Origin of the sequence: Trichocoleus sp. DQ-U1 (assembly GCF_039961925.1) — a bacterium.
Lineage (GTDB): Bacteria > Cyanobacteriota > Cyanobacteriia > Cyanobacteriales > FACHB-T130 > FACHB-T130.
Genome location: NZ_JAMPKB010000016.1, coordinates 1 through 57671, shown reverse-complemented (window position 1 = coordinate 57671; position 57671 = coordinate 1). Strand labels below are relative to the sequence as shown.

38 protein-coding genes and 1 tRNA gene (1 of these 39 running past the window's edge) are annotated in these 57671 nt (G+C 48.1%); 26 read left to right on the top strand and 13 right to left on the bottom strand.

Going from position 1 to position 57671, the window contains the following annotated elements:
- The 3 genes from NDI34_RS09225 to NDI34_RS09215 form a co-directional block, all read right to left on the bottom strand.
- Positions 1 to 440, bottom strand: the 5' end (the start) of a protein-coding gene (locus tag NDI34_RS09225; protein ID WP_348232509.1) for a glycosyltransferase family 4 protein. Its footprint begins 634 nt before the window's first position; only the first 440 of its 1074 coding nucleotides appear in the window; the start codon lies at positions 438 to 440; its stop codon lies off the left edge, out of view.
- A gap of 60 nt (positions 441 to 500) precedes the next feature.
- Positions 501 to 1814 carry a HEAT repeat domain-containing protein gene (locus tag NDI34_RS09220; RefSeq protein WP_348232487.1) on the bottom strand — a complete coding sequence of 438 codons (1314 nt, stop codon included), beginning with the start codon at positions 1812 to 1814 and terminating at the stop codon, positions 501 to 503.
- A gap of 238 nt (positions 1815 to 2052) precedes the next feature.
- The gene (locus NDI34_RS09215) at positions 2053 to 3174 is read right to left on the bottom strand and encodes a DMT family transporter (RefSeq protein WP_190986210.1); all 1122 of its coding nucleotides are present in this window, start codon (positions 3172 to 3174) and stop codon (positions 2053 to 2055) included.
- Positions 3175 to 3607: 433 nt separating this feature from the next.
- On the opposite strand from NDI34_RS09215, the gene sppA reads away from it, so the two are divergent.
- Both sppA and aroH read left to right on the top strand, forming a co-directional pair.
- On the top strand, positions 3608 to 4429 hold the full coding sequence (gene sppA, locus NDI34_RS09210; RefSeq protein WP_190415662.1) for a signal peptide peptidase SppA: 822 nt from the start codon (positions 3608 to 3610) through the stop codon (positions 4427 to 4429).
- An 87-nt stretch (positions 4430 to 4516) separates the two neighbouring features.
- Positions 4517 to 4936 (top strand): chorismate mutase, encoded by a 420-nt coding sequence (gene aroH / locus NDI34_RS09205; RefSeq protein WP_190415750.1) that lies wholly within the window; start codon positions 4517 to 4519, stop codon positions 4934 to 4936.
- Between the two features lie 57 nt (positions 4937 to 4993).
- Here aroH and crtR read toward each other — a convergent pair whose 3' ends face one another.
- A complete protein-coding gene (gene crtR, locus NDI34_RS09200; protein ID WP_190415660.1) occupies positions 4994 to 5896 on the bottom strand; it encodes a beta-carotene hydroxylase in 903 nt (300 codons plus the stop codon).
- A gap of 313 nt (positions 5897 to 6209) precedes the next feature.
- Here crtR and NDI34_RS09195 point away from each other — a divergent pair, with 313 nt between their 5' ends.
- Positions 6210 to 7049 (top strand): COP23 domain-containing protein, encoded by an 840-nt coding sequence (locus NDI34_RS09195; protein WP_348232486.1) that lies wholly within the window; start codon positions 6210 to 6212, stop codon positions 7047 to 7049.
- A 240-nt stretch (positions 7050 to 7289) separates the two neighbouring features.
- Complete coding sequence (locus NDI34_RS09190) at positions 7290 to 13589, top strand: CHAT domain-containing protein (protein WP_348232485.1); 6300 nt, start codon at positions 7290 to 7292, stop codon at positions 13587 to 13589.
- 211 nt (positions 13590 to 13800) lie between these two features.
- Here NDI34_RS09190 and NDI34_RS09185 read toward each other — a convergent pair whose 3' ends face one another.
- The gene (locus tag NDI34_RS09185; RefSeq protein ID WP_190440765.1) at positions 13801 to 14616 is read right to left on the bottom strand and encodes an alpha/beta hydrolase; all 816 of its coding nucleotides are present in this window, start codon (positions 14614 to 14616) and stop codon (positions 13801 to 13803) included.
- 228 nt (positions 14617 to 14844) lie between these two features.
- On the bottom strand, positions 14845 to 15567 hold the full coding sequence (locus NDI34_RS09180; RefSeq protein ID WP_190430404.1) for a lysophospholipid acyltransferase family protein: 723 nt from the start codon (positions 15565 to 15567) through the stop codon (positions 14845 to 14847).
- A gap of 409 nt (positions 15568 to 15976) precedes the next feature.
- Between NDI34_RS09180 and metG the strand changes: the two genes are divergently transcribed.
- From metG to lptC, 3 genes are all read left to right on the top strand, one after another.
- Positions 15977 to 17569, top strand: a complete 1593-nt coding sequence (gene metG, locus NDI34_RS09175) for a methionine--tRNA ligase (protein WP_190524665.1) — start codon at positions 15977 to 15979, stop codon at positions 17567 to 17569.
- A gap of 166 nt (positions 17570 to 17735) precedes the next feature.
- Positions 17736 to 18344 (top strand): NYN domain-containing protein, encoded by a 609-nt coding sequence (locus NDI34_RS09170; RefSeq protein WP_190415651.1) that lies wholly within the window; start codon positions 17736 to 17738, stop codon positions 18342 to 18344.
- A 38-nt stretch (positions 18345 to 18382) separates the two neighbouring features.
- On the top strand, positions 18383 to 19552 hold the full coding sequence (gene lptC, locus NDI34_RS09165; protein WP_348232484.1) for an LPS export ABC transporter periplasmic protein LptC: 1170 nt from the start codon (positions 18383 to 18385) through the stop codon (positions 19550 to 19552).
- Between the two features lie 138 nt (positions 19553 to 19690).
- Here the strand turns inward: lptC and NDI34_RS09160 are convergent, their stop codons facing one another.
- The gene (locus NDI34_RS09160) at positions 19691 to 21016 is read right to left on the bottom strand and encodes a D-alanyl-D-alanine carboxypeptidase (protein ID WP_348232483.1); all 1326 of its coding nucleotides are present in this window, start codon (positions 21014 to 21016) and stop codon (positions 19691 to 19693) included.
- A gap of 351 nt (positions 21017 to 21367) precedes the next feature.
- Between NDI34_RS09160 and plsX the strand changes: the two genes are divergently transcribed.
- From plsX to NDI34_RS09125, 7 genes are all read left to right on the top strand, one after another.
- The gene (gene plsX / locus NDI34_RS09155) at positions 21368 to 22399 is read left to right on the top strand and encodes a phosphate acyltransferase PlsX (protein ID WP_190415645.1); all 1032 of its coding nucleotides are present in this window, start codon (positions 21368 to 21370) and stop codon (positions 22397 to 22399) included.
- 127 nt (positions 22400 to 22526) lie between these two features.
- Positions 22527 to 23525: a beta-ketoacyl-ACP synthase 3 gene (locus tag NDI34_RS09150; RefSeq protein ID WP_190440781.1), complete on the top strand. Its 999-nt coding sequence runs from the start codon at positions 22527 to 22529 to the stop codon at positions 23523 to 23525.
- A 236-nt stretch (positions 23526 to 23761) separates the two neighbouring features.
- On the top strand, positions 23762 to 24649 hold the full coding sequence (gene fabD, locus NDI34_RS09145; protein ID WP_348232482.1) for an ACP S-malonyltransferase: 888 nt from the start codon (positions 23762 to 23764) through the stop codon (positions 24647 to 24649).
- Positions 24639 to 24776 (top strand): hypothetical protein, encoded by a 138-nt coding sequence (locus NDI34_RS09140; RefSeq protein WP_348232481.1) that lies wholly within the window; start codon positions 24639 to 24641, stop codon positions 24774 to 24776. Before fabD ends, NDI34_RS09140 begins: the two co-directional genes overlap by 11 nt.
- Positions 24769 to 25428 carry a 1-acylglycerol-3-phosphate O-acyltransferase gene (locus tag NDI34_RS09135; RefSeq protein ID WP_190684607.1) on the top strand — a complete coding sequence of 220 codons (660 nt, stop codon included), beginning with the start codon at positions 24769 to 24771 and terminating at the stop codon, positions 25426 to 25428. The genes NDI34_RS09140 and NDI34_RS09135 overlap by 8 nt, the downstream gene beginning before the upstream one ends.
- Before the next feature lie 181 nt (positions 25429 to 25609).
- The gene (locus NDI34_RS09130; protein WP_190415744.1) at positions 25610 to 26659 is read left to right on the top strand and encodes an AI-2E family transporter; all 1050 of its coding nucleotides are present in this window, start codon (positions 25610 to 25612) and stop codon (positions 26657 to 26659) included.
- Between the two features lie 74 nt (positions 26660 to 26733).
- Positions 26734 to 27036, top strand: coding sequence for a DUF2288 domain-containing protein (locus NDI34_RS09125; protein ID WP_190415638.1), 303 nt, complete (start codon positions 26734 to 26736; stop codon positions 27034 to 27036).
- On the opposite strand, the gene NDI34_RS09120 is transcribed toward NDI34_RS09125, so the two are convergent.
- From NDI34_RS09120 to NDI34_RS09110, 3 genes are all read right to left on the bottom strand, one after another.
- A complete protein-coding gene (locus NDI34_RS09120) occupies positions 26975 to 27652 on the bottom strand; it encodes a YdcF family protein (RefSeq protein ID WP_190532494.1) in 678 nt (225 codons plus the stop codon). The genes NDI34_RS09125 and NDI34_RS09120 overlap by 62 nt on opposite strands.
- 143 nt (positions 27653 to 27795) lie before the next feature.
- Positions 27796 to 27869: transfer RNA gene (locus tag NDI34_RS09115), tRNA-Arg, on the bottom strand.
- Positions 27870 to 27918: 49 nt separating this feature from the next.
- A complete protein-coding gene (locus NDI34_RS09110; protein ID WP_348232480.1) occupies positions 27919 to 28992 on the bottom strand; it encodes a tocopherol cyclase family protein in 1074 nt (357 codons plus the stop codon).
- A gap of 140 nt (positions 28993 to 29132) precedes the next feature.
- On the opposite strand from NDI34_RS09110, the gene NDI34_RS09105 reads away from it, so the two are divergent.
- Positions 29133 to 29342 carry a hypothetical protein gene (locus NDI34_RS09105; protein ID WP_190986214.1) on the top strand — a complete coding sequence of 70 codons (210 nt, stop codon included), beginning with the start codon at positions 29133 to 29135 and terminating at the stop codon, positions 29340 to 29342.
- Here NDI34_RS09105 and gndA read toward each other — a convergent pair.
- The gene (gndA, locus tag NDI34_RS09100; RefSeq protein ID WP_190668479.1) at positions 29335 to 30831 is read right to left on the bottom strand and encodes an NADP-dependent phosphogluconate dehydrogenase; all 1497 of its coding nucleotides are present in this window, start codon (positions 30829 to 30831) and stop codon (positions 29335 to 29337) included. The genes NDI34_RS09105 and gndA overlap by 8 nt on opposite strands.
- A gap of 230 nt (positions 30832 to 31061) precedes the next feature.
- Between gndA and NDI34_RS09095 the strand changes: the two genes are divergently transcribed.
- The 10 genes from NDI34_RS09095 (at position 31062) to NDI34_RS09050 (ending at position 55937) form a co-directional block, all read left to right on the top strand.
- A complete protein-coding gene (locus NDI34_RS09095; RefSeq protein ID WP_348232479.1) occupies positions 31062 to 32087 on the top strand; it encodes a Ycf66 family protein in 1026 nt (341 codons plus the stop codon).
- 299 nt (positions 32088 to 32386) lie between these two features.
- Positions 32387 to 35314, top strand: coding sequence for an isoleucine--tRNA ligase (ileS, locus tag NDI34_RS09090; protein ID WP_348232478.1), 2928 nt, complete (start codon positions 32387 to 32389; stop codon positions 35312 to 35314).
- A gap of 564 nt (positions 35315 to 35878) precedes the next feature.
- On the top strand, positions 35879 to 36802 hold the full coding sequence (locus NDI34_RS09085) for an isopeptide-forming domain-containing fimbrial protein (RefSeq protein ID WP_190524680.1): 924 nt from the start codon (positions 35879 to 35881) through the stop codon (positions 36800 to 36802).
- On the top strand, positions 36802 to 40860 hold the full coding sequence (locus tag NDI34_RS09080; protein ID WP_348232477.1) for a hypothetical protein: 4059 nt from the start codon (positions 36802 to 36804) through the stop codon (positions 40858 to 40860). Before NDI34_RS09085 ends, NDI34_RS09080 begins: the two co-directional genes overlap by 1 nt.
- Before the next feature lie 62 nt (positions 40861 to 40922).
- A complete protein-coding gene (locus NDI34_RS09075) occupies positions 40923 to 43031 on the top strand; it encodes an OmpA family protein (protein ID WP_348232476.1) in 2109 nt (702 codons plus the stop codon).
- 105 nt (positions 43032 to 43136) lie between these two features.
- Positions 43137 to 46211 (top strand): hypothetical protein, encoded by a 3075-nt coding sequence (locus NDI34_RS09070; protein ID WP_348232475.1) that lies wholly within the window; start codon positions 43137 to 43139, stop codon positions 46209 to 46211.
- A 178-nt stretch (positions 46212 to 46389) separates the two neighbouring features.
- The gene (locus NDI34_RS09065) at positions 46390 to 51366 is read left to right on the top strand and encodes an SdrD B-like domain-containing protein (protein ID WP_348232474.1); all 4977 of its coding nucleotides are present in this window, start codon (positions 46390 to 46392) and stop codon (positions 51364 to 51366) included.
- A 74-nt stretch (positions 51367 to 51440) separates the two neighbouring features.
- The gene (locus NDI34_RS09060) at positions 51441 to 52049 is read left to right on the top strand and encodes a pseudouridine synthase (protein ID WP_190415615.1); all 609 of its coding nucleotides are present in this window, start codon (positions 51441 to 51443) and stop codon (positions 52047 to 52049) included.
- A 223-nt stretch (positions 52050 to 52272) separates the two neighbouring features.
- Positions 52273 to 54585: a serine/threonine phosphatase gene (locus NDI34_RS09055; RefSeq protein ID WP_348232473.1), complete on the top strand. Its 2313-nt coding sequence runs from the start codon at positions 52273 to 52275 to the stop codon at positions 54583 to 54585.
- 77 nt (positions 54586 to 54662) lie between these two features.
- Positions 54663 to 55937, top strand: a complete 1275-nt coding sequence (locus NDI34_RS09050; RefSeq protein ID WP_190985886.1) for a protein kinase — start codon at positions 54663 to 54665, stop codon at positions 55935 to 55937.
- Here NDI34_RS09050 and NDI34_RS09045 read toward each other — a convergent pair.
- Positions 55934 to 56155: a DUF4327 family protein gene (locus NDI34_RS09045; protein ID WP_190415607.1), complete on the bottom strand. Its 222-nt coding sequence runs from the start codon at positions 56153 to 56155 to the stop codon at positions 55934 to 55936. The two genes, NDI34_RS09050 and NDI34_RS09045, sit on opposite strands and share 4 nt — an antisense overlap.
- A gap of 312 nt (positions 56156 to 56467) precedes the next feature.
- Here NDI34_RS09045 and NDI34_RS09040 point away from each other — a divergent pair, with 312 nt between their 5' ends.
- Positions 56468 to 57352, top strand: a complete 885-nt coding sequence (locus NDI34_RS09040; RefSeq protein WP_190985906.1) for a lipid kinase — start codon at positions 56468 to 56470, stop codon at positions 57350 to 57352.
- A 23-nt stretch (positions 57353 to 57375) separates the two neighbouring features.
- Here NDI34_RS09040 and NDI34_RS09035 read toward each other — a convergent pair whose 3' ends face one another.
- Positions 57376 to 57654: a hypothetical protein gene (locus NDI34_RS09035; protein WP_348232472.1), complete on the bottom strand. Its 279-nt coding sequence runs from the start codon at positions 57652 to 57654 to the stop codon at positions 57376 to 57378.
- Between the last annotated feature and the right edge of the window lie 17 nt (positions 57655 to 57671).

Genomic DNA, 57671 nt, shown 5'->3' with positions numbered 1-57671 from the left:
TGACCGGCAATCTGTTCCACGATGCGATCCATCGCGGTCGAGAGAGAACCCATACTCACGAAATGGGCGATCGCTCGATTAAAAAATGGCGTTAGATAGAACGGTAGCCAATCATAGGCAATGTTGAAAATCAGATCGTAGTCAGCTTGGACTTGCCGCGCATAATCCCACATATTGCCCAGCACAGAATTCTCCGGCATGACAATCGGGGCACTCCGTCCTTGAGTCTGAGCCGTTGTCTGGAGTTCTCCAGCAATTTCGATAATTGGAATATCTCCCAGCACAGAACCTTGGGGAGCCACAATTTTGAGGGTATGTCCCCGCCGGAGCAGCTCTTGGGCAACGTTGAGCAGGGTTAGTTCTACGCCACCCCCCAACCCTGTGCCGAGAGCGCCCACCGAGGTTGAGAGCAACAACAGTTTCAATGGACGATGCAAGATGGACAACTTTTGGACTCTAAACGATAAACAATAAATTCAAACTCTTGTAAAGACGCTGATTTAGCGGTTTTCTGATTCCTCTGACGGATGATTAGAAGAATTTTGGGAATTTGGCAAAGCGGGCAAATTATTATCCGTACCAGGATTCAAGCGAAGCCGATTTAACTGCCCTATCGCCCACCGCGCTGTTTCCTGAACCTCGGAATCCCGATCTTCAGCAGCGTGACGCAATAAATTGCTGACTTGACCGATCGTGTCATAAATTCTTGTCAAATCCCGAATTGCATTTTTGCGAACATCAGGGTTTTCATCTTGCAACGAGATCGCGAGTGCCCGGTTCATCGGTTTGAGGGTGCGGGTGCCGATTTGCGACAGCGCCTCTAAGATTAAGCCGCGCTGCTGAGAATCCGAGTCGATCATCAAATCCACCAAGGGCTGAATTGCTCTGGAGTCGCCGCATTGTGCCAGTTCCCAGATCGCCTTGCGTCGTTTTGTCGGATCGGCTCCCTGTAAATCTTTAATTAATTCATTAACAATATCAATTTTGGGGAGGCGAGTGGTTTCTCCCATCGCTTTTGCCTCGTTGCTTCGCAGCCGTGCTAACGGCTTCGCTTCGCTAACTGCTTCTATTGGCTTTTGTGCGGTTGTTCTCCCGTCTAAATTGCTTTTTTCTAAATTGCTTGTTTCTGAAAGGGTCAAAGCAGAGGCATGATAGCCGTTATTGCCATTGTCATTTTCTATCGGGTGAGAATGGATATCTGCGGGATGATTGGCATCTTTAGGGTCTTCGTAGCGGCTTTCATCCGATTCCTCAGATCCAGACTCCGGCTCTTCCTCTCTGTTGAGGTTGCCTAACCATTTCAGCAAGAAGTAAACTCCTAATCCGACCCCAGCTGATGCTGCTGCTAAACCTAATAACCACCAGAGGCGATTCCCTTCAGAACTCGGTTTAGCCGCCTTGGGTTTTGGGGTGGGAGCCGGTGAAGATTTTGCGGTTTCGGCTGCCTGAAGACGCTCTTGAGTCGTGGAACCAGCAACTCCGTCAGGCGTTAACCCGACAGATGTTTGAAATTTAGAGACGGCAACGGCTGTCGTTCGCCCATAAACGCCATCTACTGGCCCGTTGTAGTGCCCCAAACGCTTTAGTGACTTTTGCAGTTCTGCAACTTCAAAGCCTTGAGAGCCTACTTGGAGGATAGGCAAATCGTTTTTAAGGTTTGGGGAACTCGCCTGAGCCAGTTCTAGGGAGACGGGTAAACTGGGGGAAGAAGTGGCGATCGCTGACGGCAATCCTGTGGAATTCTCACCCGAACTGGGGATAAAGCCCAGACAGATAATCCAGGTAACTAGAAGCCATGTGGAGCGGTAGAACATAGTTTTGGGAAACCTGTCTAAGTGAATACAACCAGACAAGATCCTTTGCTGATAATTTTCTGCTTAGCTTCTAGTACCAGCATGAAGTTATTCGTTCTAAATAGTTAGCGAGCAATTCATCCCTATGTTTTGGGCGAGCGGCTCTGGGAGCAAGTGTGAATATTGGGCTGATCATAACAGAAAGTTTCAACTCGCTCTCAAATCTTAGCGGCTAACTTGTCTGTCATCCTATTCATTTCTACCGATTTTGCCAAATCTCGGTTTCGGATTCTTTCGCTTGTATTGGCAGTGATTGATAGGGTAATGGCTCGGATGGCTCTAAGAGAGAAATTTGCTCGGTTTTGCTTTCTTCTTGTGTCACCCTGGTTTCAACAGATGTAGAGGGTTGCCCGAAGCGCAGGCTTTGCAAACGCACTTGTTCGGCTATCTTCTCGCGCTGATTAATTAGATAGATACTGGCAAGGGTTAGACTCACTCCCAGCCATTGAAGAGGGCTGAGAACTTCAGCCAAAAGTAGATTGCCAAAAAAGAGGGCAAACACGGGTGTCAAAAAGGTGAGGGAACTAAGACTGGTGAGATTGCCGCTAGAGGCAAAGTAGAAGAATAAACCATAGGCGATCGCGCTGCCAAATACGGCTGCGTAGCTCAATGCTATCCAGCCAGACGTATTTAGATGCACCCACTGGTCTGATTCCCACACTTGGGAGAGTGCAAACAAAGGCAAGCCGCCCAAAATCATGTGCCAGCCAGTCGCCACCACCGGATCGGCATACTGGCAAACGAAACGAATCAGCACTGTTCCGACAGCCATCGACAGCGCCGCCAGCAGCATCAGCCATTCCCCGCTCTCAAACAAGTGCGTGAAGCTAAACGAGCCAGCGATCGCGTTGCCGTGGAAGAGATTGATAATCCAATCATCCGGCAAGCCAATCAAACTAATCCCCAGCACTCCCAATGCCAAGCCCAGCCAGCCCCACAGCCCAATGGTTTCTCCAAACAACCAACAGGACAGCAAAGCCACTGCCAGGGGTTGAGAGTCTATCATCACCGAACCCAACCCGGCACCCGTTCGCACTAATCCAAAGGCTAAAAAGCCTTGAAACAAAGCGCCATCAACCAAAGCAAACAAACTAATCCACAGCCACGCCCGAACGCCTTTCGGTTGAGGTTTCCCCATCAAAAAGGCAGCAACTAATACCAATACCCCGGCAGGCACCAACCGGACACCAGCCATAAACAGGGGCGTCGTGTTTGGGATAACACCCTTCATTGCCACCATCGCCGTTCCCCACAAGAAAAAGGGGGCAATCAGCAGCAAGGGTGCCAACGGAATTTTGGATTCTGTGAGTTTTAGCTGCATAAAAGTTCTTTGTGGGCGTACATAACAGAGCCAAATCAGCACTCTTGAAGCAGGTCATCACGAGCTGCCCTTCCAGAAGTCGCCACCGGATTTATCAAAAATTTTTCCAGTTTCTTGCTCTTTATTCTGGCTGGTTGCGCGTTTATTTACTTAATTGTACTTAATATGTAGTTCTGTTAAGGCGTTTTGGCAAATTGTGGGGATGCCGACAAAAGGGTAAGTTTTTACTTGTAAGTACCTGTTAAATTCGGGGAGCTAGGGAAAACCTTTTTTCTGATAAGCTTTCAGGCTTCACCCGCAACCCAACGAAACCGATGCGGATCGTGCAAACTAGAGAAAGAGCCAGCATTCCTAGGGAAACACTTACTGTTTTGCAGGATTTGCTTCCTTCTCTAATTCGCTCATTCATTCACGATTCATCGCTTGCCTGCTCATGATCTGGCCTTTTCAGCCTAAGTTTCGTAAACAAATTGCTCGGATTGAAGTGACTGGTGCGATTGGCAGTACTACCCGAAAACAAGTTCTAGAAAGCCTGAAAACGGTTGAAGAACGAAAGTTTCCAGCTTTACTGCTACGCATTGATAGTCCTGGGGGTACGGTTGGGGATTCTCAAGAAATCTATGAAGCCCTGACTCGCCTGCAAAAAAAGGTGAAAATTGTTGCCAGCTTTGGCAATATCTCCGCATCTGGGGGAGTATACATTGGGATGGGAGCCGAACACATTGTTTCCAACCCAGGCACAATTACCGGCAGTATCGGTGTAATTCTCCGGGGAAACAACCTGGAGCGCTTGCTAGAAAAGATTGGCGTTTCTTTCAAGGTGATCAAATCGGGTCCTTATAAAGATATTCTGGCTTTTGACCGGGAACTCACCGAGCCGGAAAAGAATATTCTCCAAGACCTGATTGACGTCAGTTATCAGCAATTTGTGCAAACGGTTGCTGAGGCTCGGAAGCTGACAACCGAAACGGTTAAAAGTTTTGCCGATGGTCGCATTTTCACAGGTCAACAAGCGTTAGAACTGGGGGTTGTTGACCGGCTCGGCACTGAGGAAGATGCCCGCCGTTGGGCTGCGGAACTGGTCGGTCTCGATCCCGAAAAAACGAAGTGTTACACCCTGGAAGAACGCAAACCTTTCTGGAATCGTGTGGTATCAAGCAGAGTTCAAGGGGCATCTAGTCTATCAGCTGGGATAGACTGGTTAGAATTTGAACTTTCTACCAGTGGTCAGCCGTTGTGGCTTTACCGACCCTAGTATGAAGTTTAGATTTTAGATTATAGATGATTCTGAAATCCAAAATCTAAAATTCAAAATCCCAATTATAAAATGGAGGATGCTTGCGTGGAGTGGCGAGTTCGAGCGATTCGCGGGGCAACAACTGCCTCACAAAACACGGCTGAGGCAATTCGAGAAGTGGTAGCGGAACTACTCGATGAATTAGAAGTACACAATCAACTACATCCCGATCTAATTATTAGTGCCACGTTCTCGGTAACGCGGGATCTAGATGCGATCTTTCCCGCTGCGATCGCTCGCTCTCGTCCCCACTGGGACAATGTCCCTCTGCTTGATGTTCAGCAAATGCACGTGGAGGGAGGGCTGGAGCGTTGCATCCGCTTCTTAATTCACGTCAATTTGCCAGCTTCCCATCCACCGATTTACCATCCTTATCTGCGGGGAGCTAAAAGCCTAAGACCGGATTGGAGTTTGTCTCAGGTTAGCTTATCCTCGCAGTCAACGATTCAGTCGTTTCATCGCTGAGGTTTTTTGTCATTAGTGATTCGTCCCTAGTCATTGACGAATCACTAATGACATTTATTAGCTATTTTCTAGGTTTTTAGGTGATTTGTTGTGAAAATGGATGCCTAAAAAAACGTCATATAAAAAGCTCCAGAAATTTTTTCCTTGCCAGATTCCCAGAGTTTGATAACAGCCTTTTTCATCTAAGAGGGGCTTGGTGGCGTAATAAGCATTCTGGTAGTGATACCAGGGGATGGAAGGCCACAAATGATGAATGAGGTGGTAATTTTGCCCCATGATCAGCAAATTGAGGATGGGGTTGGGGTAAACTCTGGCATTCTTCCAGCGATCGCGTTCTTGATGCGGGCGATGCGGCAGATAATCAAAAAACAATCCCAGCGCCAATCCTACTAGGGCAGACGGGATAAACCAAAAATTGAGAATGTAGCCTAAGAAGTGGTACTGAATTGAAATATAGAAAATCGTCCCCACAAACAAGCGGCTTAAGAACCATTCTAAAAGTTCATATTTTCGCCACAGCTGCCGTTTAAAGAAAAATACTTCGTGGTATAAAAACCGCACCGGAATTAACCACAGGGGTCCGCCAGTAGAAACGTAATGATCTGGATCGTTTTCCGGGTCATTGACATGGGCATGATGCTGCAAATGAACCCTAGTAAATACTGGGAAGGCAAAGACTAACATCAGCGCACTGCCATGTCCCAGGATGGCATTGATGACTCGGTTACGATGGGCAGAATTATGACAAGCATCATGAATCACCGTTCCACAAATGTGCAAGGCGATCGTGTTTGTGATAAAGCAACACCAGTGAGGCCACTCCCAGAGCCAATAACCAAAGTTTGATAGCACAACCATCGCTACGGCGGCTAGAAACATGAGTAGCGTTGGGCTTAGGGACGCAGGCGGTTCCAGGAAATGTCTGGGAACTGTCAGCGGCTTTTGTGCCTCCAACAACATTGTTTTCTCCTTTTGAATGATTTAAGGGTTCTGCGGGAACTTTGCTTCGGTTTTCCCGTCACTATGGCATCTAGGGGGGTATGTTGTGCAACATTGGATACACGATAAACAGTACCCACTGATTGACAATTTTCAAAAAACACGCTCTATTTTCCTGACTTCTTACCCTTATTCCTACCAGGGAAGCGGGGGATTCTAGTCGTGCTTTCGTAGTATACGCTACGAAGACCGATTTATAAAGATTTATGAAATTAGCTCATTTAATTCAAATGATGCTAACGATAGTCAAAAAATATACAGGAGGATTGTTGATATGTCACCACATCTGTCTAGGTTCGCGTTTGAAGCAAAGTCCTTAGTGGTCAAAAGTGTGGCTTTATCTGCTGGTGTAGCAATGCTACTGAATAGCGGTATCGCCTTTGCAGGTTCTGTTCAGCAAGCGCAACTGCCGGGTGTAGAAGATGAGAATACTCAGACCTCGGACGGGGATGTTGTGGTAGACACCGATGGGAGTCCAGATAGCACCACTAGCCCAGGAACGGAATCAGAGAATAGTACAACTGCTAACAAGCCACGGTTTACCTGCCAGCTAACGAACAGTCAGTATATGGTGATGTATCACCCGAAAAGTCAACCCGATCAAGCTTATGCTTGGGCAACTCCCAGTCCTTTAGGCGGTGGTTGGACTGCGGAGAGACGTTGTAACGAAATTAGTCGCAGATTAGAATCTTATCGACCCGATGGTCTTCAGGAAATGCGGGCATCGGTGGAAAATAACTACAACGTTGTTTGCATCACGACTCAGAAAAATCCAGACTGTCGGATTGTCCTGACTGTACCTCCCGGTGAAAATCCGCAGTTAATCCGCGATCGCGTTTTCCAAAATATCAGCATTGCTGACAGCGGACAGGTGACAGAGGGCGTCAATACCTTTGTTGGGGGTCGGGATGCTCAGATGCTCAACGATCTCTTAAACTTGGGCTTATCTTCCCTCGGCGGAACCACCAACCGCTCCAGCCGTAGGTCACAAAGCGTTAACTTGCGACCTTTCTTAGATCGAGCTGATGGTGGCACCGGCACCCAGTTGAAAGGCGGAGTGCCTATGCGCTCGAATCGAGCCAATCCTCGACTGAATCCAGGCAACTTCCGTTAAAAATTGTTGATAGGCGAGCGGGGATTCAAACCCGCGATCGCATAATCAGCACAATCAATAGAATAGAGAAGATACAAAATTGTTTGGCTTCCCAATATTGAGCCGTCTGGAAGCCAGACAATTTTATTTATTTACAGATGGCGATCGCTCTTAGGAGCTAAAACAAATAAAAGCATTCCTAACACGTTGAATCTGTCAATGTTACTTTAGGGATATTGACAACAGGGTAAGTGCATAAATATGTCAGCCGTTAGAAATATAAGGCTGTTACTGGTAGTGTTTTCACTAACAGCGATCGCTAACTCGCTTCAACCAGTACAAGCACAGCCGATTACCCCAGCGGCTGACGGCACCGGCACAATTGTTACTCCAGAGGGGAACCGTTTTAACATTAGTGGCGGCACGCTTTCAAAAGATCAAGCAAATCTTTTTCATAGCTTTGAGCAGCTAGGATTAAATTCTGGGGAAATTGCGAACTTTCTTTCTAACCCTAATATTCAAAATATCTTAGGGCGGGTTACAGGTGGGAATGCTTCTTATATCAATGGATTAATCCAAGTCACGGGAGGAAACTCTAACCTGTTCTTGATGAATCCAGCGGGGATTATCTTCAGTTCTCATGCCAGCCTAAATGTTCCTGCTTCATTTACCGTCACCACTGCCACAGGTATCGGTTTTGGCAGCAATTGGTTTAATGCAATTGGGGCGAATGACTACGCTACATTGGTCGGAACGCCCAACCAGTTTATTTTTAACACTCCTCAACCTGGAAGCATTATCAATGCGGGGAATTTGGCAGTATCGGGGAATTTAACCCTGTTAGGTGGCACGGCAGTTACTACGGGGCAGATGAGGGCGACTGGGGGGCAAATTGCTGTAGTCGGTGTACCGGGTGAGAAATTAGTGCGGCTGAGTCTACCCGGCAGCCCTCTAAGTTTAGAAGTTCAACCGCTACCTACCTCAAATACAGCCACGCTACCCTTTACTCCTTTATCCCTCCCTTCGCTGCTAACGGGCGGAAATCTCGCGAATGCCACGGGATTAACCGTCAATAGCGATGGCACGGTACGGTTGACTGCTTCTAGTGCTGAGATTGGCACACAACCGGGTACTGCGATTGCTTCTGGCACCCTGAATGTATCGGGTCAAACCGGAGGCACTGTCTATGTCTTGGGCAACCAAGCGAGTGTCATTAGTGGCAATATTAACGCTTCGGGCACCAATGGCGGCGGTGCGGTACTGATTGGCGGTGATTATCAGGGTCAAGGCAAAGTGCCAAATGCCTTACAAACATTGGTTAGCAGCGACTCGGTGATTTCTGCCGACGCACTGCACAACGGGAATGGTGGAAAAGTCATTGTTTTTGCAGATGATACAGCTAGCATTTACGGGACACTAACGGCAAGGGGAGGCATTTATTCTGGAAATGGTGGGTTGATTGAAACTTCTAGCAAACAGTTTCTCAATCTCACCAGTACGCCGGATGCAAGTGCGCCTCAGGGACTCGGTGGTACTTGGCTGATTGACCCGACCGATATCACGATTGTGAATAGTGGCGGTGGTGCGATTGGCACGAATACGGTGGATGTTGTTAATATTAATGCTGCCCTGAATACAGGCACTAGCGTCATCCTCGACACGGCAACTGCTTCTGGTTCTCCAGGTGCCGGAAATATTACTCAAAATAGCAATGCTTTTATTAGCAAGACATCTGGGGGAGATGCCGCGCTTACTTTACAAGCTAACAACAACATTATTCTAAATGGCGCGATCGCTTCCAGTAGCGGCAAGCTGAATGTCAATCTTTTTGCTGATAATGACACTAACGGAAGCGGCGCGATCGCCCTCACCAATGCCACGATTAGTACAAACGGCGGCAATCTTACAGGAGTTGGTCGAGGAAATGCCACCTACACCAATGGCATTCTGCTCAACAACAGCATTATTAATGTCCAAGGCGGCAATATTAACCTGACGGGCACAGGATTTCTTAGTGTTACTGGTACTACCAACAACGGGATTTCGCTTCAAAACAACAGTGCAGTGCAATCAACCGGAACCGGAACGATTACCCTAACGGGTTTGCCTGGAAGTGGAACAAATGCAAATGACGGCATAGAAATCATCCAAAACTCTAAAGTGAGTTCCGTGGATGGAAATATTAATATTCAGGGTACTGGTAACGGAACTGGTGCTGCCAATCATGGAATTCAGGTCTCTACAGGTAGCAATGTAGCATCCACTGGGGCGGGGAACGTTACCCTAATCGGTACCAGTAACGGAAAGGGTTTCAACAATGACGGCATTTCGATTGGCACGATTGGCAGCATCGTGCAATCCAATAGCGGGAATCTTACCCTGACAGGCACCAGCGGCACTGGGGCGGGAAGTCAGGATGGAACGGCTGTTTATGGAAGCGGCAGAGTGCGATCGCAAGCTGGAAATATTAATCTGTCTGGCACTGTCAAGGGAACGGGCAGCGACAGCTACGAGATTATTATTGTCTCTGAAAGCGTCGTGGAATCTGTTGGGACAGGGGCGATTACCCTAAATGGCACTGGTGCGAGTGATGCAGCAGGCATTCTCTTACAAGACAGCGGCATTAATCCTACTGGAATTGGGGGTAGCGGTAATATCACTCTTACCGCGAATGAAATTAATTTTATTGACTCCACGAATCCTGGCACCCCGCAAATCAAGGGCAGCGGTACGCTTCAATTATGGCCTCTGACTTCCAGTTTGGGTATTACCATTGGCGGGACTGTCAACGACAACCGCTTAAATCTCAACACCAGCGAACTCAATTTCTTAGAAAATGGGTTTTCTCAAATCATCATCGGACGGGCAGATAGCAGCGGTGCAATTACTTTGGCTGGCAACACCACCTTCTTCGATCCAGTCCTCGTGCGATCGCCTGTAGGTTCCGGTTCTATAACTACGACAGGTTATACTCTCGCCGGAGATGATAACGCGACGCTTACCCTGTTAGCCAACCAAAATATCACGACTGGCAATATCATCAATTCCGGTCGTCAGATTACGCTAACCAGCTTCCTCGGCAGTATCAATACTAGTTCAGGCAAGCTTGATACTAGCGCTTATAGCGATAACGGCGGCGCGATCGCCTTGAATGCTTTCGGCAATATTACCACTGGTGATTTGAAATCTTGGTCAGTTGAAGACGATGGCGGGGATATTGTCCTCTCTAGCAAAGCAGGAAGCATTAATACTGGCATCTTAGACGCAACCACTTTTGACGGCAATGGCGGTGCGATCGCGCTGACGGCTTTTGGAGAAATTACAACAAAAGACTTGGAATCGTGGTCGGATTATGGTTTTTCTGGAGAGATTGCCCTGTTTGCCAATGGAAACATTACCACGGGCAGTCTAGATTCTCGCTCCTATGATTCTGGGATTGGGGGTGACATCACCGTTATTAGCAGTGGGGGAAGCATCACAAGTGGAGACTTATTCTCCTACTCCCAGACTAATGATGCGGGTTCGATTAACTTATTTGCCCCTCAGGGCAACATTACCACTGGTATCCTCAACACAGGCTCTTATGGTCTGAGTGCAGGCATTACGGGAAACATCACCCTTACCGCTGGTAGCAACATTAACACCAGCTACATTCATGCTTTTTCAAATGGGTATGGCAATGGGGGAAAAATTTCTCTGACAAGCTATACAGGAACGATCGACACCCAACAAGTACGATCAAATTCAAAGGGTGGTGATGGGGGCGCGATCGCATTTGATGCAAAAGGCAACATTACTACCGCTGACTTGAACTCTTTCTCAAACAGTGGGGATGCTGGTGATATTTATCTTTACAGTGACCAGGGAACTATCCAAACTGGGGCGTTAGATGCAACTTCCTTAGAAGGTTTTGGGGGCGCGATCGAGCTTGAAGCCAATGGCAACATTACCACCAGTAAGGTGGAATCTTGGTCAGTTGATAACGATGGAGGTGATATCTCTATCTACAGTAACCAGGGAGCCATTAGTACCGGGTTGTTAGATACAACTTCCTCTGAAGGCTACGGGGGATTTGTCACCCTTGAAGCCAGTGGCAATATTACGACAGGTAACGTGGAATCTTGGTCAGTTGATAACGATGGGGGTGATGTCTCTATCTACAGTGACCAGGGAGCCATTAATACCGGGTTTTTAGATACAACCTCCTCTGAAGCCTACGGGGGATTTGTCACCCTCGAAGCCAATGGCAATATTACGACAGGTAACGTGGAATCTTGGTCAGTTGATAACGATGGAGGAGCGATCGCTGTTTCTACCAGCGGTGACATCACGACTGGCACTTTAGATTCTGGCACTTATGGTTTCGGCACGGGGGGTGGCATCACCCTCACGAGTAATACTGGAAAAATTTCACTTTTAGAGGTGTATTCTGACTCTCAGTATGGCGATGCAGGGGCGCTCAACTTTTCTGCCAAGGGCGACATTACCACCAGCAATTTGAATGCAAGATCTTATAGTGGTTTTGGCAAAGGCGGCGACATCACGCTGATATCAGGAACGGGAGGCATCAGCACTGGATCGGTCATTAACGCCTCGACAACCTTTACGGGGGGTGCCATAACCTTTTCTGCCACCGGGGACATCACCACCGGCAATCTAGAATCTTACTCGCAGAGTGGGAATGGGGGAGCGATCGCGCTCAACAGCACTACGGGATCGATCGATACCGAAAAGTTGTCTTCTTACTCGCAGAGTGGGAATGGGGGAGCGATCGCCTTAACTGCTAACAACGGCAACATTACTACCCGTACCATCAATGCCCAAAGTCTGGGAAGTGGCACTGGCGGAACTGTTAATATCACTGCTGGTAAATTCTTTCGGGCTACAGGCACGTTTACAGACCGCAATAGCCTAAATTCCAGTATTTCGACCGCTGGTGGAACCAACGGCGGTGACATCACCATCCGTCACAGTGGCAGCACGACCACTCCCTTCGTCGTTGGGAATGCCACCATCAACGGGACAGTTGGATCGATAACCAGTGGGGCAACTAATACGATTGCCACAATCTTTTCAGTACCCGTACCGCCGGACACTTACATCCAGGGCAACATTAAAATCATCACCTTCAGCCCTACTCCCGATTTTATCCCTGCTCAAACCCCCTCACTGCCCGTCGAAATCCCACAGCAAGAAGCATCACAACCGCAGGAGACTACTTCGCTTTCCCCTCCGGCCAATACCAGTCAGTCCTTGGTTGAAGTTGATTCTGCGTTGGCTCAAATTGACGAACCCTTCACCCAGGAATATGAACAATATCTAGGCGTAAGCGATACCCCCACAAGGAGCCTTTCCGATGCCCGTAGTACCCTGCAAAGCATTGAAGCATCTAGCGGTATCAAAGCGGCACTCATTTACGCTGTTTTTACTCCCACAACTGCGGTAGCAAATGAGGCAAAAAGCCCATCTTCCTCAATTGATCATTCCATTAATCCTGACAGCCTAGAACCGCAAAAAACGGAAAATTATCAAGATCAGCTGGAACTCGTACTAGTGACGGCAGATAGACAACCGATTCGGAAAAGAGTCACAGGCGCAACCCGCCAAAAAGTTCTCAAACTTGCTAACCAATTCCAGACGCAAGTGACCAACCTTAAAAGCGCTCGTGGCTACCTAGCATCCTCTCAGCAGATGTATCAATGGCTGCTAGCACCGCTAGAGAAAGATCTGCAAAGACTCGATATTCAAAATCTTGTCTTCCTCATGGACGAGGGTCTACGCACGATCCCCATCGCTGCTCTCCACGATGGTAAAGGGTTTATCCTTGAGCGCTACAGCGTTGGTTTGATGCCCAGCCTTAGCCTCACCGATACTCACTACCAGAGTTTGAAAAATGCTCAAGTTTTGGCAATGGGCATCTCAAAATTTACGGATAAAAATCCTTTACCAGCAGTACCAAGGGAATTATCAGCAATCGTCCCCTATCTGTGGAAAGGCAAGTCCTTTCTCAATGAGGATTTTACGCTAAAGAATCTGAAGGCGCAGCGTCAACAACAGCCGTTTGAGATTGTACACCTGGCAACTCACGGAGAGTTTAATTCAGGTTCTCCCAGCAACTCCTACATTCAGTTATGGGACACCAAATTGCGACTCGATCAGTGGCGGGAACTGGGTTGGGACAACCCACCAGTAGAGCTATTAGTGCTGAGTGCTTGTCGCACAGCAGTGGGGAATGAGCAGGCAGAGTTGGGCTTTGCGGGATTAGCGGTGCAAGCAGGAGTGAAATCGGCGTTGGCAAGTTTGTGGTACGTCAGCGATGAGGGAACTCTAGGACTGATGGCAGAATTCTACGAAGAATTAAAAACAGCTCCGATTAAGGCAGAGGCGCTACGTCAAGCTCAGTTGGCGATGCTCAAGGGGCAGGTGAGACTGGAGGGAGGAAAGTTACGGACTCGCAATGGGGATATCTCTTTGCCACCCCAATTGCTAGGAATCGGAAATCAAGTCCTCTCCCATCCTTATTACTGGTCTGCTTTTACAATGATTGGCAATCCTTGGTAAAAGCAAACGACTCATCACAAAGTAGAGAAACTGAATTGTTTTTAGGATAAGTTTTCCTGCCGCTCTACCCATCACACCCGCTTGAGTATTCAGTTTTGGACTTCAAACAGCAGGCTCTTAATGTGCAGAACAAATAGACACGAGGTCGGTTCCCAGCGTACAAAATGACAAGCTTTTATTCAATTCATATCTCCTGCTGAATGACGGCTCGCTAAGAAACCGCCAATAGGGAAACTTTATCCCGACTTTCTAAAAAATTTTCAGCTTTCATAATTGCGTAGAGGTTGACATCAGCTTCTAAAAGACAAGCATGACCGCTCTTCGGCAGTATGACCATTTCCGCGTCGGGTAGGCAAGAAGCTAAGCGCTGAGCTTCACTTACAGAGGGCAGTAGTCGGTCTGTACCTCCGGCAATCACCAGGGTAGGTTGGGTGATGCGACGTAATTGAGAAGCATCAACATCAAAATCTCTGATGAGGGACAGTCGCCAAAGGACAGTTTTTGGGGGTACGGAGTGGATAGCGTCTAGAAGGGCGCGGCGATCGCGCGGTGCAACCCGTTCTAAATGAGCTAAAAACGGCAATAACCACACCGATCCCACTCGGTAGAGGACTTCCGGTATCCAACCGCTCACCAGCGATCCCCAAGCTAGCAGAGGTCGCTGATTAAAGGAAGAAGCGGGGTTGATCAAAATAATTCGGTCAAATAGTTCGGGCGATCGCAACGCTACTTTCATCGCCAAACAGCCCCCAAATGACTCGCCGCACAGATAAACTGACCGATTAGGTTGTTTTTCTACTTCTGCTTCAATCAGCGCTACCACTTGATCGGTTAGATCGTCCCAGCTGGTCAAGTCATCGGCTGGGATGACCAAACAACGGATATCAAAGGCTGCTTCTAACCCCTCGGTCTGCGCTCGCAACAATTGACCCGTGCCATCCATGCCTGGGAGGAACACGAACAGCGGGCAGTCTGGATTAAACAGCCTGGGGGTGAGAAAACAAGGATGGCTTTTTACGTCTGGCATTTCGTAATGTCCATTTAAAAACAACAGGTCAAAAATTTATTGCTTTCTTTGGGGCGGATGCGAACGATTCGAGGACTCAAGACACTTGGGTGAAAAACTAGGCAAGTCTAAATTCTTGAAGGCGACGGATACTGAGAGCGGACTTTGCCCATTTGCCTACCCTTAAGCCATCTACCTGTAGACGTAGGTATTAATTCTTATTCTATGGCAGACTCCCATCCTTGCGAACTAATACCAAACTTGACGAAGTAAACCAGCAATTTCTTCCTGACAGTAATTGATAAGACTGGCAACAGCAGTTTTGGCTTGTTTTCCTTGATATTGTTCCCGCACTTGAGACGTAATCCAACAGGGACGCCCAATTAGGATGCTAGATCGACGGTAAACGACCATCGGATGCCAGCCTGCCTGTTTAAATAGGGGTTCGGAAGGGTCAAATAAACTTAATAATCGCAGAGGGATTGCCGAGTTATTGGTTTCTTCCTGGGATGCGATCGCCACGGGTAAAATTGCCAAATTTTGCACCGGCGCTCGCAAAGCTAAATGAGCAAATCCCCGATGAAAGGTTTTCATTTCATTCGGCTGGGTTAGGCTTACCATTGGTTGGGCACCTTCTGGAAATATCCCAACCACCTGCTGGGACTGCAACAGGCTGATTGCCTTGTTAAAGAAATCTTGCTGGCGGTGTTCTGGCGTCTCCAAAGGGAAACAACCCAGTTGATTGACAATCTCCCGCATCACGGGCACTTGTCCCATGTAGTGATGACAGGCAAAGCGAATCGGACGATTTAAAGCTGCCATCAGGATTGGCGCATCCATGACGCTGCGATGATTGCTCACCACTAAAACGCCACCTTCTTGAGGAACGCGATCCTGATGGTATATATACATCTGCGTTCCCATTGCCTTCATCAGCAAGCGAGAAATCTGTAATGGGTTATCTGAAGACATGCTTTCTATAGGCTTTCTTGCAGGAAGCGCGATCGCTACAGTCAACAGGCAATCGGCTTGATTATAAATGGCTAGAGTCTAGAGGTAGACTGAATCTTGACTCTTGAGTTCATTCTCCACTTTTTACCAAGCCTGGACTTTATTCGTTGAGCAGATGCGATCGATCGCCCCATAACTTAACTTTTCTTAATACAATTATTAACGTAACTTCCTCACCTATACGAATCTCTCAGGGTAGAAATCGCTGGTAAAGATTTTTTACGATTTTAATTTTGTTAAGAAAAAGTAACATTTTATACTTATATTTCCCGGAGCTAAGTGGAACTCTCAAGACAAGATAACGAAAAGATACAAAATTGCAGCCCGAAGTATATGATCAAAAGCAAGAAAGGGGTTGTTTTTTATATTTATGAGTGCTAATCATACAAGTAAAAATTCATTTGCAATTACTACACCACTGTATTATGTGAACGACGTACCCCACATTGGCAGCGCTTATACAACAATGGCGGCGGATGTGGTGGCTCGGTTTGAACGGCTCCGGGGAAAGCCTGTGCTGTTGATTACCGGCACGGATGAGCATGGGCAGAAAATTCAGCGCACAGCAGAAACCAAAGGGCTTTCACCGCAAGCTCACTCGGATGAAATTGCGGCTGGATTCGATGTCCTTTGGCAAAAACTCAATATCCAGTACGATCGGTTTATCCGCACGACGAACTCTCGCCATCAAGCCATTGTTAAAGAGTTTTTCCTGCGCGTCTGGGAAAAAAACGACATTTATTTGGGGCAACAAAAGGGCTGGTATTGCGTCTCTTGCGAGGAATTCAAAGAGGAACGCGACCTTCTAGAAGGACACCACTGCCCCCTCCACCCCAACAAAGAAGTCGAGTGGCGGGATGAACAAAACTACTTTTTTCGCCTCTCTAAGTACCAAAGCCAGCTGGAAGACTTATATCGCCAGCAACCAGATTTTATCCAGCCAGAAATTCGCCGCAATGAAGTTTTGAGCTTTGTCAGCCAGGGGCTTCAAGATTTCTCCATTTCGCGAGTGAATTTAGACTGGGGCTTCCCTATACCCGTCGATCCTAGCCACACCATCTATGTCTGGTTTGATGCCTTGCTGGGCTATGTCACGGCGTTGCTTGAACCAGATAGCGAACCGACGCTAGAGAATGCTTTATCCAAGTGGTGGCCGATTAATATGCACCTGATTGGTAAAGACATTCTGCGGTTTCACGCGGTCTATTGGCCTGCCATGTTAATGTCAGCGGATCTGCCGCTACCCGCTCGAATATTTGGACATGGCTTCCTGACAAAAGACGGGCGAAAGATCAGTAAAACGGTTGGTAATACGATCGATCCCATCGCTTTAGTCGAACGTTACGGAGCTGAGGCTATTCGTTACTATTTTCTCAAGGAGATTGAATTTGGGCAAGACGGAGATTTCAACGAAACTCGGTTTATCAATATCCTCAATGCTGACTTAGCAAACGATCTGGGCAATTTACTCAATCGGACGATGAACATGGCAAAGAAATATTGCAATGGCATCGTGCCTGACTGCTTAGCTGAAAACATCCCCGCAGATAACACAATTAAAGCAATTGGCCTTAGTTTAGGCGATCGCGTTGCTCAAGCTTATGAATCTCTGGCGTTTAGTGATGCGATCGCAGATATTTTCACTCTAATTCGAGCCAGCAACAAATTTATTGACGATCAAGCTCCTTGGACTTTATATAAGCAAGGGCAACAACAGGCCGTCGAACAAGTCCTGTATGCGGTTCTAGAATCTGTTAGACTAGCAGCTTATCTGCTATCACCGATTATTCCTACCATCAGTAGTGACATTTACCAACAGCTAGGTTTTTCAATTGACTTTAATAACAAAACGTTAATAGATGTTTCGGCTGCGTTTTCCGCTCATGCCACTTGGGGAACACTAACTGCAAGACAAGCTTTAGGTGAAGCCAGACCTGTTTTTCCAAGGCTGGAACTCCCCTGAAGAGTTTCGTCTTAGTAGCTAATAGCTGTTGGCTGTTGGCGGATTGACCATCGGGTGCTGATACATACAAAAGTAAAAACTCTGGTACAGACCGCTCTCTCAAAAGCTAAAAGTTCATCAAAATCGCTAATTGCTTTTTTCATAAAAAAATCGAGGCATAACAATCATGTTGAATAATTTCAGCAGTAACGACTCTGTATTTACGCCAGAACAGGTTTTAGAAAATCGCGGTCGTGTAGCCATTTTTATCGATGGATCAAATCTATTTTATGCAGCACTACAGCTCGGTATAGAAATTGATTACACCAAGTTGCTGTGCCGCTTAACCGCTGGATCTCGCTTGTTACGCTCTTTCTTTTACACCGGCGTCGATCGCACGAATGAAAAACAACAGGGTTTTCTGTTGTGGATGCGTCGCAATGGATACCGAGTCATTGCCAAAGACTTGGTACAGCTGCCGGATGGCTCGAAAAAAGCCAACTTGGATGTGGAAATTGCTGTCGATATGATGGCTTTAGTGGGGTCTTACGATACCGCTGTTCTCGTCAGCGGGGATGGGGATTTAGCTTACGCTGTGGATGCCGTTAGCTATCGGGGTGTCCGAGTGGAAGTGGTCAGTTTGCGCTCCATGACCAGCGATAGTTTAATCAATGTATCAGATCGATACATTGACCTGGATAGCATCAAAGAAGATATCCAAAAGACGCCCAGACAAAATTATACTTACCGTCCACTGTCGGGCATTGGCTTTATGGATGACCAAGAAGATAGATAACGCAACCTAAGAAATAAAGACATAAATAGGCAAAAGAAATGAAAAAAGTAGCTCCTCGCAAAAAATTATTTCTTTTGCCTATTTATTTTTTATTATTCACTTTTTTAGTTAGTGCTTGTAATACTGAAAAACGCACGGAAAAAAAATTGCAGAAAGATACTGCTTCCGTGACAGATTTTGAGGGGAGTTTAGTATTCCAAAATGTGACTCTGGATCAGGCAGATGAGAAGGGACAACCTTTGTGGAAAGTGAAGGCAAAGCAGGCAGTTTATACCAAAGATAAGAAAGCTGCTCGCATCCAAAATCCTAGCGGGGATTTGTTCCAAGATGGAAAAATGATTATGCAAATCACCGCAGATAGTGGCGAAGTTCAAGAGGATGGTAAAAAAATCTTTCTGAAGGGTCAGATTGTTGCCACAGACCCTCGGAATGGGGCAGTTTTAAAAGGGAATGAATTAGAGTGGCGACCAAAGGAAGACGTTGTGATCGTGCGTCAAAATCTCGTCGGCACCCATCAAAAGATGGTGGCAACAGCGAAGGAAGGACGATATTTTAGTCGGTCGCAGCATATGGAATTATTGGGTCAAATTGTCGCAACATCGAAAGACCCAGCGGTACAAATGAGAACCGAACATTTAGTGTGGCAAATTCCCCAGCAGATGGTAGTTGGCGATCGCCGCATCCAGATTGACCGCTACACAGGCAATCGCGTGACAGAGCAAGCAGCAGGAGATTCTGGTCAGGTAAACCTGAAAACGAAGATGGCAACGCTGACAAAGAATGTTCAAATGACTTCTTTAGAGCCGCCAGTGCAAATCGCTGGGAATTCTGTTACCTGGAACTTAAACACACAAATGGTTACATCAGACCAACCTGTGAAAGTGGTGCATCAGCAGCAGCAAGTGACGCTGACGGGGAACCGGGGTCAGGTGGATCTGAAGGGAAAAGTGGCTCGTCTAGTTGGTGGCGTCCAAGGCGTTGGCAGCCGGAATAAATCCCAACTTTACGCCAATCAGGTGACTTGGAATATTCCAACTGAAGAATTCGATGCTCAAGGCAATGTAATTTATCATCAACAAGTTGACCCGCCGCTGCACCTGACGGGTTCCAGAGCAGTCGGTAAGTTTCAAGGTCAAACGGTTGTTGTCACGGGTGGCGGTGGTGCTAGCGGTGGTAGTAGCCGGGTGGTGACGGAAATTATTCCTTGAATCGGTAAGCGAGGGTCATAATAACCAAAATGGTATAGCAATCCTATTTGAGTTGTGAGATGCCAGTGGTTGAGATCCCCGACTTCTTGGAAAGTCGGGGATCTTGCCTTCACGAATCATTATGAATACTGTGCGATATTATCGTCGCGCTTGAAAATCTGAGAGAATTTCATTGCGACTGGCGTCACCGAGAAATCCAGCAATATCAGCTCGCCCAGTGCTAGGAAGAATCGCTGCTGGTAGAGTGGGGGGAACGCCCCATCGTTGTACCAGTTTTTGAAGTATTTGGTCTTGTTGTTTTCTAAAACCATCGACATCACCACCCCGGTTGATGATCGCAAAGCAAACCAGACCGCGATCGCGTGTCGGCATTACCCCAGCAAGGGCGCTGACATCGCGCAGGGTGCCAGTTTTGATAATCGTGCCTGAAGGGATGTGGCGAGATACCATCGTTCCCCGGCGATCGCGTCCCGATATCGGGAAGAGGTCGGCTACCGTAAGCTGATGGGGTTGTAAATAACTTTCGATCGCCGTCAGCATTCCACAAACAGCGCGGGGCGAGATGCGATTTTCTACCCCCAAACCAGAGCCATTTACCAGCTGAACTTCCTGTTGGGGGACACCGGCAGACGTAGCCCCCACCTGAGCGACAGCGGATGCCCCCCCAAGGGCTTTTGCCAGCATCTCTGCCATGTCGTTGTTGCTGTAAATGTTCATTTCCTTGAGGATTTGTGCCAAGGACATTGAGCGATGACGCAACAACAAAATTTGCTTGGGAATTGCAATTGATGAAACTTTGACCGAACCCGCGATCGCAATTTGTGGTTTTGGCGTTCCTGGGGGCATTAAGTTGTATAGATATTGGGCATCTCTGGGCCACGAGGTGGGGTTAAATGCTTGTTTGAGCATCTGACCCGCCATATAAGGGTGGGATTGGTAATTCATGTAAAAATCGCCCACAATCACCAAATTGCCGTTGATGCGGCGGATGCCCCGTTTATTTAAAGCATTCCCCAGAGCGATCGCTTCTTCCCACACAAAAAAGGGATCGCCACTGCCATTAATCACCAAATCTCCCTGCAAAACTCCATTTCTCACAGGCCCGGTCGTGCCAATTGAGGTTTCAAACTGATGGCCTGGACCCCAAGTCTCCAACGCAGCAGCAGAAGTCGCAATCTTGGTCAAAGAAGCTGCCGGTAAGGGAATATTTCCCTGATGAGTTGCCAAGGGCATAGAACCCGACTGAATCCACACCCCTTGAGCCGCCTCCCCCATGCCTTTAGCGCTCCAGCCCTTCAAATATTGCCGCATAGTGTTTTCAGCTACCGGATCGGTCGCCATCGATAGGGAAAACAAAGGAACTCCCCGCCACGCAGCCAGTTGGGTAGTATCTATCTCTGTTGTTTTTACCCCAGCCATATTCATCCACAGCGCTACCAATCCAGAGCCAAATAATTGCAACATTCCTCACTTTCCTTTATTCACTAAACAAAGAGCCTGCCGGATGTGCAAGCTACAAAAAAAGCCCAAGGCGGAAATTGCTTCCGCCAGAATGAAGATATTTTTTCGGGAGTTCGCGTATAGGTAAAGCACAAGCAGGGACAAGGAATGAGTAATCGGTGAGCAAGCGAAAATGGATAAACTCTCCCGTGGGACAACTAGTTCTCTATCTTTACCTATTTAGGAGTACCATTTTTTTCAACATTCTTTTATTTATCCTTCCTGCGTCCTGTTTCATCCTCCCGGATTGGCCCCGGTTTCTCCACGAGTCATCGGGTACTGGTAGAATTTTTAAGGTTTATATCACTTTGATCAATGGGATCGACTCGCGCACGGATCGCAATTGACGCTATGGGTGGCGACCACGCCCCCGCCGAAATCGTTGCTGGAGCGCTTAGGGCACAGGAAGAATTAGACGTAGAGGTTTTGCTGGTGGGCGATCCTCATCAGATTGAAGCTTCCCTAGGGCAACACACCAGTTCTCATCTTCCTCAAATTGTGCCTTCTGAGGGCACAATTGAAATGCACGAGGAGCCTCTAAGTGGTTTAAAACGCAAGCCCAAGGCTTCGATCAACGTAGCAATGGATTTGGTAAAACAAAAACAAGCCCAAGCAGTAGTGTCAGCGGGTCATTCAGGAGCCGCTATGGCATCTGCTCTGCTGCGACTGGGACGCCTTCGGGGGATCGACCGCCCCGCCATCGGAGCAGTTTTGCCAACGATGGTAGCTAGTAAATCAGTGCTAATTCTCGATGTCGGCGCAAATGTCGATTGTCGTCCTAAATTTTTGGAGCAGTTCGCACTGATGGGATCGATTTACAGCCAGTATGTGCTGGGTGTAGACGTTCCTAAAGTCGGGTTGCTCAACATTGGTGAAGAAGAATGTAAGGGGAACGATCTAGCGGTTCGCACTTACCAAAGGCTGCAAGAAAATTCGCAAATTTGCTTTACTGGCAATGCCGAAGGGCGAGATGTCCTGACGGGTAATTTTGATGTGGTCGTTTGCGATGGTTTTGCCGGGAATGTTCTGTTGAAATTTGCTGAAGCCGTTGGCGAGGCAGTATTGCAAATCCTCCAGGAAGAGTTACCTCAAGGACTGCGCGGGCAAGTCGGCACGGCTCTGTTGAAACCAAACTTGCGGCGAATAAAGCAGCGGGTAGACCACGCGGAACATGGCGGTTGCTTGTTGTTAGGGGTAGGAGGCATTTGCATTATTAGCCACGGTAGCTCCCAGGCTCCGTCAATTTTCAACGCGATTCGCATCGCGAAAGAAGCTGTTGATAACCAGGTACTGGAGCGAATTCAGTCTCAAGATATCAGTGCTAAACAATCGGCAATCGGCGAATAGCAACAAGTATGAAGGATGAAGTGTAAAATGTGACATTCCAGCGTCGATCGTTTAGAATTAATCGATTTAGCTAAAAGCTAAAATGCTGATAGCTGATACCTAAAGACCCCAGCAAGCATGGAGAGCAATGTTGCAACAAACAGGCGTCGGCGTCGCCATTACCGGAAGCGGCTCTGCGATCCCCTCAGGTTCTCTGGATAATCATGGACTCACTCAGCTGGTAGATACTTCCGATGATTGGATCGCCAGCCGCACCGGGATTTGTCAGCGACGGCTAGCGGGTGAGGAGTCCTTAAGTTCGATCGCCACACTCGCGGCACAAAGAGCGATCGCAATGGCTGGGATCGCCCCAGAAGACCTGGATTTAATTATTCTGGCAACCTCAACTGCCGATGATCTGTTCGGGAGTGCCTCAGCAATTCAGTTTCAACTGGGAGCATCTAGGGCGGTAGCTTTTGATTTAACAGCCGCTTGCTCTGGATTTGTCTTTGGTCTAGTTACGGCATCGCAGTTTATCCGCACCGGCGTCTATCAAAATGTCTTGCTAATTGGGGCTGATATTCTGTCGCGCTGGGTAGATTGGTCAGATCGGGGAACCTGCGTGTTATTTGGGGATGGTGCTGGTGCCATTGTCATGCAGGCGAGCGATCGCGATCGCCTGCTGGGATTTGAACTCCGCAGTGATGGAACCCAGCACAAATCCCTCAGCCTAGCCTACACGGCACAGCCTAAAGAACTGGTTCCTGGGATCAACGTCCAAGCTGGCACTTACCACCCCATCACCATGAACGGCAAGGAAGTTTATCGCTTTGCCGTGCAAAAAGTGCCGGAAGTGCTGGAAAAAGCAATGTTTCGCGCAAATATCAGCATTGAACAAATTGACTGGTTGCTTTTACATCAAGCCAATCAGCGAATTCTTGATGCCGTCGCCCAACGCTTAAAGATTCCTGCTGAAAAAGTCATTAGCAATCTTGCTAACTACGGCAATACTTCTGCTGCTTCCATTCCCTTAGCGCTGGATGAAGCTGTGCGAGAAGGCAAAATTAAACCAGGAGACATGATTGCAACTTCCGGCTTTGGCGCGGGTCTAACGTGGGGCGCAGCGATTTTCCAATGGGGCAGATAAATCAATTTTAGATTTTGAATTTTGCGGAGGTCGGATCTCCGCTTCCAATAATTTTCGATAGGTGGATCGGTAATGGGTAATGAAAGTTAGGAGTGTTAAGGATTGAGTTTTAAGGCAAGAAAGAAATTCTTGAAGTCAAAACTCAGACGCGATCAATTGCGCCTCTAAAACTGAAAACTTTTCTCCAATTACCTATTGCTAATTGCCAATTACGAATTACCAATTACCAATGACCAATGACAAAGACCGCATGGGTGTTTCCTGGGCAAGGTTCTCAGGCAATCGGAATGGGAGTGGATTTATTAGACTTGCCAGAGGCAAAGGCTAAATTTGAGCAAGCCGAGCAAATTTTAGGCTGGTCTGTACCAGAAATCTGTCAGAGTCAGGAAGATAAATTATCCCGCACTCTTTATACCCAGCCCAGCCTGTATGTCGTAGAAAGCATTTTAGCGGATCGAATGCAAGCTGGGAGACATCAACCTAAGCTCGTTGCCGGTCACAGTCTGGGAGAATACGTTGCTCTCTACGTCGCCGGTGTCTTTGACTTTGAGGCGGGGTTGCGTCTAGTGAAACGTCGGGCAGAATTTATGGATAGTGCGTCCGATGGCATGATGGCAGCGCTGATTGGCTTCGACCGCGAACAGCTAGAACAACAAATTCAGCAGACCCCCGACGTTGTATTAGCCAACGACAACAGTTCCGCCCAAGTCGTCATCTCTGGAACGCCGGAAGCGGTGGAAGCAGTGCTAAGTCAAGTAAAGGTTAAGCGTGTTGTCCGCTTGAATGTCTCAGGAGCCTTTCACTCTCCCTTAATGGCGGAAGCTGCCGCCGAGTTCCAGGTAGTTTTGGAGTCAGTTCCATTTAATTCGGCTCAAGTGCCAGTGCTGTCAAATGTGGAACCCGTCCCATCTGTGGACGCTGATATTTTAAAAGAGCGCCTGATCCGTCAGATGACCGGCTCGGTGCGGTGGCGAGAAATTTCCCTACAATTGCCTGTACAAGGAATTTCGCAGGTTGTAGAAATTGGTCCAGGGAAAGTTCTTACGGGTTTAATTAAACGTACTTGCCCCGATTTAACTTTGGAAAACGTGGGTAGTGTTGCAGAGTTGCCGAATGCAGAATAAAGTCCGGCGACCGCAACAGCGCGTGCGAGTGAGAGAATGGAAAAATTCCCTCCTTCCCTCATCAACCAGGGAACGAGAAAAATCAGACAAGGTGGTTAAAGGTTTACAGCGAGAGTACGGTGGATAGCGAATTATCTAATTTAGGCAGAAGCCGCGAGCCTGTTTCGAGTTTAGTTCTATACCACCTGTTTAAGTGGTCGGTGGTCAGCCCCGTGCTTCATGCCTACCTGCGAGGTCGGATTTATGGATGCGAACACGTTCCTCCGATTGGACCACTTCTAGTGGTTAGCAATCATGCCAGTGATTTCGATCCGCCGATTTTGTCCTGCTGCGTGCGACGACCCGTAGCGTATATGGCAAAAGAAGAACTGTTTCGAGTCCCTGTTTTGAAGCAGGCAATTAAGTTGTATGGTGCTTACCCCGTCAAGCGGGGTTCCGCAGACCGGAGTGCGATTCGTTCGGCGCTGTCTCTCCTAGAGGAAGGGTGGGCAGTCGGTGTCTTTTTACAAGGAACGCGGACGCCAGACGCCAGAATTTCAGACCCAAAGCTAGGTGCTGCGCTGATTGCCGCTAAGGCGAAGGTGCCGTTGCTGCCCGTTAGTTTGTGGGGTACGGAAGCGATTTTTAAGAAAGGTTCGCTGGTTCCGCGTCCGGTGCCAGTAACGGTGCGGATTGGTCAGGTAATTGAGCCTCCTAATTCAACAGACCGGGATGAGTTACAGGCGGTAACGCAAAAATGCGCCACAGCGATTCATGCTTTACACGATTTAGGCCGTTAAAGAATTTCAAAAGACAAGATTTTCTCGGCGAAATTAAAACGTTGGGATGATGTCCTGACAGTTGCGCTTTCAGTAGGATTAGGTTATTCCAAATCTGTCTGGATATCCGGCTATTGGTTCATTCAATAAAGAAATGAGTCAATCACCGGGATTCTGGATTAAATCACCATCCCAAAAAGAAATGAGCGAACCTTCTGCCAAGTATCTTTTGCAGCGTCTGAACAATTTGGCATTGGTTAGATTTTTGCTTTTCGTTGCTTCTGGCTGGGCGTTTGTAAAAATTTTAGCTTACTTTGAAACAGTTATTGTCATTTTTACATTTGCAGCTATTGTCGCTTTTCTACTGAGTTATCCCGTGCGATCGCTAACTCGTTTTGTGCCTCACGGTGTTGCTGTTACCGTGGTCTTTATTCTAGGCATGATCGTGATTGCTAGTCTTACTGTCACAGTTGGTTTAACAGTTGTATCGCAAGGGCAACAATTAATTTCTAGCTTAACAACCTTTTTAAATTCTTTAATTCCTTTGGCTTATCAAATAGAAAAATTCCTTTTAAGATTCAATGTTCAAGTAAATTTGAGCATAATTCAAGAACAATTTCAGAATCAAATCGTCTCATCGCTGGGGTTAGGAATCGGTTATAGCTTAACGACTATACAAGTATTTTTTGCCAATTTTCTTAATTTGATATTAATTTCCGTTATTTCTTTTTTTATGTTGCTAGATGGAGAAAAGCTTTGGAAGCTTATTCTTAAGCTTGTTCCTGCACATTTACAAAATAGATTTACGATTGTCATTCAACGCAAGTTTCTCGGATTTTTTCGAGGACAGATGGTTTTATGTTTATTTCTGACTACGACTACTTTTTTGGTTTTTTTAATTCTAAATGTACCATTTCCCTTACTTTTGGCAATTATTGCTGGATTATTCGATTTAATCCCTGGGATTGGAGCTACTTTAGGGGTGGGTATTGTTTTTCTTATTTTATTGTCTCAGAGTGTTTGGTTAGCCGTTCAAGTAGTTGTTGTTTGTATCATAATTCAGCAAGTACAAGACAATTTCATCACGCCCCGGATTATGCAAAATTCGCTTAATATTAATCCAGTTGTTGTATTTTTCGCCTTACTAGTAGGTGCTAGAGTAGCAGGATTACTCGGAATTTTTATTGCAATTCCGATTACTGGAGTCATTGTCAGTTTATTTGAAATTGACGAAATGAAAGCAGAATCTTAGAGAAATATCGTGGGGAGTAGCAGCTTCTATAAAATAGATTAAAATAAAATTTGCTGAAATCAAAAAAATTAAAAATGCAGGGTTTAAGAGAAGAATTAGCAGAATTGCTAGATGAGGCTGAGTGGAACTGGCTGATGCCTCATGCGGAACGGGAGGCTGTGGTTATCGTAGCTCAAGAGCTGGACTTGCTAGATGTTGGGGTAGCGATCGCTAATGATGATGTTTCCTCTGTGCAGCACTGGATTAGCGAACAATTGATTTACAAGCCCTCCGAAGCTCAGAAACAAGATTGGAACGACAACAAAAACAAGCGATTCAGCGCTCTGATTGTGTCGCCTTATGTCTTGGTGAAAGAAACGGCAACGATTCCTGCTTAATCTGATTTGATGACTGACCGAGGGTGGCTCCCGTATAGCCGGTAGTCACCCAAAGAATGGCTCTGGCTCCATCCCGAATTGATTTCTCAATCGGCTCCTGCGGTATGTCCGAAGGCACGACCACGGGCTTTAGAGTAATGCCCCGACTGCCTAAAACAATCTCTCCAATGACTCTGGCGCGGCGCATATGATAGTCAGAGGTAATTAAATAGATGCTGGTGATCCCAAGACTCTGCAACTCATCAACCAGCGTCGTAAAGTTCGTAACCGTATCCACCGCCTGATAGTCCAAATGCAGGCGACTAGGGGCAACCCCAGCTTTGGCAAAAACCCGTTTAACGTAAGCTTTGTTCGTGCTACCTGAAGAAACCCAGATGGGCAAATCTGAATGCTGACGAGCCATTCTTGCTGCCAACTTCTCCCGCTCCAAGGCTGAGGTAGAGCCACCCAAAACTAACATTGCCTGGGGTTTGACCAGGCTTTTTTTAACTTCCTTGTAACCAAACCACAGCGCCACGGGTAGAGCGAGCATTAGCAGCCGAGAATATCTACTTTTAGAGCGCGAGGGCTTGGAAGACAAGTGTTTTTGTCGGCTAGCACCAATTTTCAGGATCATCAATCAATTGAAAAAGCCGTGTTTACATGGGAAGCGATACGCACGAAGCGCGATCGCTAACTGGTTAAAATTCCCTATCCTAGCTAGCGTCCACGTAGATACACTCCACTGGGCGACTAACTGTTTTAGAGAGTAGCAGACAACGGGACTGGCCAGGCTCGAACCGGCGACCTAGCGCTTAGGAGGCGCTCGCTCTATCCAACTGAGCTACAGCCCCAATTCTAAGGCGATCATAGCAGCCCAAGGGCAGCATTACCCAGTTGAATTTAAGTAGACCGCCAGGTTTCTTCCCAAGGGCCACCGCCTGTTTCCAATCCACATAGAGAACTGCCAGCTTTCAGGATGATTTTAGATTTGTCACCCCGTTGGCGCAGTTCCAGGTCAACTTGACCGTTCATCGTGTCGCGACAACAAAAGATTAAACCCTTTTCCGTGGGGGCACGCAGGAGAGTCCCCGGTAAATTTGTAGTAGCGGTTAACTCAACTTCAAACTCGGAGTTATGGGCTTGCATTTGCCAGCTGCCCCAAGGCTCGATATTCCAACTTACTTTCGAGTTCCAGGGTACAAATTCATAAAATTTGCCTTGATAGTGCAAGCCAATCATCGCTACTGATTCCATCCACCACAGCACCCCGCGTCTGCCTCCACCAGCCGTTAAGGCGATATCTGGAGACTCATCAAAACCATTGCAATTCAGCCAGAACCATTTTTGAGGAAAAGAGCGCCCCCAGTTTTTTTCACCGTAGGCAGGGGCGTTGGTGAAGTCGTAGCGTTTTCCATTCCACTCAATCCAGCCAGTTGCCAGCCCGTGAGCCATCAAAATTTGCCATCCCGGTTCAAAAATCGGGAAAGAAGACAACCATCCGGCTGTTGATTGTTGTGGCTGATTTAGATTTCCCCATCCATATACAGGTTTAATCTCATACTGCCAACGCGCTTGAGAACCCGTGCCCGGATCGTGTAAAGCTCCCTGATGCCAAGTAGCGGTGGCTTGATAGCCATCCTGAACGTGACGCTCAAAAGCCTCTGGAGGGAGGTAGGCGGGTTTGGTGGATAAATCGGTTTTGCCCCAGTGTCCCAAGGCTAAAACGTCCCGCAATGCCCAAAATTTGTTGACATCTGGGAAAGTCCGGCAAAGGTAACTATCTTCGGGACCCAGAATTTGGGCAGCACCGCCGCTGTGGGGTTGATTGCCTAGGGGATCTTCGAGGGAGTACATGAAAGCAAAGGTATGTCCGCAATCTAGTAAGGTGACGCGGTAGTACCAACCTTCAAAGAATCGCTGACTGGTGCCGTCCCACTGGTAGCCACTGTGAGGCGTTTGTAAAGGATTTTGCATCAATTCAAATTCCTAACTGTTTCTCAGAATAGCGATCGCCCATTCTCCGCTCCCTGGATGCTGAATGCAAATACCCCAGATCCAGTTTGTGCATGAATTCGTGTAGACAAGTTCTTGATTCAGAACAACCTGGGTAATGAATGTCTGAGAAAGGGGATCTGAGGAGTTGCCTTCAATGTTCACCCGAAAACGCTGGAGAAAGACGCGATCGCGCAGCGTCTACCCAGAAGAATAACGACCCTCCATCTGGAAATTTCCTAAATTTTTGGCGTCCGGAGCCAAAAGCTGTTGAAATCGCGACAACGACGGTCGGGCGGGGATTGCCCGCCCGACTACTCCTATTTATGTAATCGTTGTGCGTACAGCTTCCGCAGGGTCTTGGGCTTGCAGTGGCTCAGGCGTAGAGGTTTGAACGCTTTCCTCATCGACTTGAGTCCACTCGGTATGGAAGAAGCCTGCTTTGTCAATGCGCTCGTAGGTATGAGCACCAAAGTAGTCGCGCTGAGCTTGGGTAAGATTTTGCGGCAAGCGATCGCGTCGGTAACTATCGAAGTAATCTAGCGACGCGCTGAATGCCGGAACTGGAATCCCCAGCTTCGCCGACTGCGCTAATACTTCCCGCCAAGCATCCTGGCGATCCAAAATGGTCTGCTTAAACTCAGGAGCCAAGAGCAAATTCGGCAACTCTGGATTGTCCTTGAAAGCAGATTTAATCTTATTCAAGAATCCGGCTCGAATAATGCAACCACCCTTCCAAATCCGGGCAGTTTCGCTCAAATTCAGGTCATAGGAATAAGCCTTCGACGCCGAACTCAATAGCGCCATCCCTTGGGCGTAAGAGCAAATCTTCGAGCAATACAGAGCATCACGGATTTGGTTAATGAAGGTTTTGGCGTCTCCCTCATACTTGCCACTAGGACCCGTTAATATCTCCGAAGCAGCCACCCGTTCCTTCTTAAAGGCAGACATGATCCGGGCATTCACCGCCGCCGTCATCGTTGGAATAGCGATCCCCAGCTCCAGCGCACTCTGCACCGTCCAGCGACCCGTCCCTTTCTGCCCAGCCGCATCGAGAATCACATCGACCAGAGGCTGACGAGTGTCGGGGTCTCGGTAATTGAAAATATCAGCTGTAATCTCAATCAAATAAGAATTGAGTTCATCAGTCGTATTCCATTCGGCGAATACTTGGTGTAGTTGGTTCGCGTCTAGCCCCAACGCATTCTTGAGCAAGTCGTATGCCTCTGCAATCAGCTGCATATCGCCGTACTCAATGCCATTGTGTACCATCTTGACGTAGTGACCGGCACCCGCAGGGCCGATGTAGGTGACACAGGGGCCATCATCCACCTGAGCCGCAATTTTCGTCAAAATTGGTTCCAGATACTCATAGGAGCTTTTCGTACCTCCCGGCATCAGACTAGGGCCATTCAGCGCTCCTTCTTCACCTCCACTGACGCCCATCCCGATAAATCTGAACCCAGATGGCTCTAATTCGCGGGTGCGACGAGCGGTATCGTCAAATAAGGAGTTGCCACCATCAATAATGATGTCACCCTCATCCAGTAACGGTTTGAGCTGGTTAATCACCGCATCTACCGGCGCACCCGCTTTCACCATAATGAGGATTTTGCGAGGGCGTTCTAAGGATTGGACAAAATCTTCAATGGAATAAGCAGCATAGACATTTTTGCCCTGCGCTCGCTCAGCCATAAAGGCATCCGTTTTTTCTGGAGTGCGATTATAGACGGAAATGGGGAACCCATTACGCTCCACATTCAGCGCCAAGTTCTCGCCCATGACCGCCAAACCAATCACACCAAAGCTCTGCTGTGTCATAAGATTCAATGTTCAACTCTGCAATGCTTTTGAACAGTTGCTTTTCCTTCAGAGTAGCCCGATATCCTGAGAGTTTTCCCTAAAGAAGATATTAAGAGTCGCAAAAGTAGTACAGCCTCCTTCGGCGAAGAATCAACAATTGAAACAGCAGATTTAGTTTTTATTTGTATCTAAGTCAACAATCTCAAGCAGAATTGAAACATAGACACAAGTTTTGGAGCATCCACGAAATGCTGGCAGATATCCTAGCGATCGCTGTTGCAGTCGGTAGCTTCGCCCTTTACATGGCGGCTTTCTTTTTCCCCGAAGTACACCGAAAGAGTGATTTTATCTGGAGTGGGGTGGGATTGTTCTATGCCCTAGTTTTATGGGTGTGTGCTGGACGCATCACCGGCGGTGTGTTGCTAGGTCAAATCGCTAGCGTAGCGCTAGTTGGTTGGTTAGGTTGGGAAACCCTGACATTACGACGCAGTCTCACCCCCGCAGCGCAGCAAACTGAGATTCCGAGTCCCGAAGCATTGCAGGAAAAACTGACCAGTTTATCCATACCGCAGCGGATAACCAGTCTATTTGCAACTTTTAAGGACAAAGCTCAGCAGACGGCAAGTAAAGTGACTCAGGGCAAATCGGGCACTGGAACCACCCAAACAGGGGCATCCAAGACGACACCTGCGCCTACCTCCACCGACGCCGGAAAACCTCGTGTTACCGTGCTGGATAACCGGACAGATGAAGATGAGGATGAAACGGTGTTACTCAATCAACCACCCGTTCCACCCGCACCCTCAAAGCCGGAATCTCAGATGGAAGTAATATCCGTCCCATCTGAAGAAAGTGAAAGTGTCCAAGACACAGACTTGGATGACTTGGAACCCCCAGCATCTGTAGAAGCGACTACAGGAGAAACAGCCATAACTGCACCAGAGACTTCCCCAGCATCACCCTCAAAGGATGACTTGGAACCCCCAGCATCTGTAGAAGCAGCAACGACAGGGGAAACAGCCACAACAGCCCCAGAGACTTCCCCATCATCACCATCATCACCCTCAGAGTTGGAGGCTAGCCCAGAAAACGTACCCGAACCCATTCGTCCGAACCCTCCCGACCCCGAACTGGTGGAAGCTGCTCTAGAAGATGCTGAAGAAAAGCATATTCCAGCTTCACCTCCAGAACCAGCCCATGAAGAAACAAGTGACTCGGTGAGTGGAACAGAGCAGGCAAATCAGCCGTTAGAAAATCCACCCAACCCAACTTGAAAATAAAGGTTAGGAGGAGAATGAGCCGCAAAGCCGTTGTATGGTGCCAAGAAAGCAGCGGAAGGGATAGCAGTCCTAACGCTTTGTGAAGGCGAGATCCCCGACTTCCAGACAGAAGTTGGGGATCTCAAGGGCTGGTATCTCTCAACTAAAATTAGATTGCGATCGCTGCTTATTCCATTTTCTTGCTTTGTGTTCTGTGCATCTTTGCGGTTCATTTTTCCGCTGCAACTTGAAGAGATTGCGATTTGTAACCGATAATGATTGAAAGCAACTCAATCATTTCTCGGCATTAAACTGTGACAGAAACAGGGAACTACAAAGACACCGTTAATCTGCCCAAAACCCAATTTGATATGCGGGCGAACGCTATTAAGCGGGAACCGGAACTGCAAAAATTTTGGGCAGACCAGCAAATTTACGAGCGACTGTCGCAGAACAATCCCGGCGAAATTTTTGTTTTGCATGATGGGCCGCCCTATGCCAATGGTTCGCTCCACATTGGTCATGCTTTAAATAAAATCCTCAAAGACATCATCAACCGCTACCAGCTCCTGCAAGGGCGCAAAGTTCGCTACGTTCCGGGTTGGGATTGTCACGGCTTGCCGATTGAGTTGAAAGTCCTTCAGCAAATGAAGCCAGCAGAGCGGCAAAATCTGACACCTCTGGATCTCCGCCACAAAGCCAGAGATTTTGCGCTTCATACAGTAGACGAGCAGCGCCAAAGCTTCCAACGTTACGGTGTCTGGGGCGACTGGGAGCATCCGTATCTGACTTTAAAACCAGAGTACGAAGCCGCTCAAATTGGCGTCTTCGGTGAGATGGTGCTGAAGGGATATATTTATCGCGGTTTAAAGCCAGTTCACTGGAGTCCTAGTTCTAAAACGGCGCTGGCTGAGGCAGAGTTAGAGTATCCCGAAGATTCTGAAGGTCGCCCAGCTCATACCTCGCGCAGCCTTTATGCAGCTTTCCAGATGACGAATCTGGGGCCAGCCGTGCGATCGCAATTGCAACCATTCTTGCCCGATCTCGGTGTGGCAATTTGGACGACGACGCCTTGGACGATTCCCGCCAACCTAGCGGTAAGCCTGAATCCAGAACTGACTTACGCAGTGGTGGAAGTGGAGGCAGATTCTCTGCCGATTTCGACCAAATACCTGTTAGTGGCTGCGGATTTGGTGGAACGGTTGTCAACGACGCTCTCGACGAATCTCACGGTAAAGGCGACAGTACCGGGTAAAGATTTGGAACACAGCACTTACCAGCACCCACTCTTCGACCGCGAGAGTCCGATTGTGATTGGGGGCGATTATGTCACCACCGATTCTGGTACCGGATTAGTTCACACGGCTCCCGGTCATGGGGATGAGGATTACAAGGTTGGTCAACGCTACGGTTTGCCGCTGCTGTCGCCAGTAGATGCCGATGGCAACTTCACGCAAGAAGCAGGGCAGTTTGCCGGGTTGAACGTCCTGAGTGATGGAAATCAGGCAGTGATTGACGCTCTAAGCCAAGCGCGATCGCTACTGAAAGAGGAACCCTACGTTCACAAATATCCTTACGACTGGCGCACGAAAAAGCCGACCATTTATCGAGCCACAGAACAGTGGTTCGCATCGGTGGAGGGATTTAGAGAAGAGGCGCTAAAAGCGATCGCTTCCGTGACCTGGATTCCCGCTCAAGGTGAAAATCGGATCACGGCAATGGTCGCGGATCGTTCCGATTGGTGTATCTCCCGTCAACGCAACTGGGGCGTGCCAATTCCCGTTTTCTACGACCTAGAAACCAACGAACCGCTACTGAACGAGGAAACCATCGCCCACGTCCAGGCAATCATTGCTGAAAAGGGTTCGGATGTCTGGTGGGAAAGGTCGGTAGAAGAACTCTTGCCAGAAAGTTATCGCCATAACGGTCGCAGCTACCGCAAAGGCACGGATACGATGGATGTCTGGTTTGACTCTGGCTCCTCTTGGGCGGCGGTAGCGAAACAGCGGCCAGAATTGGAATATCCAGCAGATATCTATTTAGAAGGCTCCGATCAGCACCGGGGTTGGTTCCAATCGAGTTTGCTCACGAGTGTGGCAACGAACGACATCGCGCCCTACAAAACTGTCTTGACCCACGGCTTTACCTTGGATGAGCAGGGACGCAAGATGAGTAAATCTCTGGGGAATGTCATCGACCCCTCGATTGTCATCAATGGGGGCAAAAATCAAAAAGAAGAGCCACCCTACGGTGCTGACGTTTTGCGCTTGTGGGTTTCTTCGGTGGATTATTCTTCAGATGTCCCCATCAGCAAGAACATCCTCAAACAGATGGGAGATGTTAGAAACAAGATTCGCAATACGGCGCGGTTCTTATTAGGAAATCTACACGATTTTGACCCAACTAAAGATGCAGTACCTTACGAACAACTGCCAGAACTCGACCGCTATATGTTGCACCGGATGACAGAAGTCTTCGGGGAAGTCACGCAAGCATTTGAGAGTTTCCAGTTCTTCCGCTTTTTTCAAACAGTGCAGAATTTCTGCGTTGTTGACTTGTCCAATTTTTATCTAGATATTGCCAAAGATCGGCTTTATATTAGCGCTCCAGATAGCTTCCGTCGCCGTAGTTGTCAGACAGTTTTGGCGATCGCTCTGGAAAATTTAGCGCGCGCGATCGCGCCGGTTCTCTGTCATACAGCAGAAGATATTTGGCAATATCTCCCCTATCCCACACCCTACAAATCCGTGTTTGAATCGGGGTGGGTGAAGTTAGAGGAGCATTGGAAAGCTCCAAAATTGGCAGGATTTTGGCAACAATTGCGACAAATCCGCACTGAGGTGAATAAGGTGATGGAGCAAGCAAGGGCAGAAAAAATGATTGGCTCTTCTTTGGAAGCCAAGGTATTACTTTATGTCCCAAATGCTGAGTTCCGCTCTTTACTGCAAGCCTTGAATTTGACTTCAGCTTTCCATTCTCATTCTCCGTCTTCAGGATTGGGTAATCGAGTAGATGAGCTGAGATACTTGTTTATCTCCTCCCAAGTAGAGCTGCTAGATTCTTCGGAAGCATTGCAAGGCTTAAAATACAGTTCGCAGACAGAAGCTTTATCGATTGGCGTAGTGAAAGCAGACGGGGAAAAATGCGATCGCTGCTGGAACTACTCGATTCATGTGGGCGAATCTGCCGAGCATCCCCTATTGTGCGAACGTTGCATTCCCGCTTTAGAAGGTAAATTTTAGTTCACAAAAAGCGATGGCTTCGCCTCGGCTAAGAGCCTACGCCCTTCCCTCCGCCCTGCGCTATCCCCTACAGCTCCTAACCCCTCCCTGCTTGCGGGGAGGGGTTAGGAGTGGGGTTCTTTTATTACGATCAATCAGACGGATTCTTCAACATCACATCGCGTCTAGAGAGGCAACGCCAATTAAATTTGCCCCAAATCTAGAAAGCTGAATATTTTGAGTCAAATTGGCTGATTTATTGACAATTTCGCGCTCAAGAACCGGCTAATGCAAAGGCAAAAAACAAATATTAATAATTTTTAGTTAATTTCATCTGCCAAAAGCAATAAAAATTTTATTAAGGCAGAAATAGAAAATATTCCTATAGCAATATTCCTTCAAAAATTCTCTTGCGGAAGAGACTCAGATACAGGTATTGTCGTAGATCGTAGAAACCTGGTAGTGTAAGTTTCACCTAATCAGGGTCTATACCCCTCAGGGAGCATCAGGGAGTCTACTACCACAATTTCTTTATCTCTCTAACAGTCCAGCAATGGGGTGTTTTGTTTAGTTAATCTCTGAAGAATGAAATCCCTGCAACCTCTGTTGGGGCGTACCTACCTGCGTCTAACAGCTATCCTAACGTGTTCGTTTGCTTTTGCTTTTCAGTCGTTGCCCGTTAGCGCAATAGACATCTTGAATACCGCCTCTGCTGCGGGTGACAATCTCCCCCCAGAAGGCGTGAAATCCAATGAAACTTCAGTCACAGCAGGTCAAGCGGCTCTAGAACTGATCAAAACAGGCGATCGCGCCGCAGCAGAACCGGGCGACACGGTTGTTTATCGCTTGGCGTTGAAAAATACCGGCACAGCCACTGCCAGCAATATCAGCATTACAGACACCCTACCTGTGGGCTTACGGTATGTGCCGGAGTCCTTGCAAGCCTCGCTGACCACTGGCTCCAGTACTGCCCAAATCACTATACAACCCGCTACTACGTCCAACCGGACAGTTACCTTTAATTTTCCTAAACTTGAGCCGAACCAAACCCTGAACGTGGTTTATGCCGCCGTGGTAACGCCAGACGCTATTCGCGGTAACGGGAGAAATCAGGCACAAGAAACCAGGAGCAACATCGCCAGCCATCAGTTGCGGATTCGACCCGGCATTTTGTCAGACTGTGGCACCCTGATTGGGCGAGTATTTGTCGATAAAAACTTTGATGGCGAACAGCAGCCAGGAGAACCAGGAGTGCCCAATGCTGTAATTTTTATGGATGACGGCAACCGCATCACGACCGATGCCAACGGTTTATTCTCACTTGCCAATGTTATCTCTGGCTACCGCACCGGCACGCTGGATTTAACCAGTCTACCGGGCTACACTCTGGCTCCCAACCAAAAATTTATTGAGCGCAATAGTCAGTCCCGCCTGGTGCAACTCGAACCGGGAGGATTAGTACGGATGAATTTCGGGGTGACACCCACCTATCGGGAGGGCAAGCAGTGATGAACCAGGCAAAAGGCAAAAAGCAGCCGCCAAAAGATGGGATTTTGGCGTATTTCTCGTTCTTTTTACTGTTTACTTTTTATTTCTTACTTCCTCGCTCCGCAAAGGCAAATGAACTGTCTGCACCCCCTCAAGGTGGACTCGCAGAAGATTCTGAGTTTGCAATTAAAAATTCCACCACTCTCCCTGCAATCGAGCAGGCGGCTGCCCTAGAGAGGACACCAGAGAATTCAGAAGTCTTGGGCACAAATTCTGAATTCGCCGTCCAAGATTCAGCAGAAATTCTAGATTTAGCTCAAAATACTATACCGACGGATTCACCCCTCCCTTCAGTAGAGACGGTAACGGTAGAGGAATCGGCAAAACCAGCAACAGCAGCGCCCAGCCTCGTAGCGCCTGAAAATACCGCACCGACGGCTCCACCCCTTCCCGAACTTCGAGAACAGGTTGGGACAGCGCCTGAGAACTCGACAACGATCGTACCAACTGCCACCGAGCTGAGACAGTCGATCCCTCAAACAAATGCCCAGCAAACCTCTCAGCAAACTTCCGATGGGACTCTGGCACCTACCGAAGTTCGGATTCTGACTCCTGAAAGTGGAGTATTGGGGGAGGCTTCTACAAACCTCGTCGTCCAGTACCACACCCAAGCTCAGGTAAAAGTCAGCGTCAACAAAAAACCACTGGATGCCAAAACATCCACCCAGATAGAGCGAGACGAAGCCCAAAACATCATCACTCAGGTTTGGTACAACGTCCCTCTAGAGAAGGGAGAGAACACAATTACAGTGCAAGCGAATAACGGCACCTCGGCAAGTGTCAAGCTAACTGTAAAAAGGACAACTGCCCAAACCTTAGAAATTGCTCCGGTGAGCGATGCTCGGATTCCCGCTGATGGGCGATCGCTATTGCCCCTAGCAGGGAGAATCACCAATGAGAAAGGCGAATTAATCCGCGAAGATACAGTTGTCACTTTAACGACGAGCGCCGGTAAGTTTGTCGGTGCTGACGAGGACAAAGATCGAGCCGGATTTCAGGTGATTGCCAGAGGAGGACAATTTACCGCCCAACTGCAATCGGGTTTGGAAGCGCAGAAAGTCCGCATTCGAGCTGCTACAGAGGGGAATCGGTTAGAGGGAATTCGGGTTGGGAAAGACGCTCATCCTACCCCCATTAACCAATCCCCAAACGCTAATCCCCTATCTCCCAATCTCCAGCAATATCCCATCCCCTCGAATACCCAATACCCGCCAGTACCGCCGACTGATAACCCCGTCGCTTATACCCAAGATGAAATATCCGCTAACACCCTTTCCGCTAACACCCTAGAAACTTATACGCAGGTAGAATTTATCACTAATCTGCGCCCTTCCTTGGTTTCAGGCGTGGTGAATCTGCGGATTGGTCCTAAAGGAACAAATTTCTGGGGGCCGCGCCGGGAGTTTCTGAATCCGGATACCCTCGACGAGGGCACCAATATCGATTTGAGTGCTGCTGTTTTCGCTACGGGTAAGGTAGGGGAATGGCTGCTCACGGGGGCATATAATAGCGCTCGTCCGCTCAACCAAACTTGCGATGGCATCACCACCCTGTTCCGGGGACCGCAATTCTGCGAACAACAATATCCCGTCTATGGCGATAGCTCTACCGTTGATTATCTAACCCCTTCAAAAGACAGCCTGTATTTCCGTCTGGAACGCACTTCCCCAGTTTTTGGTGCCGAACCAGACTATGTAATGTGGGGAGATTACAACACCACCGAATTCGCCCGCGCCTCCCAGCTATTTAGCGCTACGTCTCGCCAGCTACACGGGTTCAAGGGCAACTATAACCTGGGCAATCTGCAAATCACTGCCCTCTATAGCCCGGATGTCGAAGGATTCCAGCGAGATACCGTTGCTCCCAATGGCACCAGCGGCTATTACTTTCTGTCCCGTCGTCTGCTTGTCCCTGGTAGTGAAAGTGTTTTCCTGGAAACAGAAGAAATTAATCGTCCGGGAACAGTGACATCGCGCAAACCTCTCGTTCGCGGGCCTGACTACGAAATTGATTACGACCGGGGGACGCTCCTTTTCCGCCGTCCCATCTTCGCCACGCGATTTGACCCGTTTGGCGTGACTCAGGTGCAGCGAATTGTCGTCACTTATCAGCATGAAGGGGTTGATAGCGAAGAGACAAATATTTATGCGGGACGAGCGCAGTATAACTTCTCACAGGACTTGAATCGCCAAGCTTGGGTGGGAGGTAGCTATTTTCGGCAAGATGAGGGATTGCAGGATTTTGAGCTATTGGGTGCGGATTTCCTGTTCCCCCTAGGGAATAGCGGTCAAATTGTTGGGGAATATGCCCGCTCAGCCCATAATTCTCCCTTTAACGGAGATGTGAACGGCAATGCTTATCGACTAGAAGCGTATGGTGCGATCGCTAAAAGCATTCTCGCTCGCGCTTATTACCGTTCTGTCGAGGAAAATTTCTCCAATAATGCGACAACCAGTTTTACCCCCGGTCAAACGAGATACGGCGCAAATATTGCTGCCCAGCTTAGCCAAACCACTTCGCTGACTGCTAGCTACGACCACGAGGTAAATTTCGGTACGGCACCCTTAGAACGGGTGGAATTCTTTGATATTTTTAACCCTCAACCCCAACCGACACCCGGTGAAAAAGTCGATAATTCTCTAACCACGGTTCGCGCCGGAATTCTGCAAAAGTTTGGGGCTTCAGACCTCAGCTTAGAATACGTCAATCGCTCCCGTGACGACCGTATCGGCGACACCTTCGATAGCAACGCCAGCCAAATTGTCTCTCGCCTCAACGTTGCTTTAAATGATGCCCTCACCTTTCGGGCACAAAATGAACTGAACTTGGGAAACGGCAGCGATGCCCTTTATCCCGACCGTACTACCTTTGGGCTGGATTGGGCAGTGATGGAAGGGGTAGCTTTGCGACTCGCCCACCAATTTGTAGACACTAGAGTCTTTGGTCGAAATTCCATCACCAGCCTGGACACACTGGTAGAACAAAAACTCGGCGAAAACACCTCCATTACAGGTCGCTACTCGATTATCAGCGGCTTCAACACCATCACCGGGCAAGGGGCGGTCGGGTTAAACCACCGTTGGGTTGTTGCCCCTGGATTGCGAGTCCATTTGGGTTACGAGCATATCTTTAGCGACCTGTTTAGCCGCACCGCCGCCGGACCGCGATTTGAACAGCCCTACGCTACTGGACAAAGTGCTTCCTCCTTAGGACTCAGCGGCGGCGACGCTTACAGTGTTGGGGTGGAATATACCGACAATCCCAATTTCCAAGCATCCGCCCGATTCGAGCATCGTACCGGCTCTGGCGGCAGTAACACCGTGATTTCTGGCGCTGCTGCCGGTAAACTCTCTCCCTCCTTGACTGCTTTGGTGCGCTATCAACAGGCAAGTGCTTCTAACCAGTTGTTATACGCCTTGGGAGACACCATGAATGTCAAGCTGGGCATGGCTTACCGCAATCCCAATTCTGACAAGTGGAATGGTTTGTTGAGTTATGAATATCGCCGCAACCCCTCCACAATCCCAGAGACGTTGCTACTAGGGAGTGGCACGGGTTACAGAGATCACATCATCGCTGCGGAGGCGATTTATGCTCCTTCCTGGCGGTGGGAATTTTATGGCAAATATGCCATGCGAAACAGCACTACCGATTTAGCGAATAACTTCAGCAACTCTTCGACGGTGTTTCTGGCACAGTTCCGGACGATGTACCGGCTGGGATATCGGTGGGATGTGGCGGGGGAAGCTCGTTGGATTGGACAACCCGATACGAATTTTAATGAAACCGGCTTTGCGCTAGAGGCAGGTTATTATGTGACGCCAGACTTGCGAGCTTCTCTGGGATATAGCTTTGGCAGTGTAGATGACCGCGATTTTAGCGGTTATCGGTCGGAAGGTGGTGTTTATTTTGGCTTAACACTGAAGGTAAATGAACTACTCGGCGGCTTCGGGCGACAAAAAGTGTCACCGCCTCAGCAGCAAGAATCCCAGGTGCAACCAGTCGCGGTAGAGAGGTAATGGGTAATCGGTAAAGAATGACCAATTATCAATCACCGATCGCTAATCACGAATGACTACAGATGAACGCTAAAAAATTTCTCTTACCTTTTGTTTTTTTACTGTTGCCTATTTCTGCAACTGCTCAGACAGAAAATTTAAAAGTAGTTGTTAATAGCAACCAGGATGGAGCAGTTAACCCAGATGATGCCTTAACGCTGCGGGAAGCGATTGAGATTGTCAATGGGACATTACCCTTAGATCGTCTTAGTAGTGCCGAACAAAACCAGGTTTCAAGTAATGTTGGTACGGGTTCGCTGATTGCTTTTAATTTGCCATCAGCAGATACTACCATCCGCCTCGTCGATGTGTTGCCACCATTAGCTCGTGCGGAATTAATTGTTGATGGTACAACTCAACCAGAGTATGAACCCGAAGGGACGGCAACTGCCGAGATTGCAATTCCGATTCCGGTAGTCGCGATCGCTCCCGCAGCCGATAGAGAAGTCTTCCGGGGCTTAACAGTTGTTGCGGATGGGGTGACAATTCGCGGATTAAGCCTCTACGGTTTCACCTCCCGCCACCGCGCCACTGCTACCTTGCCACCCGCAGACATTTTTATCGATAATCCTCAGTCTGCTGCAATTAAGGGAGCCGCGAATGGTCAAAAGTTACCCGAGAACCGGGAAAGCGAACCATCACCAATCTCCAATTCCCCGAAAAATGTAGTCATTGAGAACAACTGGTTAGGGATTCCGCCGGATCAAAGTGTACCGCAGCAAACTTCGGCATTTGGGGTATTTGTATTTAACAGCTTGGGGACAACAATCCAACGAAACCGGATTTCTTACCACGATGGCAGCGGAATTATTACCTCTGTCCAAGCTCAAAATTTGCAAGTGACAGAAAACATTATTGTTGGCAACGGGATTGCGGGAATGCCCGATGCAATTCGCTTAGAAGGGATGATTGATAAGACGCAGGTTAGCGCCAACTTGATTTGCGGCAACGATGGCAGCGGCGTCTTTTTATTTAAACCCCAAGGTGCGGCGCAAATTAATAATAACCAAATTATTTATAACGGTCGTCGCTTGCGTCGGGCAGCAGTTTACCTGATGGGGAACGATCATCAGGTAATCAATAACCAAATTGGTCATCAAACCGGACCGGGTGTCGTGGTTGCATCTTATCCCAAGAGCGATCGCAATCTCATTCAATCCAATCGTTACTTTGATTTAGCCGGTTTGAGCATCGACTTAATTGCTCAACAAAATACAGGTGTCCAAGAGTACCAACGGGGAGATGGTCCCAATCCACCCCGGAATTCGCCCAATCGTCGCTTGGATACAGCTAACTCAGCGATTAATGCCCCCCAATTCATTAGCCGCGAATTTTTTGTACTCGGTAATAAAACGAATCTGTCTGGAACTGCCGATCCGGGTTCTCAGGTGACAATTTATCGAGTCGAGGAGAATAGCGAGACGCCCTATGCTTCCTTAAGAGAACCGCTGACAACAGGTGCAGCAGATGACGAGGGAAAATTTAGCCTCACGCTCGATAATTTACAACCAGGAGATATAGTTAGCGCGATCGCTACAATCCCAAAATACGGCACCTCTGAACCCGCTGCCAATGCTGAAATTGTGTCACCGTCACCAGTCGGCGACCGGGTGAACCTCTCTTCCACCAACTTTACCAGTACGAATATATTACGAAACAGACTGCGGACAATTCCTCAATGTACCACCGCACCCGCTCCTCCAGTGGTACAAGTGCCGCCGGAAGAACCACCACCAGAACCCATCCGCATCCAGGTGCCAACCAACGTCCACTTTGCTCTCGACAAAGCCACGATTAGTCCAGAAAGTGCCAGAGTTCTGGATCGAATTGCCGAAGTTTTACAAGCAAATCCCCCGATTGTGATTGAGCTTCGAGGTCACACCGACCCTCGTGCCAGCGATGCATATAATCTTGACTTGTCAAATCGGCGAGCGATCGCAGTGAGAAATTATTTATTGCGTCAAGGCATTGCCCCAGAACGCATGACAATTCGCGCCTTGGGTGAATCTCAACCGCGAGTAACTGGAAGAAACCGTCTAGATTATGCCCGGAATCGTCGGGTCGAATTTATCTTCCAAGATGCCAGAGGCATCGAGCTATTTGTCCAAGAAGAAGATTTGCAGTTGGAGTAGGAAAAAGGCTCTAATGCTCTCATGTAAAGAAAAAATAATTCTTGATGAGAGCCTTTTACTTTTTGATGATATTGCCAGACGAAGTGTGAGGAAACTGTTAGTTTGATGTTGAAATTTTACCTGTATTCCCCAACAAATCAAACTCCCCTTAGCCGCTGGAGCCGTTTTTGCGGCAGCCTTGCCCTTGCCATTTGTGCTATTAGTGCTGCCAGTAAAGTTGCATATGCTGAAGGCAGCCGGGAACTGACCAATAACCCAGGCAATCGCCCATTTTTAGAATATCGAAACGCCCCCTTTGAGACTACTGATATACCGCGTCGAACCAGAATTCGGGTTTTCGCGAAGGCAGGAGAAACAATCTACCTTGGTTCCAGTGCCGTCGGTGTTGGAGATGGCGAGATCCAATATAGACCGCCTAATAGCAATGCTTTTACTTCTTGTGGTGCAGGTATCGGTAAGATCGAAAACCGAGCGCAAGAGGAAGCAGGCCCTCTACCTGTCAATCCCCAAGGCTACAGCCCCTGCACAATTACGGCAATCCAAACTTCATCTGCTGGAGATGGCATTTGGGAAATCGACTTTGTCAGCCCAGATCCTCAAAGCGATAACAATCCGTACGAAAATAGCGCCAATGCGCCTCAAATACAAAACAGCTATAGCTGGACAGCAACAGATCAGCTGAATGATGTTCCTTGGGTTTTAGCTTGGGATGTCACAGTCGCCAACGGAAATCAACCTATCCCCGGTCGAGCCTATGCAAATTATTTTTCTCTCAACTTGGGAGCCAATGGGCGAAGTCTCCGTTCCAAAGCCTTTGTTTTGACTGATGAAGGCTATCAGTACCAAATCGATTTAAATGGTCTCGATCCCTTTGGATTTATCTTTTTTGCCAATAACAAAGGTTTTACGGCAAATCCAAACGGCGGTCCGATTTACCAATCTGTTCCGCTTATAGGAAGTAACGTATATAACCCGGATCAGCCAGATTTCGGGACGGATGTCACCTATAAAATCTTCTTTAATCAACCCAGTTCTACCCTGCCGCTGCAAGCACCCATAACTCCAGCCAGTGGTGGTCAGACATGGCTACTGACACCAGCCGTGGCACCCCCTACTCCCACTGATTTTAAATTTACAGGCACAGAGGGAACTAACGGTCAGGCGGGTACAACTACTCCATTGGGAGGAAATTTTAGCTTTAACACCCCGGCATCGGGCAGCTACCAGATTATTCTTGATCTCAACCAAGACAAAAAATACGGTACTGGAAACGATCGCATACTAGTAGGAACCGCAGATGTTGGGATCAACACTGTACCTTGGGATGGCTTAGATGCGAATGGAGCGACTATCCCTCCTAGTAATATCGCTTACGGTGCCCAAATCGTACTTAGTGCCGGTGAAATTCATTTTCCATTTCTAGATCCTGAAAGCAACCCGAATGGCTTGAAAATCCTGCGGCTTAATAATCCCACTCCGGCAAGTAATCCGGCACCGCCTCCTGATAGGGTCTACTATAATGACGCTCCTTTAGTAGAAAACCCGCCTCCCCCAGAAGCACCTAACCCTCTGAGCGCCCTAGCAGGGATTTCCAGCAGCAATGGTGCCCATGCATTTCAAGGGGTTGGTAAGGAAGGTTTTGGTAATAACAGAGGTATTGATACTTGGACATACTACCCATCTACACTCACCAATCTTGAGCAAGGCATCACCATATCCGAAGCCGATTTGCAGATTCAAAAAACGCTGGTGACGAGTCCAGTGGTTGCAGGCAGTCCTGTTACCTACACCCTCACCGTTACCAACAACGGCCCCTCTAACGTGACTGGAGCAACGGTAACAGATAACGTTCCGGAGCAAATCACTGGAGTTACTTGGACTTGCGCCATTACAACCGGAACTGGTAGTTGCGGACAACCTAGCAGTACGGGAAATGCTATCAACACCACGGTCAATCTCAACAGTGCAGCTGTTGCTACCTATACCGTCACAGGTGCCATCTCTCCGATCGCCCCATCTGAGCAATTGAGCAATACGGCAACGGTCACGCGACCGAAAGATGTGACCGACCCCAATCCCAACAACAACACATCAAGCTCTACAACTACCATTCAACCTAACCCCGTTACGCCCACTGGCATCAAATCAGTTCGTCTGGTCACAGACGCAGATGCTAGCGCTTCCGTCACCACTGGAGATACGGTTGAATTCACGATTACCTATGTTAATAACTCCGTGACCCCTGTCACTAACTTCCTAGCGACCGACAGCCTTGATGCCACTAAGTTGAGTTTTGTTGCTGGCAGTTATAGCTTTACAGCCTCCGGTACGGGGACAACAGTGACACAAAATCCCAACTACAACGGTACAACTGACCCGAACCTTACCAATCCGACAGCTTTGGGCACATTAAGTGGATATGGTGGTCGGGTAGTCATCAAGTTTCAGGCAATTATTACAGCGGCTGCTGGCGTGCAGATTAGCAACCAAGCTGTTGCTACATCAACAGGTGGCACGGTTAACTCATCGGTTACAGATGCCATTCAAGGAAATGGTGACTTGCCTCAAATTGTAGATGATGGAATTAATCAAGGAAACCTTCCAAATACTGGGGATGATGACCCGACTGTGCTGACGGTCGCTTCATTTGGGAACGCGAATCTGCGTTTGGTGAAACGAATCACATCTGTGACTAGAAACGGTGCGCCGCTGAGTGGGATTAACTTTAATAGTTTTGTAGATGACCTAAACAGCGACAATGACAATGCATCTGGCTGGTCGCAATTGTCGCCAGTAGGAGTTTCTACCATAGCGGCTGAAACAGCTTTGAGAAGCGGCGACGAAGTCGAATACACCATTTATTTTCTCTCTGATGGAACGGCTCCAGCTAACAATGTCAAATTCTGCGATCCGATTCCAACAGGGACAAGCTTTATCGCCGATAGTTTTGGTTCGGGTGCGGGAATTTCGGTGAATCGTGCTGGAACAATTGCCCCCCGGACTAATGTTTTAGATGCAGACGAAGGGACATTTCTCTCGCCACTTGCTCCTTTACCTGCGGGCAATGCTTGCCCTAACCAAAATAATGCTGATGGGGCAGTAATTGTGAATTTGGGTAATATTTCTAATGCAACAGGTAGCAACTATGGTTTTACCCGCTTTCGCGTCAAAATAAACTAAACAAAGTTGTATTTTTTTGCTTTTAGAGGGTAAATTTAACAAAAAAAATTCGATTTTAAAGCTAAAATTAAAAATTAAAAATTCTTAGGGGCTATATTATTCCAGGGTTTTGCAACACCAAGATTTTATTGCCCGCTGCCTTCGACAACATTATTTGTTACAGCTTTAAAAATTACTCATGCAACTACGATTCAGGCAGCCTTTGCAATTATCATCCAATTCTTATTGCCCTCTACAGAATTTTAAGCTTTGGCTAGTTGGTGGCACAGCAACTATTGCAGCCTTAATTGGAAATCCCAGCGTCACTTCGGCTCAAACTACCTTTCCATCTGTGCCAGGACTAAACTTTCAAACAAGTGGGCGACAACGCTGCGCTAATGTTGGTGACTGGTATACCACAAATGGCTTAACTCCCTGTTCGCCTACCAGTATCACTCCAACCACCAGTACCGATAAAATTCATCGCATCAGCGTAAGCATTACTCCAGCAATGATTGCTGCGGGAGGGGGAAGCGTTACTATTACGGTCGAGGATGCAGAGAGTAATGGAGCATTAGATGAGGTTAATGATGCTGATATAGGAACCCTTATTTGTCCACCGACTGGAGCTACCACTTGCGACCCGACTCGCTTTCAATTACGGGATGCAACTGGAAACCTTCTTCAGAGTCAAGTAATTGGAACGAATACTGGCACAAATGCTGCCAATAATACATCTGTTGTTTTTACCGTCAACCAACCTGATACATACCAAGTCACGAGTGAGACAGGAGCAGAACCAATCTTTGGTAATAATGCAACTAACCTCAATGACGATGACAATACTTTTAAAGTAATTGTTTCTCAGAGTGGTGGATTAGTTGGTAACTTCCAAGGTACTGTTCAGCAAAACACTGAAGATAACCTGACAATCCCGTTCTATTTTCTACTCGGTCCTACTAGTAATGGTACGAGTAATTTATTCTTGCGAAATTTTGACCTAGATAATGGTGGAACCGTAACTTATATTCGTCCCAACGGCTCTTCAATACAAGGCACAGGATCAGGTAATACTGTTTGGAATGGTGGACTCAACAATCTGAACAATGGAGGCGACAACTTAACTGCAACGAATACCAAGTTAGCTACGGGTGGTGATGCTGGAATATGGAGGTTGAGAATTAACAATTTCACTCCTGACAATCAAATTCTTATTGAGTCAAATGCAGATGGAAGCCGCTTACCTTTGTTTGACCAGCTTCCTACCACAGCAGGTAACTTCACGATTACGCCAAGCGATACGCTTTCAACTACACTTCTTACCCCTATAGATCACCCATTTACTGTCAAAAATAACTTTTTTACAAATGACATTATCAACCTGACAGCTACAGGAACCAATGCGAATTATACGGTGCAATTGTTGGATGCTTCGGGTAAGGCTTTACCAGATACTGATAGCAATGGAGTTCCTGACACGGGAATTTTAACTCCAGGGCAAACTGGGAACTTTATTTTGCGCGTGACTCCAAATGCTGGGGCAACTACTGCTGACACTACGCAGATAAATGCAGTTTCCTTCATGGATAACAAGGTCGATCCAGCGAATAACACTACGCAATTTGTTAATAAAACTACTACCATCACTCCAAGCAGCACTGGCTCGATTGGCGACTTAGTTTTCAATGACCTGAATGCAAACGGAACTCAAGACTCTGGAGAACCTGGTTTAGCAAATGTCACTATTACTCTAAGAGATGCCAACGGCAACGTCATTGGCACTACTACAACAGATGCCAACGGCAACTACAGCTTTCCCAATCTGCCAGCAGGCGGCTACACGGTGGAAGCGACCGATCCGACAGGCTTTAACATCACTACAGGTAGCAACCAAGTCCCTGTTAATCTGGCAGGGGGACAGACGGTTAACAATGTGGATTTTGGCTATAGCCAGCCGTCAGGGGGTACGATTGGCGATCGCGTCTTCAACGATCTAGACGGCGATGGCACTCAAGATGCTAACGAACCTGGAATTAGCGGCGTCACCGTTACACTAAAAGATGCCAACGGCAACGTCATTGCCACCGCTACAACAGACGCCAACGGCAATTACAGCTTTACCAATCTCCCTGCTGGCAGTTACACGGTGGATGCGACCGATCCGGCTGGATTTACCCTGACTACGGGCAACGACCCCTTTTCTGTTAATCTGGCAGCGGGTCAAACTGTGAATAATGTGGACTTTGGCTACCATCAGCCGGGGGGGAAGATTGGTGACTTAGTCTTCAATGATACTAACGGGAATGGCACTCAAGACCCTGGAGAACCCGGTTTAGCCGGTGTCACGGTTACTCTCACAGGCCCAAGCGGCACCTTAACCACGACGACGGACGCCAATGGCAACTACAACTTTAGCAATTTGCCAGCAGGTAGCTACAGCATCACAGTTACCGATCCAACTGGCTTCACCCTGACTACTAGCAACGAACCCTTCAACGTTAACCTCGCTCAAGGTCAGACCATCAGCAACGTGGATTTTGGCTTCCGCCAGACAGGCTCAATTGGCGACTTAGTCTTCAATGATACTAACGGGAATGGCATTCAAGACCCTGGCGAACCCGGTTTAGCAAATATTACCGTTACCCTGAAAAATGCCAATGGTACGGCGATCGCCACAACAACAACGAACGCTAATGGCAACTACACGTTTACCAATCTGCCAGCAGGCAGCTACACGGTGGAAGCGACCGATCCGACAGGCTTCACCCTGACCACGAACAACGATCCATTCTCGGTTAACTTGGGAGCGGGTCAAACTGTCAATAACGTGGACTTCGGCTATCGTCAGACCAACGCCTCCATCGGCAACTCAGTGTTTAATGACTTGAACAATAACGGCATTCAAGACCCTGGCGAACCAGGCATCGGCGGCGTCACCGTTACTTTAACAGGCCCAGGCGGCACCACCGTTACCACGACGACTGATCCTAACGGGAACTATATCTTCAGCAATCTGCCAGCAGGCAACTATACCGTTGCCGTCAACAATCCTCCCCCTGGATTCAATCCAACTGCCACTCCTGCCGCCATCAATCTAGAAACGGGTCAAAACGTCACCAACGCCGATTTTGGTTTCCGCCAACCACAGGGAACGATTGGCGATCGCGTCTTTAATGACACCAACGGTAACGGCATTCAGGATGCTGGAGAACCAGGCATCAGCGGCGTTACCGTCACTTTAACAGGCCCAAATGGCACCGTCACCACGACGACGGACGCCAATGGTAACTACAATTTCAGTAATCTGCCAGCAGGCAACTATACCGTTGCCGTCAACACCCCCCCGACTGGCTTCACTGCCACTGCCACTCCTTCTGCCATCACTCTGGCAACGGGTCAAAATGTTGACAACGCCGACTTTGGCTTCCGCCAGCCGAACAATTCTATCGGTACTCTTGTCTACAACGACTTGAACGGCAACGGCATTCAGGATGCTGGCGAGAAAGGCATTAGTGGTGTCACCGTTACTTTGAAAGATGCCAACGGTAACGTCATTGCCACCACTACAACAGATGCCAACGGCAATTACATCTTCAATAATCTGCCAAATGGCACCTACATTGTCGATGTCACCGACCCGACCGGCTTTAAGCTAACAAGTAACAACGATTTACTTTCCGTTACTATCTCACCTAATAATCCAAACTTCTCTAATGCCAACTTTGGCTTCCTTGCGGGAGGTACGATTGGCGATCGCGTCTTTAACGACACTAACGGCAACGGCATTCAGGATGAGGGTGAACCAGGAATTAGCGGTGTCGCCGTTACACTAAAAAATGCCAACGGTGCTGTCATTGCCACCACCACCACGGACGCTAACGGCAACTACAATTTCAGCGGTCTACCACTCGGCAACTACATCGTCGAAGTCGCCGATCCGGCTGGATTTACGCTGACGACTAACAACGACTCTTCCCCGGTCAGCCTTACAGCCGCAGCACCAATTGTCAATAACGTGGACTTTGGCTTCCGCCAGGCCAATGGTTCTATTGGTGACCTAGTGTTTAATGACTTGGATGGTAATGGTACTAAAGACCCGGATGAACCAGGAATCAGCGGCGTTACCGTCACGCTGAGAGATGCCAACGGCAACATCATTGCTACCACCACCACGGATGCTAACGGCAACTACAGCTTCACCAATCTACCAGTCGGCAACTACATTATCGATGTCACAGATCCGGCTGGCTTTACGCTGACGACTAGCAACGACTCAGTTCCTGTAACCTTCACTCCTGGTAAAGCCGTCACCAATATCGACTTTGGCTTCCGCAAGCCGGGTGCTTCTTTTGGCAATCGCGTCTTTAACGATACTAACGGCAACGGCACTCAAGACGCTGGTGAAACCGGGATTGGTGGTGTTACTCTCACGCTAAAAGATGCCAACGGCAACATCATTGCCACCACCATCACGGACGCCAATGGAAACTACGTCTTCAGCGGTCTTGCCGCAGGCACTTATACGGTAGAAGTCAGCAATCCCCCTGGTTTGACCCTAACCACTAACAATGCCTCATTCCGCGTTACTGTCACCGCCAATCAGACGGTCACTAACGCCGATTTTGGCTTCCGGCAGGCTACACTCGGTGCTGGAAATTTACGTTTGGTGAAACGAATTACCAATGCAACGAGAAATGGCGTTCCGATTAGCGGAATTAATTTCAGCAGCTTTGTAAATGATCCAAATGACCAAAATGATGATGTTCCGGGCTTTGCTCAACTGTCCCCAGTAGGAGTTGTCAAAGTACCATCAGAGAATGCTTTGACTAGCGGCGATGAAGTTGAATACACCATCTACTTCCTATCGGATGGTGGTAGCCCAGTCAATAACGTTAGATTCTGCGACGCGATTCCATCCGGGACTACGTTTATTAGCAATAATTTTGGGTCAGGTAGCGGGATTTCGCTGAATCGCGCGGGAACAGTTACTAACCAAACGAATGCCTCAGATACAGATGCTGGGGTATTCTTATCACCTTTGGCTCCATTGTCTACGGGAAACGCTTGCTCTAACCAAACTAATCCTGACGGGTCGGTTGTTGTAAATTTGGGTGATGTTTCTAATGTTGCTGGTAGTAACTTTGGTTTTGTCCGTTTCCGCGTCAAAATCAATTAATGGGCTGTGGGTAATCGGTCATCGGAATGAACAATTACCAATTACCCATTTTCCAATTCCCAACACCTTGATTTGTGTACCGATATCTGATTTTTTACAAGCCTTATGGCGTCTTAACTCAGTTTACGGACAACACTCCAACTGAGCAGAAACGCAGCACGCTGAAAGATTACATTCCCGTTCCCTCGGTTTATCCAGTCGGTCGTTTGGATTGGGATAGTGAAGGATTGTTGCTGTTGACGAATGACGGGCAAATGCAGCATCGCTTGAGCAATCCTCGATTTGGGCATCCCCGGACTTACTGGGTGCAGGTGGAACGTATTCCGGATGAAGAGGCGCTGAGACATTTGCGCGAAGGTGTGGTTATTCAAGATTACCGGACGCGAAAGGCATTGGTGCAGTTGTTACCCGATGAACCACAACTACCGCCTCGCGATCCACCGATTCGCTTTCGCAAGAATGTGCCGACAGCATGGGTGGAAATGACTTTGACGGAGGGACGGAACCGGCAAGTACGACGGATGACGGCGGCGGTAGGGTTTCCGACGCTGCGGCTGGTGCGAGTTGCGATCGCTCACTTGTCTCTTGTGGGTCTAGAACCCGGACAGTGGCGCGATCTAACTTCAATTGAGTTAGAACTATTAAAGAAGCTGTGTCAAACTGATGCTAGCCGCATTCAGTAGTGATGAGTTGCGATCGCTATCCACTGAGCGATCGCGTAATGTAGACGTAGCACGAATCATTGAGGGTGCAAGACGTGCGTATGGCATCCCCGTCTGCTAACGCTGACCTTAAGACTTCTACCCGTTGAAGTTGGAAGCTTCGATTGTGACGTGGCAAACTAGATCGCAGTTACTTTGTCTCCCTTAAGTTAAAACACCACACGGGAATCGAGGAAGTTCCGCCATGCTTGTCTGTCCCCAGTGTCAGTTTGAAAATCCAAATACCAACAAGTTTTGTCAAAAATGTGGAACTTCCCTAACCCACAAAGTTTGCCCTGAATGCACAACTCAAGTGCCATTTAATCTCGTAGAGTGTCCCAAATGTGGTGCCACGACGGGAACGGTGTGGTGGGCAATTCTCTCGAAAGATTTAAACTCGCAAGTCGCCGCAGCCGCCACTCCCATGCTTGGGCAGGAAGCGGCAACATCTGATTCTCGCGAAAATATGGAAGTTGCAGAGAGCGCCCCGACTGCTGAAACAACACCGCCGTCACCGGCTGCGGCTTCAGACGCAGCTACAATGCCAGCAGACCTTACAGTTGAAGTTGACCTGGACGGGGCAACTGTACCCTTGCCAAACGCTTCAGGGGCCGGGGAGTTGCAGGCAACCTCTTCACTAGAGGAAAACACTTTATTCGCAAATTCTTCAGCTTCTACAATGTCACCCTCCGCATCTGTTTCATCAACAGATGCTCAGACTCCAATGGCGGAGAACGAATTAACCGCCTCAAGTTCGGCTGCGGACACTTCCACACAGACAACCCCTGAAAATAGCAGTAGCGGGGAGACTCAATTAACGCCACAGGTTGTATATTTAGACCCTCAACAGCGTTATCAATTGCTAGACTCCCTACCGACCAATTCGGACAGCGCTGAGGTGATGGTGAGAGTTTTGGATTGCCAGCCGTTCCAAAAAGCTCCGCTGACCGCCATTATGGAGCAGCTACAAGGTGCTGAAGCAGCGAATGCTGCAAGTAGCTCGGAATCGATGTCTTCTGCGGCGGAATCGGTCAAAAACCGTAATTTTATTGACCAGACGCTGAATGTAAATTCTTTAGCCGCCAAAAGTATTCCCAATATTGCACAAGCCTATTTGGATTTACAGAATAAGTTGTCCCCGACCCTGCCAGCGATTCACGATGCATGGCAGCAGGACAGAACTTCCGTTGTGCTGTTAGAAGACCGTTCCCAGTGGCCTCTCCTTAATGACTTGGACAATGATGCTCAAATTCCGCTGTTGCAGATTTTGTACTGGCTAGATGAAATGACGAAATTGTGGGTAGCACTAGAACCCTGGCAAATGCGTCAGAGTCTGCTGGAGCTATCAAATCTGCGGGTGGATGAAGATCAGACACTGTGCCTGCAACGCTTGTATAAAGAGCCAGCCAACGCAACCCTGTCACTCGAAAATTTGGGGCAAGTGTGGCAAAAATTATTTGAACTATCAGGGCGATCGCAATTAGATTCTCTGGATCAACTATTGGTTAACCTACAAAGCGGTAAGATTCAAACCCCCTTAGAGCTGAGAGCGCAGCTACAAGCGATCGCTCAAGAACAAGAAGAATCTCAAACCTCAAAAACTCGGATTCAGCCACCCCTCACCTCAGAAGATCGCGTTCCTGACACCAGCGAGGGCGATGATATGCCCACCATCATCCTGCCAATGCAGTTGCTCAGTCTCGACGATGCGGGTACCACGGATATCGGGCGGCAACGCGAACACAATGAAGACAACTTCGGCATCAACACAGAAGTTAAAAAGCAGGAAACTCCACTAGGTCGAACCGTCCAAGCGCGGGGGCTGTATATTCTCTGCGATGGCATGGGAGGACACGCTGGGGGCGAAGTGGCAAGTGTGATGGCGGTGGACACCGTTAGGCGCTATTTCCAAGACAATTGGCAAAACCGTTTACCAACAGAAGACCGCATTCGAGAGGCAGTGCTTTTAGCCAATAAAGCGATTTTTGATATTAACCAACAGCAAGAACGCTCTGGCTCTGGACGAATGGGGACGACCCTTGTCATGGTTTTGATTGAGGATACGAAGGTAGCGATCGCTCATGTTGGGGATAGCCGCCTGTACCGTCTCAGCCGCAAACGCGGTTTAGAACAAATTACAATCGACCACGAAGTGGGTCAACGGGAAATCCAGCGCGGGGTAGATCCTGCCATCGCCTACGATCGACCTGATGCTTACCAGCTGACCCAAGCTTTGGGACCGCGAGACGAAAATTTTGTCCGTCCTGATGTCCAATTTTTGGAACTCAATGAAGATACTTTATTGCTTCTGTGTTCCGATGGTTTATCAGACAACGACCTCATAGAAACTCACTGGCAAACTCACCTTTTGCCTCTCTTAAGTTCTAGAGCCAACCTAGATCAGGGTCTTTTGCAACTCATTGACCTCGCCAATCAGCACAACGGTCACGATAACATCACAGCGGTGGTTATCCGAGCGAAAGTGCGACCAAACCTGGATCAACATCAGATGTTTTAAAAGTTTTGAATTTTGAGTTTTGAGTTTTGAATTCAAACTTAAAACTCAAAACTTAAAACTAATAACTCAAAACTATTATGGTTACGCTGACCCTTCTCGATCCATCGTCTACCTCTCCGCAGCAGTGGAACTTCCAAAGAGCATCCACGATTCGGATTGGTCGCGCCCCTGATAATGACGTAGTTCTGAATGATGGCATGGTTTCCAGGCACCATCTAGAACTTCGGAAAGTAGGCAACTCATCTAGTAGCAACGGAGGCACCCCATCCGTCCAATGGTTGTTGGTCAATCAAGGCACGAACGGCACCTTTGTCAATGGCATCCTGATTTCTCAGGGGATGGTATCAGATGATTCCCTCATTCAACTGGCGCGAGGAGGCCCGGTACTAAAATTTCAACTCAGTAGCACAGAAGAGCCAGCAACCCTCTCTCAGAAGTCTGGAGAAAGGGCACGCAGTATTCCAATCCCACAGCCAGCAGTCAGTTCTGAAGCAGCTTGTTCTCACGCCGGAAATCCGCCGGGGAATTTGTTCTGCATCCACTGCGGGCAACCTCTAGTAAAGATACATCGCCACATCCGTCAGTATCAGGTGTTGCGGACGCTAGGACAAGGAGGAATGGGCACCACTTACCTTGCCTGGGACCCTGAACGTTTGCGCGGGGAGGCTCTCGTGGTGTTAAAGGAAATGAATGCCGATATGGCACAAAATTCTAAAGCCAGAGAACTCTTTGAACGAGAAGCTCGTACCCTCAAGACACTGCATTATTCAGGGATTCCGCAGTATTATGACTTTTTTGTAGAGGCTGGCAAGAAATACCTGGCAATGGAGCTGATCCAAGGCGAGGATTTAGAAAAGCGCATCTATCTAAAGGGGCCAGTACATCTTAAACAGGCGATTGAGTGGATGATTCAAGCCTGTGACATCTTGGGCTATATCCACAGTCAAGATCCGCCCCTCATTCACCGGGACATTAAACCGGCAAATTTGATGGTGCGCTTTCGGGACAATCAGGTGGTTGTTTTGGATTTCGGGGCAGTCAAAGAAATTGGCACGCCACCAGGCACACGCATTGGTGCCCCAGATTATAGCGCCCCAGAACAAGATCGGGGTCAGCCAGTGACACAATCAGATTTATATGCAATCGGGCCGACCCTAATTTTTCTATTAAGTGGTGAAAGCCCCCAAAAGTTTTATAAACGAAAGGGGATGGGTTACAGATTCAATGTCGAAGGAATGCCGACAATTACACCCCAACTGCGGATAGTGATAGAGAAAGTGACAGAACCCCGACCGAGCGATCGCTATCAATCAGCATGGGAACTTTCCCAAGCTTTAACCGCCTGCCTTTAATCCTCGTCTTCCCAAGCTTCAACCGCCAGCAATTCGCTGACTGGATCTTGCATGGTAAATCCAAATTCCAACAGTTCTTTTTTCCAGTAAGACCACTCATCTCCATAGAGGAGAGCGATTTTCCAGAGTTTATCTGTGGGCTTGATAATATTCGATGTTACAAGTGAATGCATTTGACGCTGCATTTTCACCATTGGGTGAATTACTTGCTGAGTCATAGGGTCTAGAAATCAGTTTTGTAAATACTACGAAGTAAAAAAGCTTCCCGCTTCTGAGATTTAATGCGTAGAATTCTATGCGCTAGGGAAGCAATCCTTTATCCTTGTAGCGTATATCAGGGTGTTCTGGCAAGTGTTTTGACAAGTTTTGTACGGAAATTACTACCGTTGCATCCGCTAAGAGCGATTTGAAGCTCCTTTGCAACACAACTAGACAGTATCGCAGGCTGCAATCGGAAGCATATACTTGAGGCTGGGAGGATTGGGGTAATTTCTTTCTACCAATGACCGATTTCCCTCAAAACAATGCAAATGAGTCAGCGGGCACTGCTGTTAGTGAATCCGAATGCTCGACGAGGTCAAGACGCCAGACGGCAAGCAGTTGAACAATTGCAACAACTGGGTTTTGAACTAGTAGAGGAAAAGAGTGAAAATCCCAAGCAGTTTTCCGAACTGATTCGGAAACACTGCCAACAGGTTGATTTGGTCATCATTGGGGGTGGAGATGGCAGTGTCAATGCAGCAGTCGAAGGATTGCTAGATACTGACTTACCTTTGGGAATTTTGCCTTTAGGCACTGCCAATAATCTGGCAAGAACCCTCAATATTCCCCAGTCGCTACCAGAGGCTTGTCAAATCATTGCCAATGGTCAAATTCAACGGATTGACTTGGGCTGGGTGAACGGACAATATTTTTTCAATATTGCTAGTCTGGGGCTGAGTGCAGAAGTCAACCGCAGAGTCTCCAAAAGATTGAAGCGCCATTGGGGCGTTTTTGCTTATATTGCTACAGCAGTGCAAGTCATCTCGACTGTGCGACCGTTTTGGGTTGATATCCATTGGGAAGGTCAGTCTATCGAAGTAAAAACTTTGCAGATTACGGTGGGAAATGGTCGCTATTACGGCAGTGGCTTAGTGATTGCGGATGATGCCACCATTGACGACCAAAGGCTGGATCTGCAAAGTTGGGAAATTAAGCATTGGTGGGAACCACTGCCGTTGGTATTTGCTGCTTTGCGCGGAAAATCTGCGATAGGTAGGGGGGTGCGTACCATCCAGGGTAAAGACATTGAGTTATATACTCGAAAACCTTATCCAATTAATACCGATGGGGAAAGAACAACGGAGACGCCAGCCCGATTTCGGGTGATTCCGCAAGTTCTATCGGTTTTTGTGCCGTCATCTAGCGAAAGGTAGATAAATAGGATAAGAGCGATCGCTTACTCTGGATCGATACCGAGCGATCGCAGTCGTTCAGCCAACCGTTCGGCGCGTTGTCGTTCTTGTTCTAGTTGGGATTGAGCCTGTTGAGCTTGCGCTTGAGCTTGCTGAGCTTGCACTTGAGCCTGTTGAGCGGCTTCTTCTGGGGTCGGTACGCGATCGCCTTCTGGAGTAAAGTAGCGGGTAGTGCCAAAGATGTAATGATAGAGAAGTAGAGTTTCTCGCTGTCCTTCTTCCATGCCTGCCTGCCCAACTTGTGCATCTACCCACACGGTCAAGAATGGTCGTATTCACA

Coding starts and splice junctions, on each gene's coding strand:
- NDI34_RS09040 (WP_190985906.1), top strand. CDS start 56,468: ATGAGTCAGCGGGCACTGCTGTTAGTGAATCCGAATGCTCGACGAGGT.
- NDI34_RS09195 (WP_348232486.1), top strand. CDS start 6,210: ATGTCACCACATCTGTCTAGGTTCGCGTTTGAAGCAAAGTCCTTAGTG.
- NDI34_RS09050 (WP_190985886.1), top strand. CDS start 54,663: ATGGTTACGCTGACCCTTCTCGATCCATCGTCTACCTCTCCGCAGCAG.
- NDI34_RS09185 (WP_190440765.1), bottom strand. CDS start 14,616: ATGCCAGACGTAAAAAGCCATCCTTGTTTTCTCACCCCCAGGCTGTTT.
- gndA (WP_190668479.1), bottom strand. CDS start 30,831: ATGACACAGCAGAGCTTTGGTGTGATTGGTTTGGCGGTCATGGGCGAG.
- NDI34_RS09130 (WP_190415744.1), top strand. CDS start 25,610: ATGAGCGAACCTTCTGCCAAGTATCTTTTGCAGCGTCTGAACAATTTG.
- NDI34_RS09180 (WP_190430404.1), bottom strand. CDS start 15,567: ATGTCTTCAGATAACCCATTACAGATTTCTCGCTTGCTGATGAAGGCA.
- NDI34_RS09110 (WP_348232480.1), bottom strand. CDS start 28,992: ATGCAAAATCCTTTACAAACGCCTCACAGTGGCTACCAGTGGGACGGC.
- crtR (WP_190415660.1), bottom strand. CDS start 5,896: ATGTTGTTGGAGGCACAAAAGCCGCTGACAGTTCCCAGACATTTCCTG.
- lptC (WP_348232484.1), top strand. CDS start 18,383: ATGAAAAAAGTAGCTCCTCGCAAAAAATTATTTCTTTTGCCTATTTAT.
- NDI34_RS09120 (WP_190532494.1), bottom strand. CDS start 27,652: ATGATCCTGAAAATTGGTGCTAGCCGACAAAAACACTTGTCTTCCAAG.
- NDI34_RS09125 (WP_190415638.1), top strand. CDS start 26,734: ATGCAGGGTTTAAGAGAAGAATTAGCAGAATTGCTAGATGAGGCTGAG.
- NDI34_RS09220 (WP_348232487.1), bottom strand. CDS start 1,814: ATGTTCTACCGCTCCACATGGCTTCTAGTTACCTGGATTATCTGTCTG.
- NDI34_RS09065 (WP_348232474.1), top strand. CDS start 46,390: ATGCAACTACGATTCAGGCAGCCTTTGCAATTATCATCCAATTCTTAT.
- NDI34_RS09140 (WP_348232481.1), top strand. CDS start 24,639: ATGCAGAATAAAGTCCGGCGACCGCAACAGCGCGTGCGAGTGAGAGAA.
- NDI34_RS09105 (WP_190986214.1), top strand. CDS start 29,133: ATGTCTGAGAAAGGGGATCTGAGGAGTTGCCTTCAATGTTCACCCGAA.
- fabD (WP_348232482.1), top strand. CDS start 23,762: ATGACAAAGACCGCATGGGTGTTTCCTGGGCAAGGTTCTCAGGCAATC.
- NDI34_RS09075 (WP_348232476.1), top strand. CDS start 40,923: ATGAACGCTAAAAAATTTCTCTTACCTTTTGTTTTTTTACTGTTGCCT.
- NDI34_RS09150 (WP_190440781.1), top strand. CDS start 22,527: ATGTTGCAACAAACAGGCGTCGGCGTCGCCATTACCGGAAGCGGCTCT.
- NDI34_RS09080 (WP_348232477.1), top strand. CDS start 36,802: ATGAACCAGGCAAAAGGCAAAAAGCAGCCGCCAAAAGATGGGATTTTG.
- NDI34_RS09190 (WP_348232485.1), top strand. CDS start 7,290: ATGTCAGCCGTTAGAAATATAAGGCTGTTACTGGTAGTGTTTTCACTA.
- plsX (WP_190415645.1), top strand. CDS start 21,368: ATGGGATCGACTCGCGCACGGATCGCAATTGACGCTATGGGTGGCGAC.
- NDI34_RS09070 (WP_348232475.1), top strand. CDS start 43,137: ATGTTGAAATTTTACCTGTATTCCCCAACAAATCAAACTCCCCTTAGC.
- NDI34_RS09160 (WP_348232483.1), bottom strand. CDS start 21,016: ATGTTGCAATTATTTGGCTCTGGATTGGTAGCGCTGTGGATGAATATG.
- NDI34_RS09215 (WP_190986210.1), bottom strand. CDS start 3,174: ATGCAGCTAAAACTCACAGAATCCAAAATTCCGTTGGCACCCTTGCTG.
- NDI34_RS09095 (WP_348232479.1), top strand. CDS start 31,062: ATGCTGGCAGATATCCTAGCGATCGCTGTTGCAGTCGGTAGCTTCGCC.
- metG (WP_190524665.1), top strand. CDS start 15,977: ATGAGTGCTAATCATACAAGTAAAAATTCATTTGCAATTACTACACCA.
- NDI34_RS09055 (WP_348232473.1), top strand. CDS start 52,273: ATGCTTGTCTGTCCCCAGTGTCAGTTTGAAAATCCAAATACCAACAAG.
- NDI34_RS09045 (WP_190415607.1), bottom strand. CDS start 56,155: ATGACTCAGCAAGTAATTCACCCAATGGTGAAAATGCAGCGTCAAATG.
- sppA (WP_190415662.1), top strand. CDS start 3,608: ATGATCTGGCCTTTTCAGCCTAAGTTTCGTAAACAAATTGCTCGGATT.
- NDI34_RS09170 (WP_190415651.1), top strand. CDS start 17,736: ATGTTGAATAATTTCAGCAGTAACGACTCTGTATTTACGCCAGAACAG.
- NDI34_RS09085 (WP_190524680.1), top strand. CDS start 35,879: ATGAAATCCCTGCAACCTCTGTTGGGGCGTACCTACCTGCGTCTAACA.